The organism is Serratia silvae (genome assembly GCF_023282985.1).
Taxonomy (GTDB): Bacteria; Pseudomonadota; Gammaproteobacteria; order Enterobacterales; family Enterobacteriaceae; genus Chania; species Chania silvae.
Genome location: NZ_JAGQDC010000003.1, coordinates 398,627 through 456,011, shown reverse-complemented (window position 1 = coordinate 456,011; position 57,385 = coordinate 398,627). Strand labels below are relative to the sequence as shown.

The following is a 57,385-nucleotide window of genomic DNA, read 5'->3' as shown; positions in this document are numbered from 1 at the left end:
TGGGTCGTGCAGGATTCGAACCTGCGACCAATTGATTAAAAGTCAACTGCTCTACCAACTGAGCTAACGACCCACTGTAGTGGTGGGTGATGACGGGCTCGAACCGCCGACCCCCTCCGTGTAAAGGAGATGCTCTACCAACTGAGCTAATCACCCACTATCGTGGTTTACTACTAATTTCCTTGCTGCTTTAACATCTTGCAAGTTGTCTTGGCAACGGCGGCATATATTACTAATTTATCTCAGCAGCGCAACCTAAATTTTGGCGCAATAGGTTCAACTGCTTGTTCTTCACGCGAATGAGCCCAGAATTCGGTCAAATCGACTAACTTCTGGGCTCGGTTTTTACTTACAAACTCGCTTCGCGTTTCTTGGCCTGCTTGGCCGCATCGCTGGTCGGGTACGATTTGATCACTTGCTGGTAAACGGCTTTGGCTTTATCAGCCTGGCCTTTTTCCTGCATGATCACCCCAACTTTATACATTGCGTCCGGCGCCTTGGGTGATTTTGGGTAACTCTTAACCACCACTGCATAATAGTATGCCGCGTCTTCCTTCTTACCCTTGTTGTAGAACAACTGGCCCAGCCAATAGTTGGCATTAGGCAGGTAATTGGATTTCGGATACTGCTTTATGAAAGCCTGAAAAGCGGAGATCGCCTGGTCATACTGCTTTTTTTCCAGCGCCAATGAAACAGCGGCGTTGTAGTCGCTGTTTTCATCGCCCGTACTAGCCACAGCGGCTGTCGCACCCGCAGGAGCGCTGCCAGCGCCATCAGAGGACACTGCGGCGGCTGTACCACCTGCGGCCCCTGCTGCTGCACCAGCGGAATTCTGTGCGCCACCCTGGCTAAGGCTATCCATCTGTTGATAGATCTGTTTCTGGCGTTCAACCACCTGATTCAACTGATACTGACTTTCCTGGATCTGCCCACGGAGTGTATCGATATCGCGTTGGTTGTCAGAGAGTTGTTGCTGAAGTTGGTTCAAAAGCTGGCCCTGAGCATTACTGATACGCTCAAGTGATGTGACACGATCTTCGACCGAGCCGGAGCCGACATTACTGATTGGCGCTTGGGCAGTAGCGGCCCATGGGACCGCTACGCCAACCAGTAACGCCAGACTCAACAGGTGACGTCTGAGGTTACTGTTCATGCGATTCTCTTAGTAAACCAGAACTGCACGACGGTTTTTAGCATAGGCTGCTTCGTCGTGGCCCAGTACTGCTGGTTTTTCTTTACCGTAAGAAACGATAGAGATCTGGTCAGCAGAAACGCCTTTGCCTTGCAGGTACATTTTAACGGAGTTAGCACGACGCTCACCCAGAGCGATGTTGTATTCTGGCGTGCCGCGCTCATCCGCATGACCTTCAACAGTCACTTTGTAGGATGGGTTGTTACGCAGGAAAGCAGCATGCGCATCCAGCATCTGAGCAAACTCAGAGCTGACGTCATATTTGTCCAGGCCGAAGTAAACAATGTTGTTACGTTGCAGTTCTTGCATCTGCAGACGTGCTTGTTCTTCAGAAGACAGGTTGCTGCTGCCGTTTTCTGTACCAGTGCCAGCGCCCATACCGGATTGATCGTTATTCGCGCTTTTGTTAGAACTACAAGCTGCTACAGCCAGAACTGGCAGTGCCAGCAGAAGCCCTTTCAGCACTTTGTTCAGTTGCATTTCTTTGATCCTTTTATAGTTTTTGCCATACATATTTTACACATGCATCACAGATACGGCGACCAGGCAGGGAATTTGACCTGTCCATCGGTTGCCGGAAGACGCGCTTTGAAGCGCCCATCAGTCGATACCAACTGCAGCACAGAGCCCATACCTTGCGTGGAGCTATAGATCACCATGGTGCCGTTTGGTGCGATACTAGGCGTTTCATCCAGGAACGTGTCCGTTAACATTTGAACGGCTCCCGATCCGAGATCTTGTTTGGTGATATGCTGAACCCCATTATTGGAACTCACCATCACCAGGAATTTACCGTCGAAGCTGACATCAGAGTCCTGATTCTGAGCACCTTCCCAGGTCAGACGCTGTGGTGCACCACCGTTTGCTCCAATCTTATAAATCTGTGGGCGACCGCCCTGGTCAGAGGTATAAGCCAGAGATTGACCATCTGGGAACCAGCTCGGTTCGGTGTTGTTGCTACGGCCATCGGTGATCTGGCTGATTTGGCCAGAACCCAGGTTCATCACATACAGGTTCAAACTGCCACTTTTGGACAGCGCGAATGCCAGGCGGCTACCGTCTGGAGAGAAGGCAGGTGCGCCGTTGTGACGAGGGAAAGAAGCTACCTGACGGATAGCGCCATCAGACAGGTTCTGGATCACCAGCGCTGATTTACCGCTCTCAAAGGTCACGTAGGCCAGTTTGCTGCCATCCGGCGACCAGGCTGGTGACATCAGTGGCTCTGGTGAGCGATGTACTGGAACCTGGTTATAGCCGTCGTAATCCGATACGCGCAGTTCATACGGGAATTTCCCGCCGTTGGTCTGCACCACGTAAGCGATGCGGGTACGGAACGCGCCCTTGATACCGGTCAGCTTCTCAAATACGCCATCGCTGGCGGTATGAGCCGCATAACGCAGCCACTGTTTGGTCACTTTAAACTGGTTCTGTGCCAATACTGTGCCAGGCGAACCTGAAGTATCGACCAGTTGGTAGGAAACCAGGTAGCTGCCGTCGGCACCAGGCTGAACCTGGCCTACCACTACGGCGTCGATGCCCAGTGCAGTCCAGGCCGCTGGCGTCACTTCAGCCGCAGTGGTAGGCTGCTGCGGCATACGTGCCACATCAATCGGGTTGAATTTGCCACTGTTACGGAGATCTGCGCCAACGATCTGGCCAACGTCTTCCGGAGGCGTGCCTGGACCCGCCCATTTAAATGGCACTACGCCAATCGGGCGAGCGGAGTCGACCCCTTGGGTGATTTCAATGCGAACTTCCGCGTGCAACACGGATGCCCACAGAACTAAAAGACCTAACGCTACTCGAAATGCCTGCTTCATCTCATCTCCCTTATCCAGGCGGTATGCCTGCGATAATTTAGCAGAATTTTAACAAACCAACGCCAACAACACTACATAATCCCTGTTGGTCACCTAGGTACATCCATGCGTGTTACTTGGTAAAGACAACCATTATTTTGGATTGAATACTATAATCGCATTCTTAACTTTCTGATAAACGGCATCACTTGGCGGTTTAGGAATTCGTGCTTGGTTGGCAGCGGCAATGGCTGCTTGGCACAAGGCAGGATCACCGCCAACAGCTTCAACCTTGCTTAAGAAACCGTCCGATTCAAGCTTGATACGCAAATCACATGTCTTACCTTCAAAACCCGAAGCGTAGAACTTACTCTGAATGGCCGCTTTAATCTGACTTTCATAAGCCGAGGAGTCTACGCCACTTTCCCCCGCAGTCTTAGCATTACCCTCACCTTTCGCCTTGGCTGCGTCACCTTTCGACTTGGCTGCACCGCCACCTTTTGGTGCATTTTTACCATCGGCCAGGCTACCGAATAAATCATCTGCAACGGCAGACTGTTTGGCGGCTTCAGCTGCAGCCTTCTTCTTGGCATCTGCGGCTTTCTTGGCGGCGGCAGCCTTCTCGGCAGCGGCTTTCTTCTCTGCGGCTTCAGCTGCTTTCTGTTCAGCGGCCGCGGCGGCCTCTTTCTTCGCCTCTTCCGCCTGCTTTTTAGCAGCGGCGGCAGCGGCAGCTTCTTTCTTGGCTTCCGCTTCGGCTTTCTTCTGTGCGTCTGCCTGCGCCTTGGCTATTTTATCCGCCTCGGCTTTGGCTTTCGCCGCAGCTTGCTCGGCTGCCTTCTGTTGTTCTTTGGCCTTCGCCGCAGCGGCTTCTGCTGCTTTCTGCAGCTCTGCGGCCTGCTGTTGTTGTTCAGCGGCTTTCTTCTGCTGTTCGGCCTGCGCCTTGGCGTCCTGCACGGCTTTTTCCTGCGCGGCCAAACGCTCTTGTTCCAGTTCTTTCAGGCGCTGCTGTTCCGCCGCCTGCTTTTGCTGCAGCTCTTCAGCCTGCTGCTCCGCCTTCTTCTGGCGCTGCTTTTCTGCACGCTGTGCATCGCTGCTCTGTTGTTGCTGGCGATTGTACTGCTCTACCACCGCCCCTGGATCGACCATCACGGCCCCGACCACGGAACCATCACCGCCGCCGCCTGCACTACTCATTTCAGTATTTTCGTACAGCGAACCCCAAATCAACAGGGCAATCAATAGAATGTGCAGAACCACCGAAACAATAACGGAGCGGTTCAGCTTATCATTTTGCTCAGTTGCCTTTACCAAAATAGAATCCCAAAAACTGCTGCTAAAACGGGGTTCCTGCGCCACAGTGCAGGAACCGGGTTGCCACTGACCTTACGGTTAGATTGGCTGGGTCATCAACCCGACAGAAGCGACACCCGCCTGATGCAGAATATTCAATGCCTTGATAATCTCATCGTACGGTACTTCCTTGGCACCACCGATCAAAAACACCGTCTTCGGATTAGCCGCCAGACGCGACTTGGCTTCGGCCGCCACCTGCTCAGGCGGCAACAGCTCCATACGGTTGTGATCCACCACCAGTGTGTACTGACCTACGCCAGAAACTTCCAGGATCACCGGTGGATTATCGTCACTGGACACCGTTTTAGAATCGGTGGCATCAGGCAAGTCAACTTCAACGCTTTGGGTGATGATTGGTGCGGTTGCCATAAAAATCAGCAACAGCACCAACAAGACGTCCAGCAGCGGAACAATGTTGATTTCCGACTTCAGCTCACGCTTGTTACGACCACGAACTTTCGCCATGCTACCCTCCTACTTCTTATTTGCTGTCGCTGGAGAAGGCCTGACGATGCAGAATAGCAGTGAACTCTTCCATAAAGTTGTCGTAATTCTGCTCAAGCTTGTTAACGCGCTGGTTTAGGCGGTTATAGGCCATAACAGCAGGGATCGCGGCAAACAGACCGATGGCCGTGGCGATCAATGCTTCGGCGATACCCGGTGCTACCATCTGCAAGGTGGCTTGTTTCACCGCGCCCAAGGCGATAAAGGCGTGCATAATCCCCCACACGGTACCAAACAGGCCGATATACGGGCTGATGGAACCCACGGTGCCGAGGAACGGAATATGGTTTTCCAGCGTTTCCAGCTCACGGTTCATCGAAATACGCATCGCACGCGTAGCCCCTTCGATCACCGACTCTGGCGCATGGCTGTTGGCACGGTGCAAACGGGCAAACTCTTTGAAACCGGAATGGAAAATCTGCTCTGATCCCGTCAGGCTATCGCGACGTGCCTGGCTTTCCTGATACAGACGGGAAAGCTCGATACCAGACCAGAATTTGTCTTCGAAGGCTTCGGCGTCGCGAGTGGCCGCATTAAGGATACGGGTCCGCTGGATGATAATCGCCCAAGAAGCCACTGAAAAGCATATCAAAATCAGCATGATAAACTTAACCAGCAGGCTCGCCTTCAAGAATAGATCTAGGATGTTCATGTCAGTCACTGCTTAAACTCCGCGACAATAGACTTAGGAAGCGCTATCGGCTTCATTTGGTGTGGATCAATGCATGCAATCAATACATCGGCCTGACTCAAGAGAGTACCGTCAGAATTAACAATGCGTTGAGCAAACGTAAGAGAAGCCCCGCGTATTGAGGTGATTTTGCTCCGCACTTCCAGCAAGTCGTCAAGACGTGCAGGTAGCAGATAATCCACCGTCATACGCCGGACAGCGAAAGCGACATGTTCTTCACTGAGCAGCTGCTGTTGATGAAAGTTATGTTGACGCAGCATCTCAGTGCGCGCTCTTTCATAAAAAGCGACGTAACGGGCGTGGTAGACCACACCACCGGCATCGGTATCTTCGTAGTAAACGCGTACCGGCCATCGAAACAACTGATTACTCACTCTACTTCCCAGCAAGGCAATTTAACGATTGCTACTATACGCAAGACAGATCGGGTTGGGAATGGGTTACTGAATGTGAATGAAAATAATTATGGGCCTGAACGGCCCATAACATGGGGGATGCGTAATAGATTATAAAGAAACGTAAATTAATCCTGCGGCCAGGATCACAATTGCAGGTAATGGCGCGAAAAATGCACGCCAAAACGTGCTCTGTGATCGGAAGCCGACACCGTGAACAATGCCCGCACATACCGCCCAGATCAGCAAGATGCCCTGCCAGATCTCTAACGAGCTGGTACGTGCTGCAAAACGGCTAGGATCCCAAAAGATACATCCCGCCAAAATCACCGCCAGCACCAATGAAAGGGCCCGAACCGGGCCCTTGTCGGTGATAGCGTACAGCTTATCCACCAGTGACGAACTCATCACTTACCGTCTTGCTGCGCTTTTGAATCTTCACTGTGCTCAAGCGCCAGCGCCGTGATGATACCGAAGGCACAGGCAAGAAGCGTTCCGAGGATCCAGGCAAAATACCACATGGTTTAGCTCCTTTTGCTTAGTACAGCGAATGCTTATTTTTTTCGATGAAGTTCTTATCCAGGCGACCAAACATTTTGTAGTACGCCCAAGCGGTGTACGCCAGAACGATTGGCACGAAGATAATGGCAACAACGGTCATCACCTGCAGCGTGAACAGGCTGGAAGTCGCATCCCACATGGTCAGGCTGACGTTAGGCACGGTGCTTGATGGCATAACGAACGGGAACATGGTTACCCCAGCCGTCAGGATCACACAGGCAATCGTCAGTGATGAACTCAGGAACGCCATCGCAGCTCGGTCCAAACGGGCAAACAGGACAGTGAACAGTGGCAGAACCACGCCCAACGCTGGCAGTGCCCACAGGATTGGATACTTGTTGTAGTTGATCAACCAGGCACCCGCCTGATGAGCCACTTCTTTACGCAGTGGATTGGATTCCGCTGCCGTATCCAGTGCTGAGGTGATCACGAAACCGTCGATACCTTTCACCAGCCAGATACCTGCCAACAGGAAGCATACGCCCATCACCAACGCAGAAATCTGCGCCGCAGCGCGTGAGCGCAGGTGAATTTCGGCAGTGGTACGCATCTGCAGGTAGGTTGCCCCCTGAGTCACCAGCATGGTCAGGCTGACAATACCGGCCAGCAAACCAAACGGGTTCAACAGTTGGAAGAAGTTGCCGGTATAGAACAGGCGCAGATATTCGTCGATGTGGAACGGCACACCCTGTAACAGGTTACCGAACGCCACGCCGAACACCACCGCAGGCACGAAGCTACCGATAAAGATGCCCCAGTCCCACATGTTACGCCAGCGGCTGTTCTCCAGCTTCGAGCGGTAGTCAAAACCGACAGGGCGGAAGAACAAGGAGGCCAACACCAGGATCATGGCCACATAGAAACCAGAGAACGCGGCAGCATAGACCATTGGCCAGGCGGCGAACAATGCGCCACCGGCGGTGATCAGCCACACCTGGTTACCGTCCCAGTGCGGGGCAATGGCGTTAATCATTACCCGACGCTCGGTATCGGTTTTACCGATGATGCGCATCAGAATACCGACACCCATATCGAAACCATCGGTGACGGCAAAACCGATTAGCAGGATGCCAACCAGGAGCCACCAGATAAATCGCAGTACTTCATAATCAAACATATCTTGGACTCCTGTTTAGCGCGCTTCCTGCACGGCGGCAGTCGGTTGTTCAAAGTGGTAGCGGCCAGTTTTCAGGCTGCTTGGACCCAGACGTGCAAACTTGAACATCAGGTACATTTCAACCACCAGGAACAGGGTGTACAAGCCGCATATCAGCCCCATCGAGAACAGAATGTCGCCTGCGGTCAGCGAAGAGGTGGCGACTGCGGTTGGCAGCACCTCACCTATCGCCCACGGCTGACGGCCATACTCCGCCACGAACCAGCCCGCTTCAACGGCAATCCAAGGTAATGGCAGGCCGAACAGCGCGGCACGAAGCAGCCATTTTTTCTGACCGATGCGACCACGTACCACGCTCAAGAATGACAGGCCGATAATAAACAGCATCAGCACACCACAGGCCACCATGATGCGGAAGGCGAAGTACAGTGGAGCAACGCGCGGGATAGAATCTTTGGTCGCCTGCTGGATCTGCGCTTCCGTCGCGTCGGTGACGTTTTCGGTATAGCGTTTGAGCAGCATGCCGTAGCCCAGATCCTGCTTGGTATCGTTGAATGCGCTACGCACTGCCGGATCGGTATTGCCGCCACGCAGCTCTTCCAGCAATTGGTAAGCCTTCATACCATTACGGATACGTACCTGGTGCTGTGCCATCAGATCACGCAGGCCGATAACCGGGGTGTCGATGGAACGGGTAGCAATCAGGCCGAGCGCCCAAGGAATTTGAATCGAGAAGGAGTTCTCCATTTTCTCCTGGTTCGGGATACCGAACAGGGTAAATGCGGCCGGAGCCGGTTGAGTTTCCCATTCGGCTTCAATGGCAGCCAGTTTGGTTTTCTGCACGTCCCCCATTTCGTAACCGGATTCATCACCCAGTACGATAACGGAAAGGATAGCAGCCATACCGAAGCTGGCAGCAATGGCGAACGAACGCTTGGCAAAGGCGATGTCACGCCCTTTCAGCAGATAGTAGGAGCTGATGCCCAGCACAAACATCGCGCCGGTGGTATAGCCGGAAGCCACGGTGTGAACAAACTTCACCTGTGCGACCGGGTTGAGAACCAGCTCGGAGAAGCTGAGCATCTCCATACGCATGGTTTCAAAGTTGAAGTCGGAGGCGATTGGGTTTTGCATCCAGCCGTTAGCGACCAGGATCCACAATGCAGACAGGTTTGAGCCGAGGGCGACAAACCAGGTGACCGTCATGTGCTGGATCTTGCTCAGGCGATCCCAGCCGAAGAAGAACAGACCGACCAGCGTCGACTCCAGGAAGAACGCCATCAGACCTTCGATAGCCAGCGGGGCCCCGAAGATGTCACCAACGTAATGAGAGAAGTACGACCAGTTGGTCCCGAACTGGAACTCCATGGTCAACCCGGTGGCCACACCCAGAGCAAAGTTGATTGCAAATAACTTGCCCCAGAATTTGGTCATATCTTTATAAATTTGTTTGCCGGACAGCACATATACTGTTTCCATAATTGCCAGCAAAAACGCCATACCCAGCGTTAATGGGACAAATAGGAAGTGGTACATCGCCGTTAAAGCAAACTGTAAGCGCGACAGTTCGACAATATCAAACATCTTGACTCCTTGCTCCTCGCAGGAAGACTCCGACTTGCGGTTATCGGTATTACTCCCGAAGGAGTAGCCAGTAACGCCCCGCAGTGAATGCCCTTAAACACAACAAAATTTGATCCATCCTCTCCGCTTTCAACCGTACGTTCCGTGCCATACCACGAGGGACGGGAACAAAACGCACCAATGAAAACCGACAGCGGGTAACAAATGCAACAAGATCAACCATCCGAAATTACACAATGGCATGATACTCGCCAAAGCCCACACAATAAATAGGTATTTGCGTGACGTAGGTTGGACTTTTGGCTACAGGTCAAAAATCAGCCTAAATAGGTAGCTCGGCCTATATTGATCTAAAACAATTTAAGCCTATCTGCATATTATTGCTAGGCTCATTACACATTTTGATGTAATTTTCCAGCGGCCATGTTAAGCAATGGTTTAATTGTTTCTTATTGGCATCTTTGTGTTAAAAAAATGTAATTTAAACACCCCCAAATTGTATTACTCCAGCATTACTATTCGATAGATATTAACTTTTTATTTTCAATGACGATTGCCGTTAGTTAACTCACAAATCAGCTTTTTGCTAAGTAATCATAGACCATGTTGCGAGGTTGATCCCAGAACCTGCAACTGTTGCGAGGTCAACTCGCACCTCACGCACCAATGCCTTGCAAAACGCCCTTCCCTCTCAGGGACATACCAAAAAAAGGCCGCCCAAAGGGCGGCCAAACATGTCGAGATATTATTTTCCCCGTCGTCTTTCAAGTCACAGCGTTGTTATCTGCACTTCCCCACCCCAGGTAAGCTCCTGGGGATGGGGAAGTTGGTCGCCTAGCTGTAACTTGAAATCCATAGGGGATACTTTTGACGTACTAACGATTCAGGATCGCCTTCACTGCGTCACCGATATCAGCCAGGCTGCGTACGGTTTTAACCCCTGCCGCTTCCAGAGCCGCGAACTTCTCATCCGCAGTCCCTTTGCCGCCGGCAATGATGGCACCAGCATGGCCCATACGCTTGCCTTTAGGTGCAGTAACACCAGCGATATAACCCACCACCGGCTTGGTGACGTGCTCTTTAATATAGGCCGCCGCTTCTTCTTCCGCGCTGCCGCCAATCTCACCAATCATCACGATGGCTTCAGTCTGCGGATCTTCCTGGAACAACTTCAGGATATCGATAAAGTTGGAACCTGGGATCGGGTCACCACCGATACCTACGCAGGTAGACTGCCCCAGACCGGCGTCAGTGGTTTGTTTTACCGCTTCATAGGTCAGAGTACCTGAACGGGAAACGATGCCCACCTTGCCTGGCAAGTGGATATGGCCAGGCATGATACCGATCTTGCATTCACCCGGGGTGATCACACCTGGGCAGTTCGGGCCGATCATGCGCACACCGGCTTCATCCAGCTTCACTTTCACGATCAGCATATCCAGAGTTGGGATACCTTCGGTGATGGTGATGATCAGTTTGATGCCTGCATCAATGGCTTCCAGAATGGAATCTTTGCAGAATGGCGCTGGCACATAGATGACAGACGCGGTAGCGCCGGTCGCTTCAACAGCCTCACGCACGGTGTTGAACACTGGCAGACCCAGGTGCTGAGTACCACCTTTGCCTGGAGTCACGCCACCAACCATTTTGGTGCCGTAAGCGATAGCTTGTTCGGAGTGGAAGGTACCCTGGCTACCGGTGAAACCCTGGCAGATTACTTTGGTGTTCTTATCGATTAAAATGGACATTATTTACCCTCCACTGCCGCAACAACTTGCTGAGCCGCATCAGTCAGGCTGGTCGCAGCAATGATATTCAAACCGCTGTCCGCCAGTTTCTTGGCGCCCAGTTCGGCGTTGTTCCCTTCCAAGCGCACCACCACCGGGACGTTAACGCCCACTTCGGCTACCGCGCCAATGATACCGTCGGCGATCAGATCGCAACGCACGATGCCACCGAAGATGTTAACCAGTACCGCTTTCACCTTGTCGTCAGACAGGATGATTTTGAAGGCTTCGGTCACGCGCTCTTTGGTTGCGCCACCGCCCACATCCAGGAAGTTGGCTGGTTCGCCACCGTGCAGTTTCACGATGTCCATGGTACCCATCGCCAGACCGGCACCGTTCACCATGCAACCGATGTTACCGTCGAGGGCGACATAGTTCAGTTCCCACTGGGCCGCACGGGATTCACGCTCGTCTTCCTGAGAAGGGTCACGCATTTCACGCAGTTCAGACTGGCGGAACAGGGCGTTGCCATCGGCACCCAGCTTACCATCCAGGCAGATCAGATCGCCCTGCTTGGTCACGACCAGCGGGTTGATCTCAACCATCGCCAGATCGCGCTCCAGGAACAGCGTTGCCAAACCCATAAAAATTTTGGCAAACTGGCCGACTTGCTTACCGGTCAGGCCCAGTTTGAACGCCAGCTCACGCCCCTGGTAAGGCTGTGGGCCTGCCAGTGGATCGATGGTCATTTTGTGGATCAGTTCCGGGGTCTCTTCCGCAACTTTCTCAATTTCAACGCCGCCTTCAGTAGAAGCCATAAACACTACGCGACGGCTGGCGCGGTCAACCACCGCCCCCAGATACAACTCTTTGTCGATATCGGTGGCCGCTTCTACCAGGATCTGGTGAACCGGCTGGCCCAGTGCATCGGTCTGGTAGGTCACCAGACGTTTACCCAGCCAGGCTTCGGCAAAAGCACGGATATCTTCTTTGCTGTTAACGACTTTAACGCCACCAGCTTTACCACGGCCGCCAGCATGAACCTGACATTTTACCACCCACGGGCCGGAGCCGATTTTAGATGCGGCTTCTTCTGCTTCACGCGGAGTGGTACAGGCGTAACCGGTTGGTGCTGGCATGCCATACCGAGCAAACAGCTGTTTTGCCTGATATTCGTGTAAATTCATGATGTTCTATCCATTCAGGTCAGAAAGTTTTAGCCGGGTCACTTTCGCGGTATTCCGCATGACTTATCGGCCACATAGCACAGGGTGTGGGCGCGGCAAAAACCGCGCCCTTGCAGGGATTAAACGTCCAGCAGCAGACGAGCCGGATCTTCCAGCATGTCTTTCACCGTCACCAGATAACTCACCGACTCTTTGCCATCGATCAGACGATGATCGTAAGACAGAGCCAGATACATCATCGGCTGGATCACGACCTGACCATTGACCGCCATTGGGCGATCCTTGATGGCGTGCATACCCAGAATGGCGCTCTGCGGTGGGTTGATGATCGGGGTAGACATCAATGAACCGAACACGCCGCCGTTGGTAATGGTGAAGTTACCGCCGGTCAGCTCTTCCACGGTCAATTTGCCGTCACGGCCTTTGATCGCCAGCTCTTTGATTTTCTTCTCGATGTCCGCCATGCTCATGGAGTCAACGTCACGCAGTACCGGGGTTACCAGGCCACGTGGAGTCGATACCGCGATGCTGATATCGAAGTAGTTGTGGTAAACCACGTCGCTACCGTCAATAGAGGCGTTCACTTCCGGGAAGCGTTTCAACGCTTCGACTACCGCTTTGATGTAGAAGGACATAAAGCCCAGACGTACACCGTGGCGTTTTTCGAAGGCTTCACCGTACTGCTTGCGCAGATCCATGATCGGCTGCATGTTGATTTCGTTGAAGGTAGTCAGCATCGCGGTGCTGTTCTTCGCTTCCAACAGGCGCTCGGCCACGCGTTTACGCAGACGGGTCATAGGAACACGTTTTTCGCTACGGCCGCCCAAGGCTGGCTGAGGTGCTGCCGCTGGGGCTGCAGCCGGCGCCGCTTTCTTGCTGGCAGCCAGGTGCGTTTCTACGTCTTCACGCGTGATACGGCCACCCACGCCGCTGCCCTTGATAGCGGCGGCATCGAGATCGTGTTCGGCAATCAGGCGGCGGATCGCCGGGCTGAGTGCGTCGTTGCTCTCTTCTTCCAGGCTGGCGGTTGCGCGCTGTGCCGGAGTAGACTCAACGCTCTGAGCTTTCACTTCGGTCGGCTTGCCAGAGCTATCACCCTGACGGATACGTCCGAGAAGCTGGCGTGAAGTCACGGTTGCGCCTTCGTCTTCCAGGATCGCTTCCAGTACACCAGCTTCACTGGCTGGCACTTCCAATACCACTTTGTCGGTTTCAATTTCAACCAGCACTTCGTCACGCTGAACGGTGTCACCCGGTTTTTTATGCCAGGTGGCGACGGTCGCATCGGCAACGGATTCAGGGAGATCAGGAACCAGAATATCTACGCTACTCATTTGCTTTCCTTTAAATTTTTTCTTCAATATTCAGCGCGTCATTCACCAGAGCCTGTTGCTGCTTCTGGTGTACGGACATATAACCCACCGCCGGAGAGGCAGAGGCTGGACGTCCTGCGTAACGTAAAGAGGCCCCAAACGGGATCACTTCACGGAAATTGTGTTGGCTGCAATACCAGGCACCCTGGTTCAACGGCTCTTCCTGACACCAGACGAAATCATGCACGTGGGCATACTGTTCCAATACCGCCTGAACGGCCTGATGCGGGAACGGATACAGTTGCTCGATACGTACGATGGCCACATCTTTCTGGTCGTTCTTGCGGCGTTGCTCCAGCAGATCGTAATAAACCTTACCAGAACACAGCACCACGCGTTTTACCGCTTTGGCATCCAGCTCGTCAATTTCACCAATTGCCGGTTGGAAAGTACCGTTTGCCAGTTCTTCCAAAGAAGAGACTGCCAGCGGATGACGCAGCAAGGACTTCGGTGACATCACCACCAGCGGACGGCGCATACCGCGCAACGCCTGACGGCGCAACATATGATAGACCTGTGCCGGGGTAGACGGGATGCACACCTGCATGTTCTGTTCTGCACACAGCTGCAGGTAACGTTCCAGACGCGCAGAGGAGTGCTCTGGGCCCTGACCTTCGTAACCGTGCGGCAGCAGCATCACCAGGCCACACATGCGGCCCCATTTCTGCTCACCGGAGCTGATGAACTGGTCGATCACTACCTGAGCACCGTTGGCAAAGTCACCAAACTGCGCTTCCCAGATGGTCAGGGTACGCGGCTCTGCGGTGGCGTAGCCATATTCGAAAGCCAGAACGGCTTCTTCAGACAGCACCGAGTCCCAGACTTTGAATTCGCCCTGGCCGCTGTGGATATTCGCCAGCGGGACATAGACAGAACCATTTTTCTGGTTGTGCACCACCGCATGACGGTGGAAGAAGGTGCCACGGCCAGCATCTTCACCGGAAATACGGATCGGGATGCCTTCATCTGCCATGGTGGCATAAGCCAGCGTTTCCGCCGCGCCCCAGTCGAACGGTTTGTTGCCAGCGGCCATCTCGGCACGATCGCCATAGATTTTCGCAACGCGCGACTGCATTTCGATCGCTTCCGGTACGCTGCTGATGCGGCGAGCCAGTTCCTGCAAGCGCTTCATCTCAACCTTGCTTGGGTACTCTTCGTCCCATTCATGGTTCAGGTACGGCGACCAGGTGAAGGAGTGCAGGTTCATCGGACGCCACTCTTCAACCACACAGTCACCGCGGTCAAGTGCATCGCGATACAGGTTGACCATTTCCGTGGCATCTTCCAGGCTGGCAACCTTCTGTTCGGTCAGCACGTCAGCGTAGAGTTTGCGTGGCGTTGGATGTTTCTTGATCTTCTGGTACATCACCGGCTGGGTAGCACTTGGCTCATCGGCCTCGTTATGCCCATGGCGACGGTAGCAGACCAGATCGATCATCACGTCACGTTTAAAGGTGTTACGGAAGTCCAACGCCAGACGGGTGACAAAGGCCACCGCTTCCGGATCATCGGCGTTCACATGGAAGATTGGGGCCTGCACCATCTTGGCGATATCGGTACAGTACTGGGTGGAACGCGCATCCAACGGGTTAGAGGTAGTGAAGCCAACCTGGTTGTTGATGACGATACGCACCGTGCCGCCAACTTCATAACCGCGAGCCTGCGACATGTTCAGGGTTTCCTGAACGACGCCCTGCCCGGTGATTGCCGCGTCACCGTGGATGGTGATTGGCAGCACCATGTTGCTGCGCGCTTCGTCCAGACGGTCGCGGCGGGCACGTACAGACCCCATGACGACCGGGCTGACGATTTCCAGGTGCGACGGGTTAAACGCCAGCGCCAGGTGAACCATGCCGCCTTCGGTTTCCACGTCGGAAGAGAAGCCCTGGTGATATTTCACGTCACCGGTGCCCAGGTGTTCTTTATGCTTGCCGGCAAACTCGTCGAACAGATCGGCCGGTTTTTTACCCAGCACGTTGATCAACACGTTCAGACGGCCACGGTGGGCCATACCCAGCACCACTTCACGCGTACCGTTTTTGCCCGCGTGGCGCACCATTTCTTTCAGCATCGGCACCAGCGCGTCGCCACCTTCCAGCGAGAAGCGTTTGGCTCCAGGGAATTTGGCACCCAGGTAGCGCTCCAGCCCTTCGGCTGCCGTCAGTTCACTCAGGAAACGGCGTTTCTCGTCGGTGGTGAAGCTGGCACGCCCCGCGACCGATTCAATGCGCTGCTGGATCCAGCGTTTCTCTTCGGTGTTGGTGATGTGCATATACTCGGCACCGATCGAACCGCAGTAGGTCTGCTTCAGCGCCGCGTACAGATCGCTCAGCTTCATGGTTTCTTTGCCGATGGCAAAAGAACCCACGTTGAAGGTTTCCTGGAAGTCGGCTTCGGTCAGGTTGTGATACGCCGGGTCGAGATCGGGAACGCGATCCTGTTTCCACAGATCCAACGGGTCGAGGTTGGCATGCTGATGCCCACGGAAGCGGAAGGCGTTGATCAGCTGCAATACCTTGACCTGCTTGGCATCGGTTTCAGGGTCGTTGATGGTGGTGTTATAACGAGCAGAATCTTTCGCCAGGCGGCGGAAGTAATCTCGCGTTTGGGAGTGGAGCTGATCGGGTTTAACACCCGCAGTTGGTAGTTGCTGGAAAATCGAACGCCAACTATCTTCAACGGAACTCGGATCGGTTAAAAAGTCTTCATAGAGCTGCTCTATGTAGGACTGGTTCGCGCCCGCCAGATAGGAGGAATCCAGCCAGGCCTTCATTGCGCCGTTCTGCATTTTGATCCCTTAAGCTTTAAAGCTTCAGTTTTCGCCGTGGTTAACATAATTACCGTAATGGTACGCTTAACGGTTCACTAGACGTGCTTATACCCGTCGCCTTTCAAGCTACAGCGTTGTTACCTGCACTATCTCACCCCAGTCACTTACTCAAGTAAGCTCCTGGGGATGAGCTAGCTAGGCGCCTAACTGTAACTTGAAATTCATAGGGTAAAAAACCTACAAGTTTAAATGCACGTTCTGTTTTGGACCTTGCGGCCCCTTACAAGGAACCTCTAAAAACCGGCGGGACAAACCTGATTGCCTGTAACCACAATCACGGGTCAGTTTTTAGAGATCCCCTCTTGGGATGTGCGCCGGAAAAAGCACCGGCGCAGCATCTCGTTCTGTTTATGCGCCGCGTTGCAGCAGCATAGACTTGATATGACCAATTGCACGGGTCGGATTCAAACCCTTAGGACATACACTGACACAATTCATAATGCTATGGCAGCGGAAAACACTGAAAGCGTCGTTCAGATCATCCAATCGTGCTTCAGTTTCCGTATCACGGCTGTCGATCAGGAAGCGGTACGCCGCCAACAGACCGGCCGGGCCAACAAACTTGTCAGGGTTCCACCAGAACGATGGGCAAGAGGTGGAGCAACAGGCACAGAGAATACATTCGTACAATCCATCCAGTTTTTCCCGCTGATCCGGCGTTTGCAGGTGCTCACGCGCCGGGGGATTCTTGCCATCATTAATCAGGAACGGCTTGATCTTTTCATATTGGGTATAGAACTGCCCCATATCCACCACCAGATCGCGCACCACCGGTAATCCTGGCAGTGGGCGGATCACAATCTTGTTGTTGCCTTTACGCAACGACGAGATCGGTGTGATACAGGCCAGACCGTTCTTACCGTTCATATTGATGCCGTCTGAACCACACACACCTTCACGACAAGAGCGGCGGAACGATAAGGTCGGATCTTTTTCTTTCAGCTGGATCAACGCATCCAGCAGCATCATGTCACGGCCTTCTTCCGCTTCCAGGCTGTAGTCCTGCATATGCGGGGCGCTATCGACATCTGGATTGTAGCGATAGATAGAGAATTCAAGTTTCATCAATCAAGCTCCGCAATTAGTAAGAACGCACTTTCGGCGGGAATGCCGCGCGCAGCTTCGGTTGCATGTTCACTTCACGACGCGTCATGCTTTCCGATTGCGGCAGATACAGCGAATGGCACAGCCAGTTGGCATCGTCACGCTCCGGGAAGTCGAAGCGGCTATGCGCGCCACGGCTCTCGGTACGGTAATTGGCCGACACGGCGGTGGAATACGCGGTCTCCATCAGGTTATCCAACTCCAGGCATTCGATGCGCTGGGTGTTGAATTCGCTGGAGGTATCATCCAGGCGTGCGTTCTTCAGACGTTCACGGATCACTTTCAACTCTTCCAACCCTTTCGCCATCGCATCACCTTCGCGGAACACCGAGAAGTTATGCTGCATGCAGGATTGCAGTGCCTTACGAATTTCCACCGGATCTTCACCAGAACGGGTGTTGTTCCAACGGTTCAGACGATCCAGCGAAGCTTCGACGTCCGATTCGCTGGCATCGCGGCTATCGCCCTGCTCTGCCAACGACTCTTGCAGGTGCATACCGGCAGAGCGACCAAACACCACCAGATCCAGCAGCGAGTTGCCGCCCAGACGGTTGGCGCCGTGTACCGATACGCAGGCAATTTCGCCTACCGCGAACAGGCCCGGGATCACCACGTCTTCGCCTTTCTCGTTCACGGTCAGCGCCTGGCCGGTCACTTTGGTCGGAATACCGCCCATCATATAGTGGCAGGTAGGAATGACCGGGATCGGCTCTTTCACCGGATCGACGTGGGCGAAGGTACGGGACAGTTCCAGAATGCCCGGCAGGCGAGACTCCAGCACGTCTTTACCCAGGTGATCCAGTTTCAGCTTGGCGTGTGGGCCCCAAGGACCGTCGCAACCGCGGCCTTCACGGATCTCAATCATGATCGAACGCGCCACTACGTCACGGCCCGCCAGATCTTTGGCATTTGGCGCATAACGTTCCATGAAACGTTCGCCATGTTTGTTCAGCAGGTAACCACCTTCACCACGGCAGCCTTCTGTAACCAGTACACCTGCCCCGGCAATACCGGTTGGGTGGAACTGCCACATTTCCATATCCTGCACCGGTACACCGGCACGCAGCGCCATACCGACACCGTCACCGGTATTGATGTGGGCGTTGGTGGTGGATTGGTAAATACGGCCTGCCCCACCGGTCGCCAGAATGGTTGCCTTGGCTTTGAAGTACACCACTTCACCGGTTTCGATACAGATAGCGGTGGTACCGACTACCGCACCATCCTGGTTTTTCACCAGATCCAGCGCATACCATTCGGAGAAGATGGTGGTGTGGTTTTTCAGGTTCTGCTGATAAAGGGTATGCAACAGCGCGTGGCCGGTACGGTCTGCCGCCGCAGCGGTACGGGCCGCCTGCTCGCCACCAAAGTTCAGTGACTGGCCGCCAAACGGGCGTTGATAAATGCGGCCATCGTCCAGACGGGAGAACGGCAGGCCCATGTGTTCCAGCTCCAGAATCGCTTCCGGGCCGGTTTTACACATATATTCAATGGCGTCCTGGTCACCGATATAGTCGGAACCTTTCACCGTGTCGTACATATGCCATTCCCAGTTGTCTTCGTGGTTATTGCCCAAGGCTACGGTAATGCCGCCTTGTGCAGACACGGTATGGGAACGGGTCGGGAATACTTTGGAAAGCAGGGCACAGGTTGAGCCTGCCTGGGAAATCTGCAGCGCCGCGCGCATACCTGCGCCACCAGCACCGATAACAACTGCATCAAACTCTCTGATTGGCAGTTTCATTTAAGCACCCCACACTACGATTGTTCCGTACAGTAAATAGACCAGCAACGTGACGACAATCGCCAGTTGCAGCACCAGGCGTAACGCCAGTGGCTTGATATAGTCCGTCAGCACCTGCCACATTCCCACCCAGGCGTGAACCAGGATCGACAGCAATGTCAGCAAGGTGAATACCTTCGTAATGGAGGTGGCGAAGAAGCCGCGCCAGATTTCATAGGTGATGTCCGGGGCCGTCACGACGAAGCCCAGGATATAGAGAACATACAGGGTGATGACGATAGCGGAAGCACGCAGTAACAACCAGTCGTGTACGCCGTTACGTCCTAATGCAGAAACGTTGCTTACCATACGAGGACTCCAGCCAGAATTGACAGCACGACGGTCAGACCGAACGCCACCTGGGCAGAACGGGTACCTGCGGCTAAACTCTCTTCGATATAGCCAAAATCCATTAACAAGTGACGAATGCCACCGCAAATGTGATAGGCCAACGCGGTGAGGATCCCCCAGAAAATGAATTTCACGAAGAAGCTATTCATGATGGCGGCAGCGTGCAGGAAGCCCTCTTGAGAAGAGAGAGAGATACCCAGCAGCCAGAGGAGAATGCCCACGGCAACGAAAGTAATTACGCCAGAGACTCGGTGTAAGATGGACGCTATCGCAGTTACAGGAAACCGGATCGTTTGCAGATCCAGATTGACAGGTCTTTGTTTTTTCACGGTTTTGCCCACACAGCTCTTATTATTTTCCTTCCTCCGGACCTGGGTGGGGATCAGACAGCGTCAAGAGTTTTCACTCTTACACCTCACGCGCTCAAACATTGACATCCTAGTGCTTAAACGGCGCGTAGCAATAACGCTGGGTGCTCCTACTTCAGGGTAATCCGGAGACCTGGCGGCAGTATAGGAGGTTCACATTCTTATTACAATTCCCATACAATCCCTTTAGTCACATTTCCCCAAAACAGTGATTTAGATCACGATTATTACATTTAGCACTAAATTAATTATCTGATTTGACAAGAGATCAACATTTCCATTACAAATAGGGTAGCAATCAACCCTATGATGCACTAGCGGTCACCGGATACACTTCCCCCTGGGCACAAGTTATGCAAGAGTGTAGCAATAGTGTATGTGGTTAAAATTCCAAACAGATCGTAGGTAATGATTAAAAGAAAATAACGAATCCCGATGAATCGTTAACGGCTGCTAACCCGTCTTGTTCGCCTGGTGCGTACTCTGTCCCCTACCGGCGCAAATGCGCTGTCGCTCACAGAGTTAGCGTTCGCTCGATTTTATTGCGGGCAACCTGCGGAGATTTAAGGTCTTTCAGTTGTTAGAGGTTTTTAAAATAAGGCGTTAAGGAGACTGTAAATGACTGATAAGAAAGCGACGCTAAGCATCAACAACGGCGAAGCTCCGATCGAACTGGGCGTACTCACCCCTTCACTGGGCCCTGATGTTATTGACGTACGCGCCCTGGGCTCCAAAGGTTATTTCACATTTGATCCCGGCTTTACCTCTACCGCTTCCTGTGAATCAAAAATCACGTTTATCGACGGCGACAAAGGTATCCTGCTGCACCGCGGCTTCCCGATTGAGCAATTGGCAAAAAATTCCTCCTACCTGGAGGTGTGCTATATCCTGCTGTACGGCGAAACCCCGAGCGCTGAAGAGTTTGAAACGTTCAAAACCACGGTAACCCGCCACACCATGATCCACGACCAGATCACCCATCTGTTCCGTGGTTTCCGCCGTGACTCACACCCAATGGCGGTGCTGTGCGGCGTGACAGGTGCCCTGGCAGCGTTCTATCACGATGCGTTGGACGTCAACAACGAACGTCACCGTGAGATCACCGCGTTCCGCCTGCTGTCCAAAATGCCTACCGTGGCCGCGATGTGTTACAAGTATTCCCTCGGCCAGCCGTTTGTTTACCCGCGCAACGATCTGTCTTACGCCGGTAACTTCCTGCGAATGATGTTTGCTACACCTTGCGAAGAGTACGTGGTAAACCCGGTGCTGGAACGCGCCATGGATCGTATTCTGATCCTGCACGCCGACCATGAGCAGAACGCGTCCACCTCCACCGTGCGTACTGCCGGTTCATCCGGTGCTAACCCGTTTGCCTGTATCGCGGCCGGTATCGCTTCCCTGTGGGGCCCAGCGCACGGCGGTGCCAACGAAGCGGCACTGAAGATGCTCGAAGAGATCAAAACCGTTGAGCACATCCCTGAGTTCATCAAACGTGCTAAAGACAAGAACGACTCGTTCCGTCTGATGGGCTTTGGCCACCGCGTGTACAAAAACTACGACCCACGTGCTACCGTGATGCGTGAAACCTGTCACGAAGTGCTGAAAGAGCTGAACAAGAAAGACGACAACCTGCTGCAGGTGGCGATGGAGCTGGAACACATCGCGTTGAACGACCCGTACTTCATCGAGAAGAAACTGTACCCGAACGTCGACTTCTATTCAGGTATCATCCTGAAAGCGATGGGTATTCCTTCTTCCATGTTTACGGTGATCTTCGCTATTGCCCGTACCATTGGCTGGATTGCCCACTGGAACGAAATGCACGACGAAGGCATCAAGATCGCTCGTCCACGCCAGCTGTATACCGGCTATGCCGAGCGTGAGTTCAAATCTCAGGTTAAGAAGTAAGCTTCAGCAGGGGCGTAATATTCGCCCCAACTCGGCTAATGACCTTGTCAACTCAACGCTGCCTCACTGGCAGCGTTTTTTATGGGTTACCGCTGGCAAACCGGACACCAATAGAACGGACGTGACGCTAGCGCCGTCTTCTCGATCATCGCCCCACAGCGCGGACAAGGCTCACCGCTGCGATGAAACACCTTGAAGCTGAACAACGTGCCGTGATGACGATTTTCATCTACCTGGCCACGGGTGTGGTAAGAAATACGCGGAATATCCAACAGCGCCTGCGCCAACTTATGCAACGCATCAGGGGTGAGATCCTGCGGCTTATGCTTGGGTGCCAGTTCTGCCTGCCACAAAATCTCGGCTCGCAGATAGTTACCCAGGCCAGCCAGAAAAGACTGATCCAGCAGCATCCCACCCAACTGGCGCTTACAAAACGCCGGCGATAACAACCGCTGTTCCACCTGCTCTACGGTCAAAGCCATATTGAGCACGTCGGGGCCAATACGTTTTAAAAACGGGTGTTGCTCTATCTCACCGCGCGGCACAATGGTGATATCCGAAGCGCTGTACAGCAAGATCGCCCACTCGGCCGTCTCCAGTCGCACGCGCAGATCGCGCTTGGTTTCTGGCGTTTCGCCCGCCCGCACCACCTTCCACACGCCGTAAAGCTGGTTGTGGCTGTACATGGTCAAACCATTGGAGAAATCGGTTAACAAGGCTTTACCACGCGGTTCGATGGCAGTGATACGTTCACCGACCAGCGCGACCTGATAGTGTTTCAATTGGGGGAAAGCAAACCAGACTTCGGTCAGTGGTTGCTCGATCATCACCGCCGCCAGCTTATCTGCCGCCCGGCGGATCTCCGGCCCTTCTGGCATGGACAACTCCTTGATTGAAAAGGGTCCGGCAAGCCGAACCCTAGGATTAACATGGAGGTAGCATAAATGACCTCAGTGCGTGGCGCCACCCACCACTCTCAAGTCATGTTCTACCTGCAAGGCAATCGAAATCGCCATTTCCAAAGCAAACAGCACCGTCTGTGCTGCCATACTCGGCGCACCAGGATGCTGTGCCGCCTGCTCAGGCAGGTAAGGAATATGGATAAAGCCGCCCTTCACCGCCTGCTGTCCGCTTAAGCGGTGCAACAGACCGTACATCACATGGTTACAGACATAGGTCCCAGCGGTTTGTGATACCGAGGCCGGAATGCCAGCCTCACGCATCGCATTCATCACCGCCTTGATCGGCAAGGTGCTGAAATAGGCCGCCGGGCCATCTGCCACAATGGCCTGGTCGATCGGCTGTTGCCCCTGATTATCGGGAATACGCGCATCATCGACGTTAATAGCGACGCGCTCCAGCGTGATGTCGGTGCGCCCGCCCGCCTGGCCGATTGCCAACACCATCGCTGGCTGAACTTCATCAATGGCCGCGTTCAACACAGTCAACGCCTCACCGAAGACGCAAGGTAGCTGGCGCGCGATAATATGTGCCCCACCAAGCTCCAGATCGTTAAGCTGCTTCACCACCTCCCAGGATGGGTTGACACGTTCGCCGCCAAACGGCTCAAAGCCGGTAATCAATACTTTCTGCATGCGTTCTCCTAGAGGAACATCAAGAAATAGAGCAGGAATACGTGCAGTGGTTCGGTCTGGATGCCGCCGGATTCCAGCATAAAGTTATGCATGAAGATGATCGCGCCGAAGGCGACGAAAATGTCTTCACCAAAGAACAGGCCAACGTTGTCGGTTGCCGCAGACATTGCTCGCAGACGATGACGCACGCGTTCCGGCAGTTCACCATAACGGCTTTCCGTCGCCCCTTCCGCCATCGGAGCCAACAACGGACGCACCATTTGCGGGTGTCCACCCAGGCTGGTCAAGCCCATGGCGGCAGTCACTTCACGCACAAACAGATAGACGATCAGCAAGCGCCCAGCGGTGGCGCTTTTGATTTTTGCAATCCACGCCTGCGCACGCTCTTTCAAGCCGTGGTGCTCTAACAGACCGATAACCGCCAACGGTAACAGCAGGAGCAGCGGCAGGTTACGGGTATTGAGAAAACCCTCGCCGAGCTTTTCCAAAATGACATCCAGCGGCATCAACGCCGCCAGCCCGGTGATAATACCGGCGGCGATCACCACCAGCACCGGGTTAAAACGTAATACAAATCCAACCACGATGGCAGCGATGCCTATCAGTGGGTTTGTTCCATATTAACTTTCCCCTTGTCGCCCTTTGGTCTTACGGGCAATGTTGTGTTTGCTGTAATAATTATTTTTTTATGCGGCACTGACGCCAATCTGCTGCTGAGCAAAGCTCTCTCTCAGCTTCCTGGCATAGGCCAGCGCATGTTCGCCGTCGCCATGCAGGCAAACGGTTTCAGCCTTGACGGAGGCCCAGCCCCCCTCAACGGTACGTACACGCTGGTGGCGAACCATTTCCAGCGTCTGTTGCAATGCCAGTTCATCACTGGCGATCAGTGCCCCAGGTTGCCCACGAGGCACCAATGTTCCATCGGCCTGATAGCCGCGATCGGCAAACACTTCCTGCCGCGTCGCCAACCCCAGTTTTTCACCTGCGCGGATCAGCTCACTGCCAGCCAACCCTACCAAGCGTAACGAAGGATCTACCGCATACACTGCACGAGCAATGGCTTCGGCCAATTCCGGCTCCACCGCCGCCTGGTTGTAGAGCATGCCGTGCGGTTTCACATGGACCATCACGCCGCCTTCAGCACGGGTAATGGCGGCCAGCGCCCCCAACTGATAAACCACTTGGGCATACACCGTTTCTACCGGTAACTGCATCCGGGTACGGCCAAAGTTTTCCCGATCAGGGAAACTGGGATGAGCACCAATCGCCACACCGTATTGCAACGCCCAGCGCACCGATTGGCGCATAGTCTGGGCATCCCCGGCATGGAAACCGCAGGCAATATTGGCCGAGCTGACCAACTGCAGCAACGCTTCATCATTGGCGCAGCCTTCACCGAGATCGGCATTTAAATCGACGATCATTGAACCCCCCAGGCAATCTGTTGAATAAAGTGATCCTGCTCAGCCTTGGCGCACTGCGCCTCTGCCAGGGTGCAGGGGATAAAGTGAAGCGCATCCCCCAGGCGGATCTGCGCCAAGTGGAAGAGATCGGCCTCAATCACGCAGGCAATCCGCGGGTAACCCCCGGTAGTCTGAGCATCGGCCATCAAGACGATCGGCTGTCCGTTGTGTGGAACCTGGATGACGCCAGGTATCAGGCCATGCGAGAGCATTTCCCGTTCGGTGGTTCTCATCAGGGCGCTGCCACCGTGCAGGCGATAACCCATGCGGTTACTCTGCGGGCTGAGCTGCCAGGCGGTACGCCAGAAGTCATCCTGTGCCTGTTGGCTGAACTCGTCATATTCTGGCCCGGTCAACACCCTGATCCGGTTGCTGAACAGCGGCTGTTTCACGCCAATAACCGTAGTCGGTAGCGCCTGCGGCTTACCCGCTGGCAGCAGGTCACCTTCCTTCAACTGTCGACCTTCCAATCCACCGAAGCCCGCTTTCAGATCGGTGCTGCGTGAGCCCAGCATCTCCGGCACGTTGATGCCGCCAGACACCGCCAGATAGCTACGCATCCCACGTTTAGGCATCTTCAGCGTCAGTTGCTGGCCTTTTTTTACCGGATAGCGCCAGCCCGTCCACAAAGATTTGCCGTCCAACTGAGCATCGCAGCCCGCACCGGTCAGCGCAATCCACCCATTATGGGTAAATTCGGCACTGAATTGCCCCAGCGTGATCTCCAATCCGGCCGCTTCAGCCGGGTTACCCACCAGCAGGTTGGCTATTTTCAGCGCGGGGATATCCAGAGCACCGCCCTGGCTGATGCCCAAACGCCGGAAACCGTTACGCCCCAGGTCCTGGACGGTGGTGTAAATACCGGCTCGCAAGATCTTCAGCATACGCCCCCCTTTTGCGGTACAAAGCGCACGTTATCGCCCGGGCGCAACAGCGTCGGCGGCATTTCATTAGGATTAAACAGCGCCAGCGGCGTGCGGCCAATCAGTTGCCAACCCCCCGGCGTGACCAGCGGATAGATCCCCGTCTGGCCGCCACCGATCCCCACAGAACCCGCGGCAACAGACAGGCGCGGTTCCGCACGGCGAGGAGTGGCCAGACGCTCCGGCATCCCCCCCAGATAGGTAAAACCGGGTTGGAAGCCCAGGAAATAAACCACATACGCGGTGGACGAATGGCATTCCACCACCTGTTGCGGCGTCATGCCGGTATGGCGCGCCACCTCATCCAGGTCTGGGCCATATTCGCCGCCATAGATCACCGGGATATCGACATCGCGGGACTCTGGCACCAGGCTTTCGTTACCTTCCCATCCTTGACGCAGCAGTTCCAGCATCGCCTCGGCATCGGCCTGCGGCGTATACAGCAACAGCGTCAGGTTATTCATTCCCGGCACCACTTCCCGTACGTCAGTGTGGTGATTCATCTTTTCTGCCAATGCCCAAATACGCTGCTGACTTTGCAGCGTCACTGGGGGTGCCAATTCAAGCACTACAGCGCGTTCCCCTAGCAGGTAATATTGTGCTCGTTGCACCCCTATCTCCTTATACTCGTCGTGTTTCAAGCCGCAGCATGACTGACCGCTCACGAACGAATGAGCGGGTCACTGGGTAGCAACTTGAAGTTCACAGGGTATTTTATTATTTGAAAAGCGTATCAGTTATGCGGGACGTAACGTCGGCTGTCAAGAGAGCAACCTTCGGGAAAATAAGGGATTAGCAGCGCTAAAGGGTTCGTTTTACCGAACCCATAGGCAAATCAGGCCGGATTGGGGATATCGATAAAGGTGACGTCAAAACCGTGATGCTCTGCTAACCATTCGCCCAACGCCTTGATCCCACCGCGTTCCGTGGCGTGATGACCGGCGGCAAAAAAGTGCACCCCCATCTCCCGCGCCGTATGGATAGTTTGCTCGGACACTTCACCACTGATGAAAGCATCAACGCCAAATCGCGCGGCACTGTCGATAAATCCCTGGCCGCCACCGGTGCACCAGGCAACCCGACGGATGGCCTGAGGAGCATTATCACCACAGTGCAACACCGCGCGGCCAAGACGGCTTTCGATACGCTGTTGCAGTTCGCAGGCAGTTAGCGGTTGCTCAAATTCTCCGTGCGGTACCAAAGGCTCGATCTCACCGATCACGCGAATGCCCAGTACCTGCGCCAGTTGCGCGTTATTACCCAGTTGCGGGTGGGCATCCAGCGGCAAGTGATAACCATACAAGTTGATATCATTGCTCAGCAGGGTTTTCAGCCGGTTACGTTTCATACCGCGCACCGCTGGCGCTTCGTTTTTCCAGAAGTAACCGTGATGCACCAGTATGGCATCCGCCTGATGTTCCACCGCCGCATCCAGCAACGCCTGGCAGGCCGTCACTCCCGTCACGATGCGCTGCACATGCGCCCGCCCTTCCACCTGCAAGCCGTTCGGCGCGTAGTCCTGGAAGGCCGCACAGTTAAGTTCGGTGTTGATCAGATGTTCCAGATCGAGGTTACGCATAGTCATCTCACTCTCATTCAAAATTGTTGCCGATCGCCCTGTTCCATCAGGATAAATTTCACGCCCAGATCGTTGCCCTGATCCAGCTGTTGTTTGATGGTAGCACGCACGTCCTCCCCCTGTTTCAGACTGGGCTTGATGTGGCTGATGATCACCGGCAGATCTTTTAACGAGCCCTCTCCGCCGCTGTACTGCTGGAGGTTTTTCAGCTCCTTCAATAGCCAGGCCGGGGTCAGATGACCATACAGATGCTTGTCATCCACCTCGTTCGGGTAAGAGGTTTCGATAATCATGCCCTTCATCTTCTTCTGTTCAATCAGCGGCCCCAGCGCGCGCCAGGCGCTATCCAGATTGCGTGACTGCTCCAGCGCGTCCGGCCCGGTATCGCCAAAGTAGGCAAATGATCCTTCACGGTCGGCTACCAGTAACATCGAAGAGGGGTAGCGATCGTGGCTAAGTGGGTACATCACGCCGCTCAAACCGGTCAGGCCCAAGGTGACACGCTGCTGTGGGCGTACCGTTTGCAAGCGGTAAGTGCCCAGCCGTGAGCCGTTACCGGCATCGGTAAAGTTGGGCCAGGCTTTCCAGTTAAAGTAATGATTGCGCAGCGTCAATACGGTATCGGCCTGCGCATAAATGGTTTTTTTACTGTCTTCCGGTGAACCGAGAATCAGTCCAGCAACGTGATCCAGATGGCCATGGCTAATAAAGTAACCGCCAATCAGTTGTCGAAAAATATACCCCTGAGGGGTGTAGGGAGCGGCCAGCTCGGGCGTGGCCTGTGGAAAACTGCCCTTTTCCAGCCCTTTGGCAATCCCCGGCAGCAGCGTTCCGGCATCCAGTGCCAGATACTGCGTCTGGCTATCACTGCGGATCAGATAAGAAGTCAGATTGCCGTCGCTGACGCCACCGTCGACGCCCAGCGCCACTACGTCAAAACCGGCCACGGCCAACGCGGAATAGCCGCCCAGGCACAGGGCCAGTAGTTTCTTCATCATCAGGAAGCTCCTTGCTGTTACTTTAAAGTCCCCCCTCGCTTGGCCGCTTCAAAAGCCGCCAACGTCTCCAGTCGAGCCTGCTGGTGTTGGACTATCGGCTGCGGATAGTTCAGTACCTGCTGCTGCTTTTCTGCCCAGCGATGGGGTTGATGAAGCTCATTGTCCGGTACATCCGCCAGTTCAGGCAACCATTTACGGATAAAAGTGCCTTTTGGATCAAAACGTTCGCCCTGAGTGGTCGGGTTAAAGATGCGGAAATAAGGCGCGGCATCGGTGCCGGTAGAAGCGGCCCACTGCCAGCCACCGTTGTTGGCGGCCAGATCGCCATCCAGCAATTGGGACATGAAATAGTGTTCGCCGGCGCGCCAGTCAATCAGTAGATCCTTGACCAGAAAGCTGGCCGCGATCATCCGCAGGCGATTATGCATCCAGCCGGTTTGATTAAGCTGACGCATGGCAGCATCGACAATCGGGTAACCGGTATTGCCCTGTTGCCAGGCCAGTAACGCCGCATCGTCGCGTTGCCAGCATACCTTATCCGTCCAGGCGATAAACGGACGATGCTTGCATAACGCAGGATACGCCACCATCAGGTGACGATAAAATTCTCGCCAGATCAGCTCATTAAGCCAACAGAAAGCACCGCTTTGCGGATCTTCCAGCACATCGGGGCACTCCACGCGCAGACGGTTGACGCACTGGCGGGGAGAGATCACGCCAATAGCCAGATAGGGTGACAGATTGCTGGTGCCGGCAATGGCGGGCAGATCGCGCTGTGTCGCATAGTCTTGCACCTGCTCGCGGCAGAAAGCACGCAGCCTTTGCAGCGCAGCCTCTTCGCCCGCGGGATATCCCTCACCCACTTCAGCCAAAGGATAATCGAACGCTGCTGCTGCGGTAAACTCAACGGCTTCCCCACGCGGGCGTGGGGCAGGGAGAGAGCTCACGTCGGACACGGTCAGCCGCTGAAGAAAGGCTTTGCGAAAAGGCGTATACACCTTGTACATCTCACCGTTGCCGGTTTGCACGCTGCCGGGGGGCAGCAACAGGCTATCGTCAAAACTGTGGCAGCTCACCTGCCCGGCCAACGCCTGTTCCAACTGGGCATCACGCTGACGTTCATTGATTTCATACTGACGGTTGTAAAACAGGGCCGTGACCTGCTGCTGATGGCAAAACTGCACCAGCCAGTTAATCGAACCAGCAAAATCGTCGCCCTGATGGCAAATCAGTTCAATCCCGCGAGCCGCCAGCGCCGCTTGTACTTGCAACAGATTAGCGTGGATAAACGCCGCCTGACGGGGTGCCATCTGGTGCTGCCTCCATTGCACAGGAGTGGCGATAAATAGCGCCAACACCTTGGCTTGCGGATCGCTACAGGCGGCAGACAGGGCTTTATTGTCGGTAATGCGTAGATCGTTACGCAACCAGACCAGATGAGTGGTCATAACATTCCTTGCAGGTTAATGCCCATAGCGCAGGCGCAGCGCCTCCGGGTAAGGCTCAAAATAGCGCTGTTGCGCCAGTTAGTTATCAGGATATTCGGCCATGTCATGTTTTAACAGCGTAATCGGTGCCAGCAGCGGTTGCATCCCCGGCGATAGTGAAAGTTTATAACGGCGGTGAAAAACGATGATCTTGTCTCCCGCTGGATAATGTTAAAAGTGTAGAATAATTGATGCGTTAGTGCGGCTTAAAACGCAAAAACCCCCGCCACAAGGGCGAGGGTTCGTAGTATTGCGACGGGCCTGGATCAGTAAAAATCGCAGGATGCCGTTTCTGCCTGTTGCAGCCAGACCGGTTTATTGCTGGTTTTCGACCACACGCGGTGTAAATAGCTGTAAAAACGTGCGCGATCGGCACGGAACAGCATAACCGGTAAGGCGATAACACCGACCAGAACCACTGCGCTGCGGCGCAGGAGGATCCGATGCAACGGATAGGCTTGATAGTTAGACATGCGAACCTCCTTCAAAACATCCGCGTCAGGTTGTCAGGACCAGACGCAATGCAAAACGGTAAATGAAGACCAATTGGAAACTGAGCAAAATATTACCGCATATGTTGTAATTTTACAACTCATCCGACCACTAAAATGGACAAAAATAGCGCAAAAAAGCCGCCACAACGTAATTTTGTTACGGCATGGTTAGTAACTAACTTAACATTGGTTAAAATGTGGTTTCTTGCCGTTGCAAGCGCCATTGAGCGGATTTTTACGCCACCAGCCCAACAACCTAAACGCCAGGAGCGCATAAAACCGCCGTTTTCTGCCGAAATTTCAATCATTTTTATACTTTTTTTACACCCTTCCCCGCTATTTTTTCATCTTCTTTTTACTGCTCTCCCTACACTCAGGCTATCAAAAACAACACCTCTGGAGGTGTCCCGTGAGTTTCAGCGTTATTGGTGGTGCGCTGTTGGTCCTGCTGCTGTTGGGCTATCTGATTTATGCCCTGTTTAATGCGGAGGACTTCTGATGGCAGCTTCAGCCTTCTTGTTGATCGCCAGCTTTATGCTGGTGCTTCTGGTGCTGGCTCGTCCCCTGGGCAGTTTTATGGCTCGCCTGATCGAGGGAGAACCGCTACCGGTGCTGCGCCATGTGGAAGCAGCCGTCTGGCGTTGCTGCGGTAATGACACCGCTGAGATGAACTGGTGGCAATACGCGCTGGCGATCCTGTGGTTCAATATCCTCGGTATCGTGCTGCTGTTTGCGCTGCTGATGACACAGGGTTCTTTACCGCTCAACCCGCAAGGGTTCCCCGGTTTATCCTGGGATCTGGCGTTCAATACCGCCGTCAGCTTCGTCACCAATACCAACTGGCAGGCCTTCAGCGGGGAAAACACCCTCAGCTATCTCAGCCAGATGGCCGGGCTGGCGGTACAGAACTTCCTTTCTGCCGCTACCGGTATCGCCGTGGCCTTTGCCCTGATCCGGGCCTTTGCACGCCGTTCCAGCGCTACTATCGGTAACGCCTGGATCGATATCCTGCGCATTACCCTGTATGTGCTGTTGCCGCTGTCACTACTGATCGCGCTGTTCTTCGTCAGCCAGGGGACATTGCAGAACTTCCTGCCTTACCTGCATGTGACCACGCTGGAAGGGGCACAGCAGACCTTGCCGATGGGGCCTGTGGCCTCGCAGGAAGCGATCAAGTTGCTCGGCACCAACGGCGGGGGCTTCTTCGGTGCCAACTCGGCACATCCGTTTGAAAACCCGACCGTATTGACCAACTTTGTGCAGATGCTGGCGATCTTCCTAATCCCTTGCGCCCTGTGCTTCGCCTTTGGTCAGGTGGCCGGTGAAAACCGTCAGGGTCACGCGCTGATCTGGGCCATGGCGCTGATCTTCATCATTGCGGTGATCGTGGTGATGAACGCCGAGCTGGCTGGCAACCCGCATCTGAGCGCACTGGGCAGTAGCAGCAACATCAATATGGAAGGTAAAGAGTCCCGCTTTGGCATTCTCGCCAGCAGCATGTTCTCGGTGGTAACCACTGCGGCCTCCTGCGGTGCCGTCAACGCCATGCATGACTCCTTTACCGCGCTGGGTGGCATGGTGCCGATGTGGCTGATGCAGATTGGCGAGGTCGTGTTCGGCGGCGTCGGTTCCGGCCTGTACGGCATGCTGCTGTTCGTGCTGCTGACGGTATTTATCGCCGGACTGATGATTGGCCGCACGCCGGAATATCTCGGCAAGAAGATCGATGTTTATGACATGAAGATGACCGCGCTGGCGATCCTGGTGACGCCGACCTTGGTACTGCTGGGCACCGCGTTGGCAATTGCTACCGACGCTGGCCGTGCTGGCATCCTCAACCCAGGGGCACATGGCTTCAGTGAAGTGCTGTACGCCGTCTCTTCGGCCGCCAACAACAACGGTAGCGCCTTTGCTGGTCTGAGCGTCAACACGCCGTTCTACAACCTGCTGCTGGCCTTTGCGATGTTTGTTGGCCGCTTCGGGGTGATCCTACCGGTGCTGGCCATTGCGGGTTCGCTGTGTGTCAAAAAACGCCAACCAGCGGGCAATGGCACGCTGCCAACCTACGGGCCACTGTTTATCGGCCTGCTGGTCGGCACCATCCTGCTGGTAGGTGCCTTGACCTTCGTTCCTGCACTGGCACTAGGCCCGGTAGCCGAACATTTACAACTGTGGTTGGCCAATTAACAGTCATAACAGAGAGAAGAACAAGATGACTCGCAAACAACGCGCACTGTTTGAACCGGCACTGATGCGTACCGCGCTGATCGATGCGGTGAAAAAGCTGGACCCACGCGTTCAGTGGCGTAACCCGGTGATGTTCGTGGTGTACCTCGGCAGTATCCTGACTTCAGCCATTTGGCTGGCGGTGCTTTCAGGCAACGCCGAAGGTAGCGCGGCCTTTACCGGCAGCATCGCTATGTGGCTGTGGTTTACCGTGCTGTTCGCCAACTTCGCCGAGGCACTGGCGGAAGGACGCAGCAAGGCTCAGGCGGAAAGCCTGAAGGGCACCAAGAAAACCAGTTGGGCGAAGAAACTCGCCACGCCGAAGCGTGATGGCGCCACCGAGCAAGTCTCGGCCGAGAGCCTGCGTAAAGGGGATATCGTGCTGGTGGAAGCTGGCGATACCATCCCTTGCGATGGCGAAGTGCTGGAAGGCGGCGCCTCGGTTGATGAAAGCGCCATCACTGGTGAATCTGCACCGGTGATCCGTGAATCCGGCGGTGACTTCTCCTCCGTGACCGGCGGGACGCGTATCCTGTCCGACTGGCTGGTGGTGCAGTGCAGCGTCAACCCAGGCGAAACCTTCCTCGATCGCATGATCGCGATGGTAGAAGGTGCTAAACGCCGTAAAACCCCAAACGAAGTGGCACTGACCATTTTGTTGGTGGCGTTGACTATCGTGTTTGTACTGGCGACCGCTACCCTATTCCCTTACTCACAATACAGCGTGGAAGCCGCAGGTAGCGGCAGCATAGTGTCAATCACCGTGTTGGTGGCCTTGCTAGTCTGCCTGATCCCGACCACCATCGGTGGGCTGTTGTCCGCTATCGGCGTCGCCGGGATGAGCCGTATGCTGGGTGCCAACGTGATCGCCACCAGCGGGCGCGCCGTTGAGGCCGCCGGTGACGTTGACGTACTGCTGTTGGACAAGACCGGTACTATTACCCTCGGTAACCGTCAGGCGTCCGAATTCCTGCCAGCACCCGGGGTAAAAGAGCAAGAGCTGGCCGATGCCGCCCAACTCTCTTCGTTAGCCGATGAAACGCCGGAAGGCCGCAGTATCGTGGTGCTGGCCAAGCAGCGCTTCAACCTGCGCGAACGCGATTTGCAGGCGTTGAACGCCACCTTCGTACCGTTCTCTGCACAAACCCGCATGAGCGGCGTCAACGTGCAGGACCGGATGATCCGTAAAGGGGCGGTGGACGCCATTCGCCGCCACGTCGAATCCAACAATGGTCACTTCCCACGCGCGGTAGATGAGTTGGTGGAAAGCGTTGCTCGTACTGGCGGTACGCCGTTGGTGGTCGCCGAAGGGCCACGCGTGCTGGGGGTAGTGGCGCTGAAAGACATCGTCAAAGGCGGGATTAAAGAACGCTTTGCCGAACTGCGCAAGATGGGCATCAAGACGGTGATGATCACCGGGGATAACCGCCTGACCGCCGCCGCCATCGCAGCCGAAGCCGGTGTGGATGACTTCCTGTCGGAAGCCACGCCAGAGGCCAAACTGGCGCTGATCCGTCAGTATCAGGCGGAAGGACGCCTGGTCGCGATGACCGGCGACGGCACCAACGACGCCCCGGCACTGGCGCAGGCCGACGTGGCGGTTGCCATGAACTCGGGGACGCAGGCGGCCAAGGAAGCGGGCAACATGGTCGATCTGGACTCAAACCCGACCAAGCTGATCGAAGTGGTGCATATCGGCAAGCAGATGCTGATGACACGCGGTTCGCTGACCACCTTCAGTATCGCCAACGACGTAGCGAAGTACTTTGCCATTATCCCGGCGGCCTTCGCGGCAACCTATCCGCAGCTGAATGCGCTGAACGTAATGCAACTGCACTCCCCCGCCTCGGCGATTATGTCGGCGGTGATCTTCAACGCCCTGGTGATCGTCTTCCTGATCCCATTGGCGTTGAAAGGGGTGAGCTATAAGGCAATGAGCGCCGCCGCACTGCTGCGTCGTAACTTGTGGCTGTATGGTGTGGGTGGCCTGCTGGTACCGTTCGTGGGTATCAAACTGATCGATCTATTGCTGACTGCATTACTCATAGCTTAATAACACATACCCAATAGCGTTCAAATTGCAGCTAGGCGACAAGCTCATTCATCCCCAGGAGCTTACTTCAGTAAGTGACTGGGGTGAGTGAGCGCAGGTAACAACGCTGCGGTTTGAAAGATGAAGGGTATAACGAGGAATTTATGATGTCTTATTTCCGTCCTTCTCTGGTTATGCTGATCCTGCTGACGGTGATCACCGGTATCGCTTACCCATTACTCACCACTGGGCTGTCGCAGTTGCTGTTCAGCGGGGCGGCCAACGGCTCGTTGCTCTATCAAGGGGATAAAGCGGTCGGCTCGGCATTGATTGGTCAGAATTTTACCCAACCGGGTTATTTCTGGGGCCGCCCTTCTGCCACCAGCGATTCGGCTTATAATACGCTGGCATCAGGCGGCAGTAATCTGGCCGCCACCAACCCGGCGCTGGATAAAGCGATCGGTGAGCGGGCTACGCAGCTGCGCCAGGCTAATCCGACGATGAGCGGGCCGATCCCGGTCGATCTGCTGACCGCTTCCGGCAGTGGCTTGGATCCGCAGATTTCGCTGGCCGCCGCCAAGTATCAGTTAGCGCGTGTCGCCAACGCTCGTCAGTTGCCGCAGGAACAGATTGCCAAACTGATTGATGAAAACACCGATCGCGCCACACCCAACTTTATGGGGGAATCGGTGGTCAACGTGCTGAAGTTGAATATGGCGCTGGATGCGTTGAAATAACGACAAACGCGATAAAACATAATTAAAGGGTTCGGCATTGCCGAACCCGCTTTGCATGGGTAAACAAGGAACTTTGATGGTGGATGACGAACTGCAACGCCCCGATCCTGACAGCCTGCTGGCGCTCGCCAATGAAAAGCCACGCGGCAAACTGAAGGTCTTCTTCGGTGCCTGTGCCGGGGTAGGTAAAACCTACGCCATGTTGCAGGAGGCCCAGCGGCAACGGGCGCAGGGGCTAGACGTGCTGATCGGTGTAGTGGAAACCCACGGCCGCCAAGAAACGGCGGCGTTGCTGCAAGGGCTGTCGATCCTGCCAGCAAAACGCATCCAGCATCGCGGCCGCCAGGTGCAGGAGTTCGACCTTGATGCCGCTTTGGCACGTAATCCTGCCCTGATCCTGATGGATGAGCTGGCGCACAGTAACGCCCAAGGCTCACGCCATCCCAAACGCTGGCAGGATGTGGATGAACTGCTGGATGCCGGTATCGATGTGTTGACCACGGTTAACGTCCAGCATCTGGAAAGCCTGAACGACGTCGTCGGCGGCATCACCGGAGTGCGGGTCAGGGAAACCGTGCCCGACCACGTGTTTGACGAAGCGACCGAAGTGGTGTTAGTTGACTTGCCCCCTGACGATCTGCGCCAGCGGCTCAACGAAGGCAAGGTCTATATTCCCGGCCAGGCCGAACGTGCCATCGAACATTTCTTCCGCAAGGGAAACCTCATCGCCCTGCGTGAGCTGGCACTTCGCCGCACCGCCGACCGCGTTGACGATCAGATGCGGGCCTTTCGCGATAACCAGGGGCGTGAAAAGGTCTGGCATACCCGTGACAGCATCCTGCTGTGCGTCGGCCATAACAGCGGTAGCGAAAAGCTGGTGCGCATCGCTGCAAGGCTGGCGGCACGCCTCGGCTGCCACTGGCATGCCGTGTATGTCGAAACCCCCAAGCTGCACCGCCTGCCGGAGAATCAACGGCGAGCCATCCTGCGGGCCTTGCGGCTGGCACAAGAATTAGGGGCTGAAACCGCCACCCTTTCCGATCCTTCAGAAGAACGCGCGGTATTACGTTATGCCCGGGAACATAACCTGGGCAAAATCATTATTGGCCGCCGTGGCGAACAGCGCTGGAAGCTGCGCGGCAGCTTTGCCGACCGCCTTGGGCAGCTTGGGCCGGATCTCGATCTGGTGATTGTCGCGCTGGAAAACGATACGCCGCAGCCGCAGATAAAAGAGCACGATAACCGAGCCTTTAGTGAAAAATGGCGTTTCCAGCTGCGGGGCTGCGCCGTTGCCGTCGTTTTATGCGCCATCATCACGCTGCTGTCGCAATGGCTGCTGCCAGGCATTGATTCGGCCAACCTGGTGATGGTTTACCTGCTGGGCGTGGCACTTGTCGCCCTGTTCTTTGGCCGCTGGCCTTCGGTATTGGCTGCGGTGATCAACGTCGCCAGCTTCGATTTGTTCTTTGTACAGCCCGAATGGTCGTTCGCCGTCAGCGACATGCAATATTTACTGACCTTTGCCGTGATGCTAATCGTCGGTATCACCATTGGTAATCTGACCGCCGGGGTGCGTTATCAGGCACGGGTGGCACGCTATCGCGAACAACGGGCGCGCCATTTGTATGAGATGTCCCGTGGTCTTAGCCAGGCATTGAGTAAGGAAGACATCGCCAAGACCAGCCGTCATTTTATCTCCAGCAGTTTCCAGGCTAAAACCGTACTGCTGTTGCCGCAGGAAGATGGCGCTTTAAAACAGATGGTGGGTGAAGAAGGCGGCCTGCTGTCGGTAGACGAAGCCATCGCCCGCTGGAGCTATGGCAAAGGTTTACCCGCCGGGGCCGGTACCGACACCCTGCCCGGCGTTCCTTATCAGCTGCTGCCACTCAGCACCTCCAAACAGACCTTTGGCCTGCTGGCGATTGAGCCGAACAACCTGCGCCAGTTGATGGTGCCGGAACAACAACGGCTGTTACAGACCTTTGCGGTACTGATCGCCAACGCGCTGGAACGTCTGCATCTGGCCCGCAGTGCCGAAGAGGCCAAGCTGGATGCCGAACGCGAACAGCTACGTAACTCGCTGCTGGCCGCCCTCTCTCACGACCTGCGTACTCCGCTTACCGTACTGTTTGGTCAGGCAGAGATCCTGACGCTGGATCTGGCAACCGAAGGCTCCAGCCACGCCCCACAGGCCAGCCAAATCCGCCAGCAGGTGCTCAGTACCACCCGCCTGGTGAACAATCTGCTGGATATGGCTCGCATCCAATCTGGCGGCTTCAACCTGCGCAAAGAGTGGCAATCGCTGGAAGAGATCGTCGGGGCATCGCTGCATATGCTGGAACCGCTGCTGGTATTGCACGAGATCAAGGTGGAGCTGCCGCCAGAAATGGTGTTGATCAACTGCGACGGTAGCCTGTTAGAGCGAGTCTTCACCAACCTGGTGGAAAATGCCAATAAATATGCTGGTGCCGATGCTATCATCGGGATCCGCGCCCACGCGCTGCCGGAGTGGCTGGAAGTAGAAGTTTGGGATAATGGCCCTGGTATCCCAGAGGAACAGACCCAGCTGATATTTGACAAGTTCTCCCGTGGCAATAAAGAGTCGGCAATCCCCGGCGTTGGCTTGGGATTAGCGATTTGTCGTGCCATTATTGAAGTACACGGCGGCCGCATCTGGGCGGAGAACCGCGCCGAAGGCGGAGCCAGTTTCCACTTTATGCTGCCGTTGGAAAAGCCACCCGAACTGGATGGAGCAGATTTTGACTTGTAACCCAAGAGTAGAGGCCCCGTGACCACATCACCGACTAACATTCTGATTGTGGAAGACGAGAAAGAGATCCGCCGCTTCGTGCGCACCGCGCTGGAGAGCGAAGGGTTACGGGTGTTTGAAAGTGAAACGTTGCAGCGTGGGCTGATAGAGGCTGGCACGCGCAAACCGGATCTGATCATTCTCGATTTAGGGTTGCCCGATGGCGACGGATTGGACTACATTCGCGATCTGCGCCAATGGAGCGCCGTGCCAGTGATCGTCCTTTCCGCACGCCATGCCGAAGAGGACAAGATTGCCGCGCTGGATGCGGGAGCCGATGACTATCTCAGCAAGCCGTTCGGCATTGGTGAACTGCTGGCTCGGGTGCGGGTTGCGCTGCGCCGCCACGCCAATAGCCAACAGGAAAGCCCGTTGATCAGCTTCTCCGATATCACCGTCGATCTGATCAACCGTAGCGTATTACGTAACGGTGAAGATCTGCATCTGACGCCCATCGAATTTCGTTTGCTGTCCGAGCTGTTAGCCAACTCCGGGAAGGTGATCACCCAGCGGCAGTTACTCAGCCACGTCTGGGGACCCAATTACGTCGAACACAGCCACTACCTGCGCATCTATATGGGCCATCTGCGGCAAAAGCTGGAAGCCGATCCGGCGCGGCCCAGACATTTGCTCACTGAGACCGGCGTCGGCTATCGGTTTATGCCTTAATCCTGCGACGATGTTGGCCCTTTCTTCAGTCCGATCATGAACTCCTTAAACGAGTCACGCAGTGGCTCAAACAGCGGATGCTTGCGGTTTTCTATCATCACTTCGGAGAACAGCTTCAGCCCGACGGCAAACGCCGCGCTGTTTTGTTCGCCAAAGTTCAGATCTTCTCGCCCTTGAATGCGTTCAACAATGGCCAGAATATCGTCGTGATTTTCTACCTCAAACACCAACTCCGGCTTGTCGACGGGTTCGCCTTTGCGATCGGTCAAGGCTTCTACGGTAATGCGGAAACGGTGGCCTGGCATCAGTTATCCTCCTGCGGCTGTTTTGGCTGACCCATTTCGGCTTCGATAGCCTCTACGGCGGTCAACAGTGCCTGATTGATACGCCCGACCTGCTCCTGAGACAAATCCGCACGCATCATGTTGCCGCGCAGCAGATAGCGCAGGCGATGCATCACTTCGGAGATCCCTTCGGCCAGATTCCCTTCATGGCGATGGTCACGCCCAGCGCCAGCCAGACGGGCAAAAATCACTTCGATGGCCGCCTGATGCTTTTGCAGCTCCTGCTTGCCGAGTTCGGTAATTTGGTAGCTCTTACGGCCATTGCCAGCCACCGCCGGTTCCAGGAAGTCTTGCTCTTCCAACAGCGTGAGGGTTGGGTAAATCACACCAGGGCTTGGTACATACAGGCCGGAAGAAGCCTCTTCGATCGCCTTGATCAGCTCGTAGCCGTGGCTAGGTTTACGCTCTACCAGCGCCAGCAGCACCAAACGCAGATCCCCGTGCTCAAACAGGCGATGACGCCCACGCCCGCCACGGCCATGTTCTTCACCACCGCGACCATGTTCTCCACGGCCAGCAAAATGGTGACGGCCGCCACGGCGATGGTGGCAATGCCCTTCTTCCCGCTGTTCATCATGGTCGTGGTGACCGTGTGAGTGGTTACGTGCAAATCGATTAAACATCATAGTTGTTACCTCTTGATTGATGATACGGCTATCGACGCATTTAGATATATCTAAACCTGTCGATGGCTCTAATCTAGATCGATATATCTAAATGTGCAAGAGGTAACCTGAAATTAGATATATCTAAATTGCAGGCATAAAAAAGCGCTGTAAAAACAGCGCATTTTCATTAGTTAGGGAGAGATTACTTGGCTGAAGCTAACACTTCGCTGACGATCTCGACCGCTTCATGTTCGATCTTCTCGCGGTGCTCGGCACCCAGAAAGCTTTCACAGTAGATCTTGTAGGCCTCTTCGGTGCCCGAAGGACGAGCGGCAAACCAACCGTTGTCAGTCATCACTTTCAGGCCGCCGATAGAAGCACCGTTACCCGGAGCTGCCGTCAAACGCGCGGTGATTGGATCGCCCGCTAGGGTGCTAGCCTTCACCATTTCCGGTGACAGCTTGGACAGCGCCGCTTTCTGTGCGGAGGTTGCCGGAGCCTGAATACGGTTGTAGCTTGGCGCACCGAAGCGTTTGGCCAGATCGTTATAATGATGCTGCGGGTTTTCACCGGTGACCGCAGTGATCTCTGCCGCCAGCAGGCACATGATGATGCCGTCTTTGTCGGTAGACCAAGGCGTGCCGTCGAAGCGCAGGAATGAAGCCCCGGCGCTCTCTTCGCCGCCGAAGCCGAAGCTGCCGTCGAACAGGCCGTCAACAAACCATTTGAAACCAACCGGCACTTCCACCAGCTTGCGGCCTAGATCGGTTACTACGCGGTCGATCATCGCGCTGGAAACCAGCGTTTTACCCACGGCAACGTTGGTGCCCCATTGCGGGCGATGCTGGAACAGATAATTGATGGCAACGGCCAGGTAGTGATTCGGGTTCATCAGACCCGCAGGCGTGACGATACCGTGGCGGTCATAGTCAGGATCATTGGCAAACGCCAGATCGAACTTGTCACGCAGGGCCAGCAGACCAGCCATTGCCGATTCTGACGAGCAGTCCATACGGATGATGCCGTCATGGTCGAGGTGCATAAAGCGGAAGGTCTGATCGATGGAATCATTCACCAGCGTCAGATCCAGCTTATAGTGCTCGGCAATGCGCTGCCAGTAGGCAATCCCGGAACCGCCAAGCGGGTCAACGCCCAGTTTCAGGCCCGCACGCTGAATGGCAGGCATATCGACGATATCCACCAGCCCTTCCACGTAAGGCTGCACCAGATCTTGCGCATGGAGATGGCCGCCGTTCCAGGCTTTATCCAGCGATTGACGCTGCACGCCCTGCAGCTTGAGGCTCAGCAGTTCGTTGGCACGCTTTTCAATCACGGAAGTCAGGTTGGTATCGGCTGGGCCACCGTTTGGCGGGTTATATTTGATACCGCCGTCTTCAGGTGGGTTATGCGAAGGCGTAATCACGATGCCATCTGCCTGTGCGCCCCCCTTGCGGTTGAAGCACAAGATAGCGTGTGACACGGCAGGCGTTGGCGTAAAGCCGTTGTTTTCCTGCACCACCACGTCAACACCGTTGGCGGTCAGCACTTCCAGAACGGAAATAAAGGCGGGTTCGGACAGCGCATGGGTGTCTTTACCCACATAGCAAGGGCCAGTGGTGCCCTGTTGACGACGCACTTCGGCAATGGCCTGAGCGATAGCCAGGATATGTGCTTCGTTAAAGCTCTGACGCAGCGCACTGCCACGATGCCCTGAGGTACCGAATTTCACCGCGTGAGCGGCATTACCGGCCTCTGGTTGCAGCACATAATACTGCGACGTCAGCTGGGCTACATTGATCAAATCACTTTGCTGAGCGGGTTGCCCGGCACGTGGGTCATTCGCCATCGACTACTCCCTAAAATGCCAGTACCGTGGCCGGGCAATGAGTCGCATACGGCCACCGTGACGGGCTGTTCGCTAAATTAGACGGTGCCGCAAACTTTCTCGATCAGTTCCGCCGGGAACTGCATGGCCTGCATGATGTGTTCGATCATGCTGCGTTTGCGGCCAGTGTTGGTATTGGTGATCACCCAGTAAGGCGTACCTGGCACGTGCTTGGGCTTGGTATGGTTCCCATTGGCCAGCAGCGTTTGCTGATCGCCAGCAAAATAGGTACGGGTACGGCCATGCAACGAATCCGTTGCCGCGGCAAAGCCCGCCGCATCGAGGGTGTACAAGGTGGAAAGTACCAGCATAAAACGATTTACAGCTTTGTTCTGTTCGGCATATTCGTCCGACAGCAGCAACTCGCGCACCGCACGCACGCGATCACGCGGCCGCTGAACGGCAATGGCTGCCACTGACGGCTCTGCCTGGCCACTGGCAACCACAGGGGCCGTTCGTACAGGCTGGCCTGCGGTAAACTTCAACATACGCCGTAAAATATCAGACGCGCTTTCACCGATATGTTGCGTGTGGCTGGCAATATAGCGGTAAAGTTCTTCGTCGACTTCAATAGTTTTCATCTTTATCCAGTACGTTTTTTCTACTTATGAACCTGAAGCCAATTGGTGCATTCAAGCCATGGGATTATAAGGTTAAAAGCGCGGGTGCGAACACTACAATGTTCTCCCAAACGGCAAAAGCAGACTTTAGCCAACCGCCTTGGCCGCCAACCCCTCACCATACCATGAAATATCGGCAAAATTCTGCGAACAAACCAATAATCTCTCTAGCCATGTTAACCTAACTCATTATCTCAAGATCACGAACATCACCATGAAATTACATTATCAATTACTGGCCGCAGAGGCTGCCACGCCAGCGAGCTTACCGATCGTGTTGATCCACGGTCTGTTTGGCAATCTGGATAACCTGGGCGTGCTGGCGCGCGACCTGAACCAACAGCATACGGTGATCAAGGTCGATCTGCGCAATCACGGGCTGTCACCACGCGCGGCAGAGATGACCTACCCGGCGATGGCGCAGGATCTGTTGACGCTGTTAGACGACTTGCAGATAGCAAAAGCCATCGTGATCGGCCACTCGATGGGCGGCAAAGCGGCGATGGCCTTAACCGCGCTAGCCCCGGAGCGGATTGAGCGGCTGGTGGCGATCGATATCGCCCCGGTGGATTACGACACTCGCCGCCATGACCAGATCTTTACCGCACTGCAAGCCGTTACCGATGCGGGTATCACCCAGCGTCAGCAGGCTGCACAGTTAATGCGGGCCACGCTGGATGAAGAAGGCGTGATCCAGTTTCTGTTGAAATCTTTCCATGCTGGCAGCTGGCGATTCAACCTGCCGGTATTGATCGAACAATACGAGAACATTATCGGCTGGCAGGAAGTTCCGCCCTGGCCGCACCCAACGCTGTTTATCCGTGGTGGCCTCTCACCTTACGTACAGGATAGCTACCGCGATGACATCGCTCGCCAGTTCCCGCAGGCTCGCGCCTATGTGGTTGCAGGCTGCGGCCACTGGGTCCATGCGGAGAAACCGGACGCCGTATTACGGGCAATCCACCGCTTTATTGACCAGTCGTGAGCTTAAGTGGCGAAAAAACGCGCTAGAGTGAATGGCTTAGCGCGTTTGTGGCTAAGTTAGGCATTGTCGTCGCTCCATCTGCTGGGGTAATATGGCGCGCTATAATTTTGCCACCCTGTCCAGGCGTGAACCTGCGTTTGGCTGGGGGTGAATTTGGGTTAGGGTTTATTGGCCCGAATTGTGTAAATCGAACCGTCTGGAAGCGTAAACCGCTTTTTGATGCAAACTCCCTTGCAGTAGCGCAACAATGGCAAAAGAACAAACGGATCGCACGACGCTGGATCTGTTCGCAGATGAACGCCGTCCAGGGCGCCCGAAAACCAACCCGCTTTCCCGTGATGAACAGCTTAGAATTAATAAGCGCAATCAGCTACGACGGGACAAAGTGCGTGGATTACGGCGTGTGGAGCTGAAAATCAACGCAGACGCGGTAGATGCTCTGAACAAACTGGCCGACCAGCGCAATATCAGCCGCAGCGAATTGATCGAGCAAATGCTGTTGGCCCAACTGGCAGAAGAACAGCCAGAACACTGATCTCTGCTGCCGCACGCGCGGCACGGCGTTAAGGATGACGCCAGATCGGTTCCACCTCCGCAGAGGTATCGCATAAACGCGATAAAACCTCAGGGCAAATTTCTGGCATGATACGCATTTACGGCTGAGCAAGCCTGCCCTTGGCAGCGCCTCAAGCCGCGTTTACGCAACACATTCATTTGAATTAAAAGGTTATCTTTACTATGGCTCATGTAGGCATTTTCTTTGGCAGCGACACTGGCAATACCGAAAACATTGCCAAGATGATCCAAAAGACGCTTCAGCAAAAATTCGGCAACGACGTGGCTGAAATCCACGACATCGCCAAAAGCAGCAAAGAAGATCTGGCAGCGTTTGATATCCTGCTGCTCGGTATCCCAACCTGGTACTATGGCGAAGCACAGTGCGACTGGGATGACTTCTTCCCGACGTTGGAAGATATCGACTTTAACGGCAAGCTGGTGGCGCTGTTTGGCTGTGGCGATCAGGAAGACTACGCGGAATATTTCTGCGATGCGATGGGCACCATCCGCGACATCATTGAACCACGCGGTGCGGCCATCGTCGGCTACTGGCCAACCAAAGGCTACCATTTCGAAGCCTCCAAGGGCCTGGCAGACGACGACCACTTTATCGGGTTGGCCATTGACGAAGATCGTCAACCTGAGCTGACCAACGAACGTGTAGACGCCTGGGTCAAGCAAATCAGTGAAGAGCTGAGCCTGGCCGAGATCGTCGGCTAAGCTCTGCCCCGGCGGATACGTAGCACATAGTAAGGGCGCCGTAGAGCGCGCCCTTCTGTTATCGGTATCACGGATTAGAGCAATAGAAGCTACAAGTTTGTAACTTCCTACCTCGCCACGGTAGACTGAAACATCGGTTTATCCCCCCCATCAAGGCTTTGCATGATTGCCATGCAACAGCGCAAAGATATGTTTGTTAACAACTGGCTGTTTCTATTTACGGCAACCGGCTCTATAATGAGACGCAATTAATGCTTTGTGCCAACCGATGCCATAGGCGAGAACGCCTCAACTTGATTAGCATAGTAACAGGACTGAATCCGCATGACTGATAACAACTCCGCATTGAAGAAGGCTGGCTTAAAAGTCACTCTTCCGCGACTCAAAATCCTGGAAGTATTGCAGGATCCGGCATGCCATCACGTCAGTGCGGAAGATCTGTACAAAAAACTGATAGATATGGGCGAAGAAATTGGCCTGGCCACGGTATACCGCGTGCTGAACCAGTTTGACGACGCAGGTATTGTGACCCGCCACAATTTTGAAGGTGGCAAGTCGGTTTTCGAACTGACTCAGCAACACCACCACGATCACCTGATTTGCCTGGACTGTGGCAAAGTGATCGAGTTCAGCGACGAATCCATCGAAGTGCGTCAGCGCGATATCGCCAAGCAACACGGAATCAAGCTCACCAACCACAGCCTGTACCTGTACGGCCACTGTGAAACCGGTGATTGCCGCGAGAACGAAACGCTGCACAACAAGAACTGATTCTGGCCTGCCAGAGCACAAAAACCGCCTATATATGGCGGTTTTTTTATGCCTAAATGACAGACAAAAAAATCCCCGGACAGGCCCGGGGAAAAAATTATCGACTAAACAACACAATTGCAGTTCTCCCGTACTTCGCACTACCTCAGCCCACCTACCGACACGCAGATGGGCCGATCTCTCACTTACGCCTTCACGGGTTCGGCACGGCTGAAGCGTTTGCCATCCGGGCTAATCGCACGGATTTGCACCTCACCCGCCACCGCAGGGCGCGCTTTATCGTCATAACGCTGCCACTGTTTGCCGCCGTCGGTAGAATATTCAATCCCCAAACCTGGCAGCGAAATATTCGCCTCCAGCTTGCCACCGACGATACGCGCACCAGGTACCGGCAGGCGATAACTCACGCCCGCTTTATCCATCTTGGCCAGCTCACGTTGCCCAATCAGGTTGGCAAAGCGCAGCCAGTCCTGATCCAGGGTTTTGGTGTCGACCTGATGGGTTTCGCCACCTTTGTACTCACGGCCAGCTTTATAATCCTGCTCCCAGCTGGCACGGTGCCATGCACGTTCTGCTAACGACACTGCGCGTGGATAAATCATGTATTCCATTTGCTGATCAGTACGCACCACTTCGCTCCACAGTTGGGCGGAAAGACCATATGCGCCCGGCCATGGTTTGTCGCTTTTGGCGGTGAAGTGGTTACCATCGCGATCCACCGAGGTTTCGGCGTTCTGCGGCAGGTTGTTTGGCGCAAAGCTGAAGATCTTCTGCTCGTCGCTGAAGCGGGTGCCCCAGTAGTAACCGTGTTCGTCCGGGCTGACTTCGTATGGGAAGTCCATATAGACATAGTCCGGGTTAGAGATCACCACGTCATAACCCTTGTTCGCCCAGTCGTTAGCCGAGTCGAAACCGCCCCAGTACAAGGTATCCCAGAAGTTCACCGCCACATGCTTGGTCGCGAAAGCCTTCGAGTCTTTGGCATCTTTCAGGCCGTCCTGCCACGCCTGCATTCTGTCAATGCCGTGCGCTTTCACCAATTGGCTGACTTCCAGACCGAAGTAACTTGGCAAGTGTTCCATGTCTGCCACTTTGCCGTCTTTGATGATGGCCTGACAAACCTGCGACTTGGCCCACGGCTTGTCTTCTTTGCTCAGATCGAGGATACCCTTGCCCGCTTCCGGGTTTTTCACGTCGGTATAGCCAGCGCCCAGACGGATGTTCTTCGCTTCATCCCCACCAAAGTGCCAGGTTTTCAGCGGCTGACCAGCCTCTTTGTGCATCTGGGCCACTTCACCAATCACTTTATCCACGAAGTTCTTGGAAGAATCCAGGCATGGGTTCAGGTAGCTCTGGCGGTTGAAGTACTGCACCGAGGTGGTATTGGAGGTATCGGTCGGATCCACCAGGCGGAACTCGTTGGCCTCTTTCTCTTTCCCTTCGGCAAGCAGTTTCTTGTAGCGAGCTTCCATGGAAATAATCGCCGCACGGGCGTGCGCTGGCATGTCGATCTCAGGGATCACTTCAATTTGGCGCGCCTGAGCATATTTAACGATGTCGATATAGTCCTGACGGGAGAAGAAGCCACCGTGCGGTGCCGGGCCAGAGCCGTATTGTGGCATCAGGCAGGTGGTTTCACTCAGATCATGACAACGCTGGCCGCCCACTTCGGTCAACTCTGGCAGACCAGGGATCTCAATGCGCCAACCTTCGTCATCCGTCAGGTGGAAGTGGAATTTGTTCAGCTTGTAGGCTGCCATTTGATCCAGCAGGCGCAATACGGCGTCTTTGTGGTGGAAGTTACGTGCTACGTCCAGGAAGATGCCGCGGTATTGGAAGCGCGGTGCATCTTTGGCATCCAGCGTGGCGATCTTCTTGCTGCCATCCGAAGGGATTAGCGACAGGATAGATTGCAGACCATAGAACACCCCAGTCTGATCGAAACCGACGATCTCGGCACCTTTCTCGCCAATCTTCAACTGGTAGGCACCTGAAACGGCCTGATCGCCTTTGAATGCAGCTGGCTTGATATCCGTCTTGATCGGATAACCGCTCGCCTGGCTCTCAATGCCCAGCAGTGCAAAACGCTCAGCTGCTGCATCTGCCGCTGGCTTGGTTAACGCGCTCAGTTCCAGCGCCACGCCTTTGCTCAGGTCGATATCCTTCGCATGGACTTTAACGTCCATCGGGGTTGGGATGATTTGCCCACGCAGCGATGCCATCGGCAATACTTTCAGATCCTGGTTCTTGGTGAAGCGGCTTTCCGGCACCATCAGAATGTTGTTGTCATCCTTGGTACGCTTCCACTGGTCACCGGTGAACGGAGCCACAAACTGGTTAATATCGTCGGTATCGGTATTCGACAGGATCTTCGGCTGAGCATCGCCGGAAGTGGCATACCAGCGCGGCAGGAAGTCGGTACGGAACAGCTGCCAGTATTCTGCAATAATCGGGATTTCCACCGCCTGATTGGCCGGGAAGCTGGTGAATTTGTCCGTCGGTTCCAGCTTATACAGATCGCCGGTAATGTGGGTGATTTTGAACTGGTCGTTATCGACCTTCAACGTTTGGCGCGGGCTGTGGAAATAGATCGCCCAGTCTTTATCTTTGATTTCCTGATTGCCATTGGTCAAGGTGATCAACACCTTGTGGCAGGACGCCCAGTCGGCACCCAGCTTGGCACAGTCCACGCCGTTCTCAGCGGCACGGTTGTCCAACATCTTCAGATTGACCTGCAACTGGCTGAGTTGGTCAACCACCTGCTGGCTGGCCATGGCAGAACCTACGCTACCCAATAGCCCAACGGTAGCCGTCAGGGCGGCGAGAGCACTCATCTTAAACTTGTTCATCTGCAACCTCTTGCGTAATCAGTTGTTGTTAGCGCGAATTTCTTTCCAAATCTTGCCGCATTTGGCGTCATACGCCTGGCCATTGCCGGTATGGGCGGCCTGGATGCAGCTTTGGTAATCCAGCACCCGCACGGTTTCCTGCTCAGTGAACTGTTGGTGCTGTTTCTCTTGCTTCAACACGTTCAGCACCGCCTGGCAGGCCTGCAATTTCTCTGGTGAACCTTCTGCGGTATTGATACAGGCGCTGTAGGCCTGGCGCAGCTTGACATCTTCCGGTGGCGCGGCCGATTGAGAGCAGGCGCTAAGCCCGGCAACCGCAGCGATAATCAGCATCTGTTTTTTCATGGTTAAAGTCCTGTGGCATTTCCCCGGCAGCCTGGCCACCGGGGAGCGCATTAGAAGATGGTGAACGGTGCGATAACGATGAATTTGACGTCTTTCTCGTCCTGGAAGATGTTGCCGTAACCACCGCCCCAACTTGGGATATCGGAATGGTTGTCATACTGCGTGAAGTGCAGTTTGAACAGGGTGCCTTTGGCACGTCCGTCCTGCATGGTGTACATCGCATCCAGGCTGTAAGCGCTCTCTCTCAGGCGCTGGCTCTGATCGTAAATCGGGTTGGTGCTTGGCTTGGCGTCCCAGGCGTAAACGTAGGAAGCGCCGACGGCCATGCCAGGCAGGTTCCAGTTGCTCAGGTCATACATCACGCCACCGAACACGGCTTTTTCGCCGTTGGCGTTAAAGTCGGAGCGGTTATCCCACCAGATATCGAGGCGGCCGTTTGAGGAGGCATAGGTTGGGGTCATACGCTGCAGGAAGAAGCCTTGGTTACCTTCCGCCTTGACCATGGTGCCTTCCAGACGCCAGTTGAACTGGCCGGTGATGTAACCGAAGGTCAGCGCCTGCAACCACGCCAGGCCATCATAGATGCTGTTAGGATCGCGATTATCACCGATGCGGTCTTCAGCACCGTAGAACTGGTAGCTGGTAGTCATCGGGTTACCAGCCAGGTCAAACTTGTAAGATGCCTTGGTGAAATACTGATTCACGTAGCCTTGCGCCTGGCCAAACGCGGCTTCCAGCACCAGATCGTTTTTGAAATCGTATTTGGCACCCAGCGAGTGCAGGTAGGAAACGTCGGTCTTGCGATCGTTCTGACGGAAGTCGTCCATCTCGATGTGCCAAGGCGCTTTGTACTTGTTGGTCCACATGTAGGAGAAACTCAGCGCACCTGAATCGCCATAGTCAAAGTTGGCACCGGCTTCAGCCCCCTGGTAGGTACCCGGCATAAAGCTCCAGTGCGGGGCCAGCAACGTTTGCCCGCTTGGCTGGATATAACCGGCACGCGCCCAGACCGGGCCATACTTGAACTTACCGGCCGCTTTATACAGGCTGATACCGCTTTTATCGCCGGAGTAATCTTCGTCATAGGTACGGTTACGGCTGGAGAACGCGATTTCGTTCGGGTGGCCACTCTCGCTGGATTCTGCCATTTCGATGGCGGTGAACGCCGCCACATCGATACCAAACATGTCCGCCGCATAGCCGGAGGTGAAATCCAGGTTGGCGTTCCAGGTAGAGTGAGAGAGGTTGGTTTTAAAATCACCGGTTTCAACGTCTTTACGATCCCGTTGACGTTGCCAGTAATACACCCCACCGGTCAGCGTAGAATCGTCGATAAACCCTTCAGCCTGTGCTTCTGGGGCCATGACGAATCCGCTTCCTAATATTGCACCCGCGACAGCGAGCGCCAGCGTTTTACGCTGAGCACCGTGCGTACCCATAAGAAAATTCCTCTTTGACTTGACTTTAAAGTGCGCCCGCCTGCGTTCACCACTGCCCTGCACGGTCGCTAATAAAAAACCCGAATCGGGTAAAATTGTGCCGGGTGATGAAATTCACCTCGGCCTTAATGCTGTAGCTAGACTATTTTTCGCGACGCGAATTATCAAATGAAAAGTGAGATAGATTTGTCAAAGTATGACAAGGTGCACACATTGATGATATTTAGTTACAATAATGATCAGCGTCACTTTCTTGATAAAAAAATCAACAAAATCATATAATAGAGATATTAACAAGCTAATTACTTGTTAATTGAAAGGTTTCAGCACGACAAAAGCGGCTATTCGGTGCAAAAATGAGAGCGCTCTACAAATGATATTAATTCGCATCACGAATATATAAGAAAGAATAATAAGAACAAACTCACGATAAAACGGGTTAATTCACGGCGACAATCAAGTGACGTCAGGGAGGGTAAATGGCAAAAAAGGGAGGGGTTGGTTTAGAAGACAAAAAAAGCGCAGCCGAAGCTGCGCTTTAACAAGCGATGGCAAATTAACGCTTAGGCGCCAATCTTAGCCCAGGTATCGCGCAGGCCTACGGTGCGGTTAAACACCAGGCGTTCGGCCGTAGAATAGCGGCTGTCGGCACAGAAATAGCCTTCACGCTCAAACTGGTAGGCTTTTTCCGGCTGAGCACCCGCCAGGCTTGGCTCGACAAAGCCTTGCTTGATAATCAGCGATTCCGGGTTGATGGTGGCGAGGAAGTCCTCTGCCGCCGCCGGATTAGCCACGCTGAACAGACGATCGTACAGGCGAATTTCTGCCGGTAAAGCGTGTGCCGCAGACACCCAGTGGATCACACCTTTCACCTTGCGGCCATCGGCAGGATCTTTGCTCAGCGTTTCAGGATCGTAGGTGCAGAAAATGGTGGTGATTTCGCCCTCCGCATCCTTCTCTACGCGTTCGGCCTTGATCACATACGCATTACGCAGGCGCACTTCTTTGCCCAGCACCAGGCGTTTGTACTGTTTGTTGGCTTCTTCACGGAAGTCTGCACGGTCGATATACACCTCGCGGCTGAACGGCACTTCACGGCTGCCCATTTCCGGCTGGCTCGGGTGGTTAGGCATAGTCACCATTTCCACGTCTTGCGACATGTTCTCAATGATCACCTTCACCGGATCCAGCACGGCCATCGCGCGCGGTGCGTGCTCATTCAGATCGTCACGAATACAGGACTCCAGCGCCATCATCTCGACGTTATTATCCTGTTTGGTGACGCCGATACGCAGGCAGAACTCGCGAATGGAGGCGGCCGTGTAGCCACGACGACGCAGGCCGGAAACGGTCGGCATCCGTGGGTCATCCCAACCTTCTACAACCTTCTCGGTCACCAGTTGGCTCAGCTTGCGCTTGGACATGATGGCGTATTCGAGATTCAGGCGTGAGAACTCGTACTGACGCGGATGGCAAGGGATGGTGATGTTATCCAGCACCCAGTCGTACAGACGGCGGTTATCCTGGAACTCCAGGGTACACAGCGAATGAGTGATCCCTTCCAGCGCATCGGAAATGCAGTGGGTGAAATCGTACATCGGATAGATGCACCATTTGTTGCCGGTCTGATGGTGCTCCGCAAACTTGATGCGGTAGATCACCGGATCGCGCATCACGATAAACGGCGAGGCCATATCGATCTTGGCGCGCAGGCAAGCAGTGCCTTCGGCAAACTCACCGTTACGCATCTTCTCAAACAGCGCCAGGTTCTCTTCAACCGTGCGGGTACGGTACGGGCTGTCTTTGCCCGGAGCCGTCAGCGAGCCACGATATTCACGGATCTGCTCGGGAGAAAGTTCATCAACATAGGCCAGGCCCTTGTTGATCAGCTCAACCGCATACTGGTGCAGTTGATCGAAATAGTCCGAGGAATAACGAACGTCGCCGCTCCAGGTAAAGCCTAACCACTCCACATCGTGCTTGATGGAGTCGACAAATTCGATGTCTTCTTTTACCGGGTTGGTGTCATCGAAGCGCAGGTTACATTGGCCCTGATAATCCTTGGCGATACCAAAGTTCAGGCAAATGGACTTGGCATGGCCGATATGCAGATAGCCATTAGGCTCCGGTGGGAAACGGGTATGCACCGACGCATGCTTCCCTGATGCCAGATCTTCATCAATGATCTGACGGATAAAATTGGTTGGGCGGGCTTCTGCCTCACTCATGTCACTATTCCTCAAATGCAAAGCGCTACACATATAGCCTCTATGTTCCAATAAGCAGAGCCCAGAAACAACCGTTATTCGTCAAGTTCCCGTGGTGCAAAAACAAAAAAAGCGGGAAAAGATCGCTCTTTTCCCGCTGATACTGCTCACCGCCCGTTTAATACCCGGGCGGTGCCAGGGTTAAACCCAACTTATTTCTGGATCTCGAACAGCTTGGTCTGGCCAGCAACCACATTGCCGGTTGCCAGTGCTGTCAGGCCAGCATAGTCATCAGCATTGCTGACGACGACCGGGCTGATCATTGAGCGCGCATTGGCGTTCAGGTATTCCAGATCCATTTCCAGGATTGGCTGACCTGCTTTCACCTCTGCACCCTCTTCCACCAGGCGTTTGAAGCCCTGACCGTTCAGCGCCACGGTGTCGATACCCATGTGCACGACGATCTCCGCGCCCTTGTCTGTTTCCAGGCAGAAAGCGTGATTGGTGTTGAAGATCTTCACCACGGTGCCATCAGCTGGCGCCACGACGGTTTTATCGGTTGGGCGAATAGCCAAACCGTCACCAACCGCTTTGCTGGCGAAGGCTTCGTCCGGCACCTGCTCCAGGGCAATCACTTCACCGGTTATCGGCGCCACCAGCGCTTCCAACAAGGTTTTAGTGACATTAGGTACGGCCTGCGGTTTGACTTCTGCCGCAGCAGCAGCGGTAGCTGGTGCAGAGGCTGCCGCTACCGGGCCTGCTGCAACCACTTTAGTCATCGCACTGGCAATCAGTTCGGCACGAGTACCGACAATCACCTGCACGCTTTGTTTGTTCAGACGGATCACGCCAGAGGCGCCCAAGCGTTTAGCCAGAGCATCGTTCACCAACGCAGAATCTTTAACGTTCAGACGCAGACGGGTGATACAGGCATCAATCCCGGTCAAGTTGTCAGAACCCCCGATGGCGCTCACATAGCGACGAGCCAGGGTAGTGGTTTCATCTTCGTTCTTACCAGCTGCGGCATCTACGTCATAACCGTCGGTTTCGTCACCGGCCACTGCCAGTTCACGGCCTGGGGTCATCAGGTTGAATTTTTTGATGGTGAAGCGGAAGACCACATAGTAGATAGCGAAGAACACCAGGCCTTGCGGGATCAGCATGTACCACTGAGTCGCCAGTGGGTTACGTGATGACAACGCCATATCCACCAGACCGGCACTGAAGCCAAAACCGGCAATCCACTGCATGCTGGCCGCGATGTAGACAGAGATACCGGTCAGAATGGCGTGGATCACATACAGCACAGGAGCAACGAACATGAAGGAGAATTCCAGCGGCTCAGTGATCCCGGTGAAGAAGGCAGCGAACGCCCCCGCCATCATGATACCCAGCACTTTCGCTTTGTTCTCAGGACGTGCGCAGTGGTAGATGGCCAGTGCTGCACCCGGCAGACCGAACATCATGATTGGGAAGAAGCCCGCCTGGTAACGACCAGTGATACCGACAGTGGCTTTACCCGCTTCGATAGACTGTGAGCCACCCAGGAAGTTAGGGATATCGTTAATACCGGCAACGTCAAACCAGAATACCGAGTTCAGTGCATGGTGCAGACCGACCGGAATTAACAGACGGTTGAAGAAGGCGTAGATACCGGCACCGGCAGAGCCGAGTTTTTGGATCTGCTCACCAAAGTTGACCAGGCCGTTGAACACCACCGGCCAGATGTACATCAGGATGAAGGCAACCAGGATCATCAGGAAGGAGATGAGGATTGGCACCAGACGGCGGCCACTGAAGAACGACAGCGCTTTCGGCAGTTCAACACCGCTAAAACGGTTGTAGACTTCGGCAGAAATGATACCCACCAGGATACCCACGAACTGGTTCTCAATTTTGCCAAAGGCGGCAGGAACCTGATCGAGAGGGATCTTCTGAATCATTGACACGGCGGCAGGTGAACACAGCGTGGTCACTACCAGGAAGCCGACAAAACCGGTCAGTGCAGCAGCACCGTCTTTGTCTTTGGACATACCGTAAGCCACACCAATGGCGAACAGGACCGACATATGATCGATAATGGCCGAACCAGATTTGATGAACAAGGCTGCCAGAGCGTTGTCCCCACCCCAGCTAACCGGGTCAATCCAGTAGCCGACACCCATCAGGATGGCTGCGGCAGGCAGTGTGGCTACCGGAACCATCAAGGCCCGACCCACCTTTTGTAAATAACTAAGAATGTTCACCTTTTCCCCCTATTCGTCCGATGCCGGACCCTATTGGCAGTTTATTGAGATAACTCACTACCTTTTTAGAAATAACGCTTGGCACGTATCACTCATGCGGAGTGTAAAAAAATTATTTCGTATCGCAAATTAAAACCTCCTTTTTTGTGACAAATGTCACCAAAAAGTAGTGTTTAACTGCCACATTGCTAGCCATCGCACAAAACTTATTTTATCATTCAAAAAATCAACGGACAGTAATCTCGAATACCCGCTTCACAAAGCTGAGTTACGCTTTAAGCTACGGTTGTTGCCCGTACCAGTATAGCCACAGTTTATTCTACCTAGAGGTGTACGATGAGACTTATCCCACTACAAGACACAACCCAAGTCGGCAAATGGGCCGCACGCCATATCGTTCAGCGTATCAACGCCTTCAAACCGACCGCAGATCGCCCGTTCGTCCTTGGCCTGCCAACCGGTGGCACCCCGCTGGAAGCTTACAAACACCTGATCGCGATGCACAAAGCTGGTGAAGTCAGCTTCAAGCACGTCGTCACCTTCAACATGGATGAATATGTTGGCCTGCCGCAGGAACACCCGGAAAGCTACCACACTTTCATGTACCGTAACTTCTTCGACCACGTTGATATCCCACGTGAAAATATCAACCTGCTGAACGGCAACGCACCAGACGTTGACGAAGAGTGCCGTCAGTACGAAGCCAAGATGAAAGCCTACGGCAAAGTTCACCTGTTCATGGGCGGCGTAGGCTTCGATGGCCACATTGCGTTCAACGAACCAGCGTCTTCCCTGGCTTCACGCACCCGTATCAAAACGCTGACCGAAGAAACCCGCATCGCCAACTCCCGCTTCTTCGACGGTGATGTAAGCCAGGTGCCAAAATATGCCTTGACCGTCGGCGTGGGTACCCTGCTGGATGCGGAAGAAGTGATGATCCTGGTCACCGGTCGTGGCAAGGCGCAAGCGCTGGAAGCCGCAGTGGAAGGCAGCATCAACCATCTGTGGACCATTAGCTGCCTGCAGCTGCATGCCAAAGCCGTGGTGGTTTGTGACGAACCATCCACCATGGAGCTGAAGGTGAAAACCGTTAAGTATTTCCGCGAGTTGGAAGCGGAAAGCGTTAATAGTCTTTAATTTTTTGCAGGGGGCTACATGTTCGCTTTAACCCAATGCCGGATTTTTACCGGCCACGACGTGCTTGATGACCATGCGGTAGTGATTGCTGATGGCCTGATTGAACGAGTCTGCCCACTGGCCGAGCTGCCAGCAGGCATCGAAACGCGCGATCTGGGTGGCGCCATCCTAGCCCCCGGTTTTATCGACGTGCAGCTTAACGGCTGCGGCGGCGTGCAATTTAACGACTCGCTGGAAGCCATCTCGGAAACCACGCTGGAAATCATGCAGCGCGCCAACGAGAAATCCGGCTGTACCAGCTATCTACCAACGCTGATCACCTGTAGCGACGATTATATGAAGCACGGCATCAACGTGATGCGCGCTTATCTGAAGAACCATCCCAATCAGGCCCTTGGCCTGCATCTGGAAGGGCCGTACCTGAGCCTGGAGAAGAAAGGCACCCACAACCCGGCGTTTATCCGCAAGCCTACCAGCGAGATGATCGACTACCTGTGTGCCAATGCCGACGTGATCAGCAAAGTGACCCTGGCGCCAGAAATGGTGGAACCACACTTTATCAAACAGCTGAGCGACGCCGGTATCGTAGTGTCCGCAGGCCACTCCAACGCCACTTACGATCAGGCACGCGTGGGTTTCGCCGCAGGCGTTACCTTCGCCACTCATCTGTACAATGCCATGCCGTACATCAGTGGCCGCGAACCGGGCCTGATGGGCGCAATCTTCGACACGCCAGAAGTGTATACCGGCATCATTGCCGATGGGCATCACGTGGCCTGGGCGAGTATCCGTAACGCCAAGCGGATAAAAGGTGATAAATTGGTTCTGGTTACCGATGCTACCGCACCAGCGGGCGCGGATATCGACCAGTTTATTTTCGCGGGTAAAACCATATATTATCGTGACGGCCTGTGCGTTGACGAAAACGGCACCCTGAGCGGCTCCGCACTAACCATGATTGAAGCGGTGCAAAACAGCGTAGAGCATGTCGGTATCGCGCTGGACGAAGCACTGCGTATGGCAACGCTCTACCCGGCTCGCGCTATCGGTGTCGAACAGCGTTTAGGCACCATCGAAGCCGGCAAGGTCGCCAACCTGACCGCCTTTACCCGTGATTACCAAATCACCAAGACCCTCGTTAACGGCAACGAGGTTTAATCCATGAACAGCGAGTAGAATGATTGATGAGCACTGGCGGACAAGCACAAATAGGGAATGTTGATTTAGTTAAGCAACTTAACGGCGCAGCAGTGTATCGCCTGATCGACCAGCAAGGTCCGATTTCGCGCATTCAGATTGCCGAACTCAGCCAGCTTGCCCCCGCCAGCGTCACTAAAATTACTCGCCAACTGTTGGAGCGCGGGCTGATCAAAGAGGTCGATCAGCAAGCCTCCACCGGGGGTCGCCGTGCCATTTCCATTGTCAGTGAAACCCGCAATTTCCACACCGTTGCCGTCCGCCTGGGCCGTCACGATGCCACCATCACCCTGTACGATATGGGTGGTAAGTCGCTCGGAGAGGAGCACTACCCTCTGCCGGAGCGCACCCAGGAGACACTGGAAAACGCACTGTTCAACGCCATTACGCAGTTTATCGAAAGTTACCAGCGCAAACTGCGCGAACTGATCGCCATTGCCGTGATCCTGCCTGGTCTGGTCGATCCGGCTTTAGGCGTGGTGCGCTATATGCCGCACATCAGCGTCGATAACTGGGCGTTGGTCGATCATCTTCAGCAACGCTTCAACGTCACCAGTTTTGTCGGCCACGATATCCGCAGCCTGGCCTTGGCGGAGCACTACTTCGGGGCTACCCGGGATTGTGAAGACTCCATT

52 protein-coding genes, 2 tRNA genes and 2 pseudogenes (1 of these 56 only partly in view) are annotated in these 57,385 nt (G+C 54.7%); 14 read left to right on the top strand and 42 right to left on the bottom strand.

Features of this window, described 5'->3' with window-relative positions; translation table 11 throughout:
• The 21 genes from KAJ71_RS06555 to sdhC all read right to left on the bottom strand — a co-directional run bounded on the left by KAJ71_RS06555 (nt 1) and on the right by sdhC (nt 19,892).
• Nucleotides 1–73, bottom strand: a tRNA-Lys gene (locus tag KAJ71_RS06555).
• A gap of 7 nt (nt 74–80) precedes the next feature.
• Nucleotides 81–156 (bottom strand) — tRNA-Val (locus KAJ71_RS06550).
• 193 nt (nt 157–349) lie between these two features.
• On the bottom strand, nt 350–1,153 hold the full coding sequence (gene cpoB / locus KAJ71_RS06545) for a cell division protein CpoB (protein ID WP_248944966.1): 804 nt from the start codon (nt 1,151–1,153) through the stop codon (nt 350–352).
• Nucleotides 1,154–1,162: 9 nt separating this feature from the next.
• Entirely contained in the window at nt 1,163–1,672 is a 510-nt protein-coding gene (pal, locus tag KAJ71_RS06540) for a peptidoglycan-associated lipoprotein Pal (RefSeq protein WP_248944965.1), read from the bottom strand.
• A gap of 47 nt (nt 1,673–1,719) precedes the next feature.
• Nucleotides 1,720–3,012: a Tol-Pal system beta propeller repeat protein TolB gene (gene tolB, locus KAJ71_RS06535; protein ID WP_248944964.1), complete on the bottom strand. Its 1,293-nt coding sequence runs from the start codon at nt 3,010–3,012 to the stop codon at nt 1,720–1,722.
• A gap of 132 nt (nt 3,013–3,144) precedes the next feature.
• Nucleotides 3,145–4,302, bottom strand: a complete 1,158-nt coding sequence (gene tolA / locus KAJ71_RS06530) for a cell envelope integrity protein TolA (protein ID WP_248944963.1) — start codon at nt 4,300–4,302, stop codon at nt 3,145–3,147.
• Between the two features lie 78 nt (nt 4,303–4,380).
• Nucleotides 4,381–4,809, bottom strand: coding sequence for a colicin uptake protein TolR (tolR, locus tag KAJ71_RS06525; protein ID WP_024529347.1), 429 nt, complete (start codon nt 4,807–4,809; stop codon nt 4,381–4,383).
• 16 nt (nt 4,810–4,825) lie between these two features.
• Nucleotides 4,826–5,509, bottom strand: coding sequence for a Tol-Pal system protein TolQ (tolQ, locus tag KAJ71_RS06520; protein ID WP_024483139.1), 684 nt, complete (start codon nt 5,507–5,509; stop codon nt 4,826–4,828).
• Nucleotides 5,506–5,913: a tol-pal system-associated acyl-CoA thioesterase gene (gene ybgC, locus KAJ71_RS06515; protein WP_248944962.1), complete on the bottom strand. Its 408-nt coding sequence runs from the start codon at nt 5,911–5,913 to the stop codon at nt 5,506–5,508. Before ybgC ends, tolQ begins: the two co-directional genes overlap by 4 nt.
• Nucleotides 5,914–6,045: 132 nt before the next feature.
• Nucleotides 6,046–6,342, bottom strand: a complete 297-nt coding sequence (ybgE, locus tag KAJ71_RS06510) for a cyd operon protein YbgE (protein ID WP_248944961.1) — start codon at nt 6,340–6,342, stop codon at nt 6,046–6,048.
• Entirely contained in the window at nt 6,342–6,455 is a 114-nt protein-coding gene (cydX, locus tag KAJ71_RS06505; protein ID WP_021805265.1) for a cytochrome bd-I oxidase subunit CydX, read from the bottom strand. Before cydX ends, ybgE begins: the two co-directional genes overlap by 1 nt.
• Before the next feature lie 17 nt (nt 6,456–6,472).
• Nucleotides 6,473–7,612, bottom strand: a complete 1,140-nt coding sequence (gene cydB, locus KAJ71_RS06500) for a cytochrome d ubiquinol oxidase subunit II (RefSeq protein ID WP_248944960.1) — start codon at nt 7,610–7,612, stop codon at nt 6,473–6,475.
• Between the two features lie 15 nt (nt 7,613–7,627).
• On the bottom strand, nt 7,628–9,196 hold the full coding sequence (gene cydA / locus KAJ71_RS06495; protein WP_248944959.1) for a cytochrome ubiquinol oxidase subunit I: 1,569 nt from the start codon (nt 9,194–9,196) through the stop codon (nt 7,628–7,630).
• A gap of 875 nt (nt 9,197–10,071) precedes the next feature.
• Nucleotides 10,072–10,944 (bottom strand): succinate--CoA ligase subunit alpha, encoded by an 873-nt coding sequence (sucD, locus tag KAJ71_RS06490; RefSeq protein ID WP_248944958.1) that lies wholly within the window; start codon nt 10,942–10,944, stop codon nt 10,072–10,074.
• Nucleotides 10,944–12,110, bottom strand: a complete 1,167-nt coding sequence (sucC, locus tag KAJ71_RS06485) for an ADP-forming succinate--CoA ligase subunit beta (RefSeq protein ID WP_004949756.1) — start codon at nt 12,108–12,110, stop codon at nt 10,944–10,946. Before sucC ends, sucD begins: the two co-directional genes overlap by 1 nt.
• Before the next feature lie 119 nt (nt 12,111–12,229).
• Nucleotides 12,230–13,444: a 2-oxoglutarate dehydrogenase complex dihydrolipoyllysine-residue succinyltransferase gene (gene odhB, locus KAJ71_RS06480; RefSeq protein ID WP_248944957.1), complete on the bottom strand. Its 1,215-nt coding sequence runs from the start codon at nt 13,442–13,444 to the stop codon at nt 12,230–12,232.
• Nucleotides 13,445–13,454: 10 nt separating this feature from the next.
• Nucleotides 13,455–16,271, bottom strand: coding sequence for a 2-oxoglutarate dehydrogenase E1 component (sucA, locus tag KAJ71_RS06475; protein WP_248944956.1), 2,817 nt, complete (start codon nt 16,269–16,271; stop codon nt 13,455–13,457).
• Between the two features lie 390 nt (nt 16,272–16,661).
• On the bottom strand, nt 16,662–17,378 hold the full coding sequence (locus tag KAJ71_RS06470; RefSeq protein WP_179245123.1) for a succinate dehydrogenase iron-sulfur subunit: 717 nt from the start codon (nt 17,376–17,378) through the stop codon (nt 16,662–16,664).
• A gap of 16 nt (nt 17,379–17,394) precedes the next feature.
• A complete protein-coding gene (sdhA, locus tag KAJ71_RS06465; RefSeq protein WP_248944955.1) occupies nt 17,395–19,161 on the bottom strand; it encodes a succinate dehydrogenase flavoprotein subunit in 1,767 nt (588 codons plus the stop codon).
• Nucleotides 19,162–19,509: a succinate dehydrogenase membrane anchor subunit gene (sdhD, locus tag KAJ71_RS06460; RefSeq protein WP_021805273.1), complete on the bottom strand. Its 348-nt coding sequence runs from the start codon at nt 19,507–19,509 to the stop codon at nt 19,162–19,164.
• Entirely contained in the window at nt 19,503–19,892 is a 390-nt protein-coding gene (gene sdhC, locus KAJ71_RS06455; RefSeq protein ID WP_024483149.1) for a succinate dehydrogenase cytochrome b556 subunit, read from the bottom strand. The genes sdhD and sdhC overlap by 7 nt, the downstream gene beginning before the upstream one ends.
• Nucleotides 19,893–20,537: 645 nt before the next feature.
• Between sdhC and KAJ71_RS06450 the strand changes: the two genes are divergently transcribed.
• Nucleotides 20,538–21,827 carry a citrate synthase gene (locus tag KAJ71_RS06450; RefSeq protein WP_248944954.1) on the top strand — a complete coding sequence of 430 codons (1,290 nt, stop codon included), beginning with the start codon at nt 20,538–20,540 and terminating at the stop codon, nt 21,825–21,827.
• An 86-nt stretch (nt 21,828–21,913) separates the two neighbouring features.
• On the opposite strand, the gene nei is transcribed toward KAJ71_RS06450, so the two are convergent.
• From nei to KAJ71_RS06390, 12 genes and pseudogenes are all read right to left on the bottom strand, one after another.
• Entirely contained in the window at nt 21,914–22,705 is a 792-nt protein-coding gene (gene nei, locus KAJ71_RS06445; RefSeq protein WP_248944953.1) for an endonuclease VIII, read from the bottom strand.
• A gap of 72 nt (nt 22,706–22,777) precedes the next feature.
• Nucleotides 22,778–23,422: a pyroglutamyl-peptidase I gene (gene pcp, locus KAJ71_RS06440; protein WP_248944952.1), complete on the bottom strand. Its 645-nt coding sequence runs from the start codon at nt 23,420–23,422 to the stop codon at nt 22,778–22,780.
• A gap of 32 nt (nt 23,423–23,454) precedes the next feature.
• Nucleotides 23,455–24,027 (bottom strand): annotated as a pseudogene (locus KAJ71_RS06435) (DUF969 domain-containing protein); the annotation flags it as partial.
• Between the two features lie 81 nt (nt 24,028–24,108).
• Nucleotides 24,109–24,846: a 5-oxoprolinase subunit PxpA gene (gene pxpA, locus KAJ71_RS06430; RefSeq protein ID WP_248944951.1), complete on the bottom strand. Its 738-nt coding sequence runs from the start codon at nt 24,844–24,846 to the stop codon at nt 24,109–24,111.
• The gene (gene pxpC / locus KAJ71_RS06425) at nt 24,843–25,769 is read right to left on the bottom strand and encodes a 5-oxoprolinase subunit PxpC (protein WP_248944950.1); all 927 of its coding nucleotides are present in this window, start codon (nt 25,767–25,769) and stop codon (nt 24,843–24,845) included. Before pxpC ends, pxpA begins: the two co-directional genes overlap by 4 nt.
• The gene (gene pxpB / locus KAJ71_RS06420) at nt 25,763–26,419 is read right to left on the bottom strand and encodes a 5-oxoprolinase subunit PxpB (RefSeq protein ID WP_248944949.1); all 657 of its coding nucleotides are present in this window, start codon (nt 26,417–26,419) and stop codon (nt 25,763–25,765) included. The genes pxpC and pxpB overlap by 7 nt, the downstream gene beginning before the upstream one ends.
• 224 nt (nt 26,420–26,643) lie before the next feature.
• Nucleotides 26,644–27,387, bottom strand: a complete 744-nt coding sequence (locus KAJ71_RS06415) for a type 2 GTP cyclohydrolase I (protein WP_248944977.1) — start codon at nt 27,385–27,387, stop codon at nt 26,644–26,646.
• A 17-nt stretch (nt 27,388–27,404) separates the two neighbouring features.
• The gene (locus tag KAJ71_RS06410; RefSeq protein ID WP_248944948.1) at nt 27,405–28,385 is read right to left on the bottom strand and encodes an MBL fold metallo-hydrolase; all 981 of its coding nucleotides are present in this window, start codon (nt 28,383–28,385) and stop codon (nt 27,405–27,407) included.
• A gap of 17 nt (nt 28,386–28,402) precedes the next feature.
• Entirely contained in the window at nt 28,403–29,833 is a 1,431-nt protein-coding gene (gene phrB / locus KAJ71_RS06405; protein WP_248944947.1) for a deoxyribodipyrimidine photo-lyase, read from the bottom strand.
• Between the two features lie 15 nt (nt 29,834–29,848).
• Nucleotides 29,849–29,980 (bottom strand): annotated as a pseudogene (locus tag KAJ71_RS06400) (DUF1722 domain-containing protein); the annotation flags it as partial.
• 158 nt (nt 29,981–30,138) lie between these two features.
• Nucleotides 30,139–30,345 carry a YbfA family protein gene (locus tag KAJ71_RS06395; RefSeq protein WP_248944946.1) on the bottom strand — a complete coding sequence of 69 codons (207 nt, stop codon included), beginning with the start codon at nt 30,343–30,345 and terminating at the stop codon, nt 30,139–30,141.
• 119 nt (nt 30,346–30,464) lie between these two features.
• Nucleotides 30,465–30,674, bottom strand: a complete 210-nt coding sequence (locus tag KAJ71_RS06390; RefSeq protein ID WP_248944944.1) for a hypothetical protein — start codon at nt 30,672–30,674, stop codon at nt 30,465–30,467.
• Nucleotides 30,675–30,775: 101 nt separating this feature from the next.
• Between KAJ71_RS06390 and KAJ71_RS23515 the strand changes: the two genes are divergently transcribed.
• The 6 genes from KAJ71_RS23515 (at nt 30,776) to kdpE (ending at nt 38,839) form a co-directional block, all read left to right on the top strand.
• Nucleotides 30,776–30,865: a K(+)-transporting ATPase subunit F gene (locus KAJ71_RS23515; RefSeq protein WP_037398280.1), complete on the top strand. Its 90-nt coding sequence runs from the start codon at nt 30,776–30,778 to the stop codon at nt 30,863–30,865.
• The gene (gene kdpA, locus KAJ71_RS06380; protein ID WP_248944942.1) at nt 30,865–32,553 is read left to right on the top strand and encodes a potassium-transporting ATPase subunit KdpA; all 1,689 of its coding nucleotides are present in this window, start codon (nt 30,865–30,867) and stop codon (nt 32,551–32,553) included. The genes KAJ71_RS23515 and kdpA overlap by 1 nt, the downstream gene beginning before the upstream one ends.
• A gap of 25 nt (nt 32,554–32,578) precedes the next feature.
• Nucleotides 32,579–34,645: a potassium-transporting ATPase subunit KdpB gene (kdpB, locus tag KAJ71_RS06375; protein ID WP_248944940.1), complete on the top strand. Its 2,067-nt coding sequence runs from the start codon at nt 32,579–32,581 to the stop codon at nt 34,643–34,645.
• A gap of 146 nt (nt 34,646–34,791) precedes the next feature.
• Nucleotides 34,792–35,361: a potassium-transporting ATPase subunit KdpC gene (kdpC, locus tag KAJ71_RS06370; protein ID WP_248944976.1), complete on the top strand. Its 570-nt coding sequence runs from the start codon at nt 34,792–34,794 to the stop codon at nt 35,359–35,361.
• Between the two features lie 76 nt (nt 35,362–35,437).
• A complete protein-coding gene (kdpD, locus tag KAJ71_RS06365; RefSeq protein ID WP_248944939.1) occupies nt 35,438–38,131 on the top strand; it encodes a two-component system sensor histidine kinase KdpD in 2,694 nt (897 codons plus the stop codon).
• Nucleotides 38,132–38,149: 18 nt separating this feature from the next.
• Nucleotides 38,150–38,839 carry a two-component system response regulator KdpE gene (gene kdpE / locus KAJ71_RS06360; protein WP_248944937.1) on the top strand — a complete coding sequence of 230 codons (690 nt, stop codon included), beginning with the start codon at nt 38,150–38,152 and terminating at the stop codon, nt 38,837–38,839.
• Here kdpE and KAJ71_RS06355 read toward each other — a convergent pair.
• From KAJ71_RS06355 to seqA, 4 genes are all read right to left on the bottom strand, one after another.
• On the bottom strand, nt 38,836–39,144 hold the full coding sequence (locus tag KAJ71_RS06355) for a DUF3861 domain-containing protein (RefSeq protein ID WP_024483166.1): 309 nt from the start codon (nt 39,142–39,144) through the stop codon (nt 38,836–38,838). The genes kdpE and KAJ71_RS06355 overlap by 4 nt on opposite strands.
• Nucleotides 39,144–39,806, bottom strand: a complete 663-nt coding sequence (locus KAJ71_RS06350; protein WP_248944975.1) for a PadR family transcriptional regulator — start codon at nt 39,804–39,806, stop codon at nt 39,144–39,146. The genes KAJ71_RS06355 and KAJ71_RS06350 overlap by 1 nt, the downstream gene beginning before the upstream one ends.
• 187 nt (nt 39,807–39,993) lie before the next feature.
• Nucleotides 39,994–41,637 carry a phosphoglucomutase (alpha-D-glucose-1,6-bisphosphate-dependent) gene (pgm, locus tag KAJ71_RS06345; protein WP_248944935.1) on the bottom strand — a complete coding sequence of 548 codons (1,644 nt, stop codon included), beginning with the start codon at nt 41,635–41,637 and terminating at the stop codon, nt 39,994–39,996.
• Nucleotides 41,638–41,714: 77 nt separating this feature from the next.
• A complete protein-coding gene (gene seqA / locus KAJ71_RS06340) occupies nt 41,715–42,257 on the bottom strand; it encodes a replication initiation negative regulator SeqA (protein ID WP_248944933.1) in 543 nt (180 codons plus the stop codon).
• A 253-nt stretch (nt 42,258–42,510) separates the two neighbouring features.
• Between seqA and ybfF the strand changes: the two genes are divergently transcribed.
• From ybfF to fur, 4 genes are all read left to right on the top strand, one after another.
• Nucleotides 42,511–43,281 (top strand): esterase, encoded by a 771-nt coding sequence (gene ybfF / locus KAJ71_RS06335; RefSeq protein WP_248944932.1) that lies wholly within the window; start codon nt 42,511–42,513, stop codon nt 43,279–43,281.
• Between the two features lie 247 nt (nt 43,282–43,528).
• Nucleotides 43,529–43,816 carry a LexA regulated protein gene (gene ybfE / locus KAJ71_RS06330; RefSeq protein ID WP_021805298.1) on the top strand — a complete coding sequence of 96 codons (288 nt, stop codon included), beginning with the start codon at nt 43,529–43,531 and terminating at the stop codon, nt 43,814–43,816.
• A gap of 203 nt (nt 43,817–44,019) precedes the next feature.
• Nucleotides 44,020–44,559 (top strand): flavodoxin FldA, encoded by a 540-nt coding sequence (gene fldA / locus KAJ71_RS06325; protein ID WP_248944930.1) that lies wholly within the window; start codon nt 44,020–44,022, stop codon nt 44,557–44,559.
• A gap of 324 nt (nt 44,560–44,883) precedes the next feature.
• Complete coding sequence (gene fur, locus KAJ71_RS06320) at nt 44,884–45,330, top strand: ferric iron uptake transcriptional regulator (protein ID WP_021805300.1); 447 nt, start codon at nt 44,884–44,886, stop codon at nt 45,328–45,330.
• A gap of 185 nt (nt 45,331–45,515) precedes the next feature.
• Here fur and KAJ71_RS06315 read toward each other — a convergent pair whose 3' ends face one another.
• From KAJ71_RS06315 to nagE, 5 genes are all read right to left on the bottom strand, one after another.
• Nucleotides 45,516–48,179, bottom strand: a complete 2,664-nt coding sequence (locus KAJ71_RS06315) for a beta-N-acetylhexosaminidase (protein ID WP_248944929.1) — start codon at nt 48,177–48,179, stop codon at nt 45,516–45,518.
• An 18-nt stretch (nt 48,180–48,197) separates the two neighbouring features.
• Nucleotides 48,198–48,524 (bottom strand): ChiQ/YbfN family lipoprotein, encoded by a 327-nt coding sequence (gene chiQ / locus KAJ71_RS06310; protein WP_248944928.1) that lies wholly within the window; start codon nt 48,522–48,524, stop codon nt 48,198–48,200.
• 50 nt (nt 48,525–48,574) lie between these two features.
• Nucleotides 48,575–49,963: a chitoporin ChiP gene (gene chiP, locus KAJ71_RS06305; protein WP_248944927.1), complete on the bottom strand. Its 1,389-nt coding sequence runs from the start codon at nt 49,961–49,963 to the stop codon at nt 48,575–48,577.
• 563 nt (nt 49,964–50,526) lie between these two features.
• Nucleotides 50,527–52,191 carry a glutamine--tRNA ligase gene (glnS, locus tag KAJ71_RS06300; RefSeq protein ID WP_248944926.1) on the bottom strand — a complete coding sequence of 555 codons (1,665 nt, stop codon included), beginning with the start codon at nt 52,189–52,191 and terminating at the stop codon, nt 50,527–50,529.
• A 191-nt stretch (nt 52,192–52,382) separates the two neighbouring features.
• Nucleotides 52,383–54,416 carry an N-acetylglucosamine-specific PTS transporter subunit IIBC gene (gene nagE / locus KAJ71_RS06295; protein ID WP_248944924.1) on the bottom strand — a complete coding sequence of 678 codons (2,034 nt, stop codon included), beginning with the start codon at nt 54,414–54,416 and terminating at the stop codon, nt 52,383–52,385.
• A 336-nt stretch (nt 54,417–54,752) separates the two neighbouring features.
• Here nagE and nagB point away from each other — a divergent pair, with 336 nt between their 5' ends.
• The 3 genes in view from nagB to nagC are tightly spaced (at most 26 nt apart) and all read left to right on the top strand, a layout consistent with a single transcriptional unit that may run on beyond the window.
• Nucleotides 54,753–55,553, top strand: a complete 801-nt coding sequence (gene nagB, locus KAJ71_RS06290) for a glucosamine-6-phosphate deaminase (protein WP_248944923.1) — start codon at nt 54,753–54,755, stop codon at nt 55,551–55,553.
• Nucleotides 55,554–55,571: 18 nt separating this feature from the next.
• A complete protein-coding gene (nagA, locus tag KAJ71_RS06285) occupies nt 55,572–56,711 on the top strand; it encodes an N-acetylglucosamine-6-phosphate deacetylase (protein WP_248944922.1) in 1,140 nt (379 codons plus the stop codon).
• Between the two features lie 26 nt (nt 56,712–56,737).
• Nucleotides 56,738–57,385, top strand: partial view of a DNA-binding transcriptional regulator NagC gene (gene nagC / locus KAJ71_RS06280; protein ID WP_248944921.1) — the 5' portion only. The gene runs 573 nt beyond the window's last position; the window shows 648 of its 1,221 coding nt (coding positions 1–648); its start codon is at nt 56,738–56,740; its stop codon lies off the right edge, out of view.

Coding starts and splice junctions, on each gene's coding strand:
- ybgE (WP_248944961.1), bottom strand. CDS start 6,342: ATGAGTTCGTCACTGGTGGATAAGCTGTACGCTATCACCGACAAGGGC.
- kdpD (WP_248944939.1), top strand. CDS start 35,438: ATGGTGGATGACGAACTGCAACGCCCCGATCCTGACAGCCTGCTGGCG.
- chiP (WP_248944927.1), bottom strand. CDS start 49,963: ATGGGTACGCACGGTGCTCAGCGTAAAACGCTGGCGCTCGCTGTCGCG.
- odhB (WP_248944957.1), bottom strand. CDS start 13,444: ATGAGTAGCGTAGATATTCTGGTTCCTGATCTCCCTGAATCCGTTGCC.
- pal (WP_248944965.1), bottom strand. CDS start 1,672: ATGCAACTGAACAAAGTGCTGAAAGGGCTTCTGCTGGCACTGCCAGTT.
- KAJ71_RS06355 (WP_024483166.1), bottom strand. CDS start 39,144: ATGCCAGGCCACCGTTTCCGCATTACCGTAGAAGCCTTGACCGATCGC.
- pxpC (WP_248944950.1), bottom strand. CDS start 25,769: ATGCTGAAGATCTTGCGAGCCGGTATTTACACCACCGTCCAGGACCTG.
- cpoB (WP_248944966.1), bottom strand. CDS start 1,153: ATGAACAGTAACCTCAGACGTCACCTGTTGAGTCTGGCGTTACTGGTT.
- seqA (WP_248944933.1), bottom strand. CDS start 42,257: ATGAAAACTATTGAAGTCGACGAAGAACTTTACCGCTATATTGCCAGC.
- fldA (WP_248944930.1), top strand. CDS start 44,020: ATGGCTCATGTAGGCATTTTCTTTGGCAGCGACACTGGCAATACCGAA.
- sucD (WP_248944958.1), bottom strand. CDS start 10,944: ATGTCCATTTTAATCGATAAGAACACCAAAGTAATCTGCCAGGGTTTC.
- fur (WP_021805300.1), top strand. CDS start 44,884: ATGACTGATAACAACTCCGCATTGAAGAAGGCTGGCTTAAAAGTCACT.
- sucC (WP_004949756.1), bottom strand. CDS start 12,110: ATGAATTTACACGAATATCAGGCAAAACAGCTGTTTGCTCGGTATGGC.
- nagA (WP_248944922.1), top strand. CDS start 55,572: ATGTTCGCTTTAACCCAATGCCGGATTTTTACCGGCCACGACGTGCTT.
- KAJ71_RS06415 (WP_248944977.1), bottom strand. CDS start 27,387: ATGCGTAACCTCGATCTGGAACATCTGATCAACACCGAACTTAACTGT.
- sdhD (WP_021805273.1), bottom strand. CDS start 19,509: ATGGTAAGCAACGTTTCTGCATTAGGACGTAACGGCGTACACGACTGG.
- cydA (WP_248944959.1), bottom strand. CDS start 9,196: ATGTTTGATATTGTCGAACTGTCGCGCTTACAGTTTGCTTTAACGGCG.
- kdpB (WP_248944940.1), top strand. CDS start 32,579: ATGACTCGCAAACAACGCGCACTGTTTGAACCGGCACTGATGCGTACC.
- phrB (WP_248944947.1), bottom strand. CDS start 29,833: ATGACCACTCATCTGGTCTGGTTGCGTAACGATCTACGCATTACCGAC.
- nagB (WP_248944923.1), top strand. CDS start 54,753: ATGAGACTTATCCCACTACAAGACACAACCCAAGTCGGCAAATGGGCC.
- KAJ71_RS06350 (WP_248944975.1), bottom strand. CDS start 39,806: ATGTTTAATCGATTTGCACGTAACCACTCACACGGTCACCACGACCAT.
- sdhA (WP_248944955.1), bottom strand. CDS start 19,161: ATGAAACTGCCAATCAGAGAGTTTGATGCAGTTGTTATCGGTGCTGGT.
- tolR (WP_024529347.1), bottom strand. CDS start 4,809: ATGGCGAAAGTTCGTGGTCGTAACAAGCGTGAGCTGAAGTCGGAAATC.
- kdpC (WP_248944976.1), top strand. CDS start 34,792: ATGTCTTATTTCCGTCCTTCTCTGGTTATGCTGATCCTGCTGACGGTG.
- glnS (WP_248944926.1), bottom strand. CDS start 52,191: ATGAGTGAGGCAGAAGCCCGCCCAACCAATTTTATCCGTCAGATCATT.
- ybfE (WP_021805298.1), top strand. CDS start 43,529: ATGGCAAAAGAACAAACGGATCGCACGACGCTGGATCTGTTCGCAGAT.
- cydX (WP_021805265.1), bottom strand. CDS start 6,455: ATGTGGTATTTTGCCTGGATCCTCGGAACGCTTCTTGCCTGTGCCTTC.
- sucA (WP_248944956.1), bottom strand. CDS start 16,271: ATGCAGAACGGCGCAATGAAGGCCTGGCTGGATTCCTCCTATCTGGCG.
- KAJ71_RS06470 (WP_179245123.1), bottom strand. CDS start 17,378: ATGAAACTTGAATTCTCTATCTATCGCTACAATCCAGATGTCGATAGC.
- pcp (WP_248944952.1), bottom strand. CDS start 23,422: ATGCAGAAAGTATTGATTACCGGCTTTGAGCCGTTTGGCGGCGAACGT.
- KAJ71_RS06450 (WP_248944954.1), top strand. CDS start 20,538: ATGACTGATAAGAAAGCGACGCTAAGCATCAACAACGGCGAAGCTCCG.
- KAJ71_RS06395 (WP_248944946.1), bottom strand. CDS start 30,345: ATGTCTAACTATCAAGCCTATCCGTTGCATCGGATCCTCCTGCGCCGC.
- KAJ71_RS06410 (WP_248944948.1), bottom strand. CDS start 28,385: ATGATGAAGAAACTACTGGCCCTGTGCCTGGGCGGCTATTCCGCGTTG.
- pgm (WP_248944935.1), bottom strand. CDS start 41,637: ATGGCGAATGACCCACGTGCCGGGCAACCCGCTCAGCAAAGTGATTTG.
- pxpA (WP_248944951.1), bottom strand. CDS start 24,846: ATGATCGTCGATTTAAATGCCGATCTCGGTGAAGGCTGCGCCAATGAT.
- KAJ71_RS06390 (WP_248944944.1), bottom strand. CDS start 30,674: ATGATTGAAATTTCGGCAGAAAACGGCGGTTTTATGCGCTCCTGGCGT.
- chiQ (WP_248944928.1), bottom strand. CDS start 48,524: ATGAAAAAACAGATGCTGATTATCGCTGCGGTTGCCGGGCTTAGCGCC.
- nei (WP_248944953.1), bottom strand. CDS start 22,705: ATGCCAGAAGGGCCGGAGATCCGCCGGGCGGCAGATAAGCTGGCGGCG.
- kdpA (WP_248944942.1), top strand. CDS start 30,865: ATGGCAGCTTCAGCCTTCTTGTTGATCGCCAGCTTTATGCTGGTGCTT.
- ybfF (WP_248944932.1), top strand. CDS start 42,511: ATGAAATTACATTATCAATTACTGGCCGCAGAGGCTGCCACGCCAGCG.
- tolB (WP_248944964.1), bottom strand. CDS start 3,012: ATGAAGCAGGCATTTCGAGTAGCGTTAGGTCTTTTAGTTCTGTGGGCA.
- KAJ71_RS06315 (WP_248944929.1), bottom strand. CDS start 48,179: ATGAACAAGTTTAAGATGAGTGCTCTCGCCGCCCTGACGGCTACCGTT.
- cydB (WP_248944960.1), bottom strand. CDS start 7,612: ATGTTTGATTATGAAGTACTGCGATTTATCTGGTGGCTCCTGGTTGGC.